The organism is Aurantimonas sp. DM33-3 (assembly GCF_014334315.1).
GTDB classification, from domain to species: domain Bacteria; phylum Pseudomonadota; class Alphaproteobacteria; order Rhizobiales; family Rhizobiaceae; genus Aurantimonas; species Aurantimonas coralicida.
The window spans coordinates 111,938-167,155 of sequence record NZ_JACSGS010000009.1 but is presented as its reverse complement, the minus strand read 5'-3'; the positions used below and the strand labels follow the sequence as shown (position 1 = coordinate 167,155).

Sequence of the window (55,218 nt, the reverse complement as noted above, 5' to 3'; positions counted from 1 at the left end):
GGTCTCAGCGGCGGCGGCCGGCATCCCGACCTATCTCTTCCTCAGCGACAGCCTCGAATGGCCGCATCTGCCGGTGGCGGCGCTTCTCCCCGGCGTTAACGCCGCCGCGCTCGAGGATGTGCTCGGCTTTGCCCACAAATGGCTGGCGCTGTCGTTTCTCGGGCTTCTGGTCCTGCATGTGGCCGGCGCGCTGAAGCATTCGCTGGTCGATGCGGTTCCGTCCTTCTCGCGCATGCTGCCGCATCACGGCATGGCGCGGCCGCAGACACGGCTGATCGCAATCCCGATCGCGCTGGCGGTGGTGCTATCCACGCTGGGGGGTGGGCTTGTGGCCGGCCAGTCCGACGCTCTCCTCGGGGCAGAGGCGACGCGCGCCGACCGCGCGACGGCGGCGCCCGACGCTCCTGCCGGCGGCGACTGGATTGTCGATCCGGCGCAAAGCCAGCTCGGCTTCGAGACGCAATTTTCGGGCAAGACGCTGACCGGCACCATCGGCACGTGGCAGGCGGATGTGCGCTTTTCCCCGGAGGCGCTGGATCTGGCCGAGGCGAGCATCACCATCGATGCGGCGTCGATCGCCGTCGACAACAGCTTCGTCGCGCCGCAGGTGCAGGGCACGGACGGTTTTGCCAGCGAGACGCACCCGACCGTGACGCTGGAACTCAGCGACTTCCGCGCGGTGGAGACCGGCTATGAAGCGGGCAGCACGCTGACGATCAAGGAAAAGAGCCTGCCGGTGACGGTCCCCTTCCGCTTCGAACAGGACGGCGACGGCCCGGCGCATGTGGCCGGGAGCGCGACCGTTGACCGGACCGCCTTCGATCTCGGCGTCGCCAACGATCCGACCGGGCAGTATCTGGACAAGGCCGTGACGATCCGCTTCGAGCTGGTCGCCGTTCCGGCGGGGGCGACGGTCCCCGGCAGCTAGGCGGGGGCGCGGCCTTTGCGGCCTTAGAGAACGCCCGGGAAGCGGGCGTCGATCGCCCGGACCGCGGCGTCGCGCCAGACGGTATCGCGCTCGGATCGCGGCGTGTCGATGTCGTGGATGCCCCGGACCCTTGCCGGCCGCTCGGTCAGGAAGATGATGCGGTCGGAGAGCTCCACCGCCTCGCGCAGATTGTGGGTGACCATCAGCGCCGTCGTCGGGCGGGCCGACCACACTTCCATGAGCAAAGCGCGCAGCCGGTTGGCCGTCGCCTCATCCAGCGAGACGAAGGGCTCGTCGAGCAGCAGCAGCGCCGGTTCGATGGCGAAGGCGCGGGCCAGCGCAGCCCGGCGGGCAAGGCCCAGCGAGAGTTCGCCGGGATAGCGGCCGCGCATGGCGGCAAGGCCCAGCGTCTCGAACAGGGCGTCGAGATCGGCGCCCTTCAGCGCTTCGGGCAAAGCGAGGCGGACATTCTGTTCGACCGTGCGCCAGGGCAAGAGACGCGGTTCCTGGAACACCGCAGCGATGCGGCCGTCGGCGGCGGGCAGGCGCACATGGCCCTTATAGTCGCGGTCGAGCCCGAGGATGATCCGCAGCGTCGTGGTCTTGCCGCAGCCGGAGGGGCCGATCAGCGTCGTGAAGCTGCCCGGCGGTGCGGTGAAGGCGACCTTGTCGATCGCGGCAAGCCGGACGCCGTCGATCGTCGTGAACACCTTGTCGCGGATGGCGACGTCAAGCGGGCCGGGCGCGCCAGCGGGTGGCATGGGCTTCGAGGGGTTGGACAAGCAGGAACTCGATCAGGAGCATGATGGCGACGAAGGCCAGGGTGTAGGCGAGGATCGCCGCGACATCGAAGAGCTGGAAATAGAGATGGATCTGGAAGCCGACGCCATTGGAACGGCCGAGAAGCTCGACGACCAGGGCGATCTTCCAGATCAGCGCGATCCCGGAGCGGGACGCCGCGGCGAAATAGGGCTGGAGCTGCGGCAGCACGACGTCGCGCAGGGTCCGCCAGCGCCCGAAGCGATAGACCGAGGCCATCTCCGAAAGGCCGCGATCCAGCGAGCGGGCGCCCTCGCGCATGGTGACGACGACATTGGGGATCTTGTTGATCGCAATCGCCCCGACGGCCGCCGCCTCGTTCAGCCCGAACCAGATATAGGCGAGGACGATCACCACCAGCGCCGGAATGTTGAGGAACAAGATCAGCCACGGGTCGAAGAAGCGGTCGGCGCGGGCGTCCATCCCGAGGCCGACGCCGATGGCCGAGCCGATAATCATCGCGATGGCAAAGGCCGCGGCAACGCGCATCAGCGTCATAGCGAGATGGTAGAAGAGCTCGCCGGTAATGGCATCGCGCCAGAAGGCGTCGAACACGGCGGGCGGCGTCGGCAGGACGCGGCTGTCGGCGATGACCGCCGCGATCCACCAGACGGCCAGAAGCCCGAGCAGCGACAGCGTCGTCACCAGCGCCGGCGCGATGCCGGCCGCGGGCCTGCCGCGACCGCGGGCCGTCGCGTCAGAAGCCATTCCCGTCGCCGGTCCAGTAGGTGCCATCGACGAGCGTGTCCGACGGCCCGACCAGCTTCGGCCCGCCGATCTCGGCTAAGACCTCGTAGAGCCTGGCGGTATCGACGGCCTCGTCGGCACCGCTGCGGCCGGGGATGCCCTCGCGGTAGCGATCGCGCAGGATCCGGAAGGTCGCGTCGTCCTCGGCCTTCATCAGCGGCTTGAGCGCGTCCCAGGCGTCGTCGGAGGTCGCCAGCAGCTGCTTGGTCGCCTTGTCGGCGGCAACGAAGCCCTCGACGGCCTTCGGATGGTCCGTCGCAAAGGCCTCGCTGAACACCCAGCCGATCGCCGCGACCGGACCGGCGGTGCCCATGGCGATCGCCGCGTCGGTGCCGGAGATCAGCGTGCGGAAGCCCTGCGCCTCCAGCCGGGCGGCGTAGTGCCAGTAATTGAGGACGGCATCGAGCTCGCCGGTCCGGGCCTTTTCGGCCAGCAGCGGCGGTGCGCCATAGGCGATGTCGTTCTCGGCCGCGAGATCGGTGCCGTGGTCCTTTTTCGCGAGGGCCTGGATCAGCAGCCAGTTCTTGTCCAGCGGTCCGCCGGCGACGCCGATGGTCCTGCCGGTCAGGTCGCGCAGGTCGGCGACGGGGCTGTCGCCGGGCACCATCAGCGAACCGACCGAGGTGGAGTAGGGGACGAAGGTGAAGTCGGCGCCGGTCGCCCGCTGGCGCGACACCCACAGCCAGTCGGAGACGATCATGTCGACCGAGCCGGCCTGCAGCGCCACGGTCGAGGCGTCCTCGCCGGCAAAGGGCACGATCTCGACATCGACGCCGTTGGCGGCGTCGAGCCCGGCGCGCTTCATGGCGTCGAGTTCCCAGTTGACGGTGCCGTATTTCAGAACGCCGATCCGAACCGGCGCATGCGCCGCGTCGTCAGCGGCTGCCGCGAAACCGGTCCACAGCGCCAGAGCCAGTGCGGCGCAGAGCGTCGCCCGAATCCATCGCATGAACGATCCTCCCATGATCCTTCGCGTGCCCGGCTTCATCTAGCGCGTCCGGGTGCGGCCCGTCACGCCCTATCGCACAACGGGAATTTCTCCCGTCAGGAGCGGGCGTCGATCGCCTCGGCGATCTCGTCGGCCATCTTCAGGAGACGGATGATCACCGGCACGGCCAGCGCGATCATGCCGCGGTCCTGGCCGCGGGCGCGCTGGGCCTCGCGCACCTCCTCGACGATCGCGGCGACGGCGGGGATGAAGCGGATGGCGAGCGAGATGGCGAGGCCGACCTTGGCCACGTCAACGCCCAGCCTCGCCAATGGCGACAGCGCCCATTCGATGACCGCGACGAGCTCTGCGGTGCGGGTGGTCAGGGTGACGAGCGAGGCGGCGAGGATCAGCGTGGCGAAGCGCAGGACCAGCAGCAGGGCGGCGTCGAGCCCGACCAGCCAGAGCTGGACCGCGAAGAGAATGCCCAGGATCCACAGGGCCGGGCGGATCTGGGCGAAGGCGACGCGGGCCGGAATGCGCGCCAGGCCGTGGGCGGCCATGGTCAGGGCGAGGGCCGCGGCCGCGAGCCGGGGATCGGCAATGGCGAAGAGCAGCGTGCCGAGGCCGAGCAGCGCCGCGAGCTTGGTGCCGGCGCGGGCGCGGTGGACCGGACTGGTCCCGGGCCGGTAAAGCCCGGCGATCATCCTGCGATGGCCCGGTAGGCGGCCACTGCCTCGGCCGGCGCCGCGTCGGCGACGAGGCGACCGGCCTCGAACACCAGGACCCGGTCGAAGCCGGAGATCAGGTCGAGATCGTGAGTGACGAAGACAACATGCTGATCCAGCGCCGCGACCGCGTCCATGACGCGGCGGGTGTTGCGCAGGTCGAGCAGCGTCGTCGGCTCGTCCATGACCAGCCAGCGCGGCGCCATCGCCATGACGCCGGCCAGCGCCAGCATCTGGCGTTCGCCGCCGGACAGTTCATGGGCGAGGCGGTCGTCCATGCCGGTCAGGCCGAAGCGGTCGAGCGTCGCGGCGACCCGCGCGGCGATCGCCGGCTTGTCCAGCCCGCGCCCTTTCAGCCCGAAGGCGATATCCTCGGCGACGGTCGGATAGACGATCTGGTTGTCCGGGTTCTGGAAGACGAAGCCGACCAGCCGGCGCACCTCCTTGCCGCTCGACCTCGTGTCGAGACCGTCGACGGTGACGCTGCCTTCGCTGGGCAGGACAAGGCCGTTGAGCAGGCGTGCGAAAGTGCTCTTGCCGGAGCCGTTGGCGCCGACGATGGCGATCCGGCGTTCGGTGAGGGTCAGGTCCAGATCCGACAGGACGCGGCGGCCGCCGCGTTCGGCGGCGACGCCGGTCAGGGCGATCACGAGGTGGCCGTCCGCATGTTGCCGGTCAGGCCGAGCGGGCGGAGGCCCGGGGGGCGATCAGCGGATAGGCGCGGCGCACGGCGATGATCACCGCCGCGGCGACGCCGGCCTTGATCAGGTCGCCCGGGATGAAGGCGACGGCCGAGCCGATGAAGGCTTCGACGAGGCCCATGCCCGACATCGCTGCATACCAGGGAATGCCGACCAGATAGATGATGCCGATGCCGCCGATGACCGCAATGACGAAGGCGAGCGGAAAAGACAGGCGGTTCCAGAACCGCTCGGTCAGCCAGCCGATGACGAAGGTTGCGGCGAGCCAGCCATAGATGAAGCCCGACCAGGGGCCGACGAAGGGCGCGAGGCCGCCGCGACCGCCGGACAGGAGCGGCAGGCCGACGGCGACGAGGGCGAGGAACAGCAGCATCGACAGGGTGCCGCGCCTGGCGCCGAGTATGCCGCCCATCAGCATCGGCCCCATGGACTGGGCGGTGATCGGAATGCCGAGCGCCGGGATCATCAGGGGCGGAAACACGCCCAGCACCGCCATCAGGGCGGCGAACAGGGCGATATAGACGATGTCCTTGGTGGCCATGGCGAATCTCTTGCGGGATGTTGTGAGTGGCAGCCGGATGCGGCGCCGTTTCGGCTGACGACAGACCGGATCGCGGGGCAAAGGTCAACGGGTGAGGCGCATCCCATTGCTTAGCTGCGCGGCGGACCGGCGGTCAGGCGGCGTCGATATCGGTCCGGGCGAAGTCGTTGCCCTTGTAGAGCAGCGGCACGTCGAAATGCTTGGCGCAGGCATAGGCGAAGCAATCGCCGAAATTCAGCGCCGCCGGATGCCGGCCCTTGCCGTAGCGCGCATAGGCGTCGATGGCGAGGTCCGCAGTTGCTGCGGGCATATCCATGACGGCGATCTGCATTCCGTCGAGATATCTCGCGACAGCAGACCGCGCGGTTTCTGGGTCCCAGTCCATTCGGCGGGCGCAGGAAACCACCGCTTCCCACAGTCCGGTCGGAATGGTGAACAGCCGCTCCGCCGATTCCATCCGCGCAAGGATGTCCGGCGCATCCGGCTCGGACAGGATGAGTGCGACGAGGGCCGATGCATCGACATACATCAGCCGTCCTCGTAGAGGCTGTCGATCCATTCCTTCGTGACCGGCTGCGGATGCGCGCCGGGGGGGAAATCGTTCAGAATGTCGCGGGAGAAGCGTAGTCCCCGCTCGACATAGGACGGCTCGCCTGTTTCCGGCGCGCTGGTGGTGCGGGCATGGATGAGAGCATCGCGAAGCGCGCGCCGGACGGCTTCGGTCTTGGTCGTCTGCGTCAGCGCGGCGAGCTTTTCGGCCAGTTCGCCGACTTCGGGGTCTTTCACATAGAGCGGCATGATCGTGCTCCGATCCGCAAGGATATCCCTAACTTAATATCGGGATATCCGCGTGTCCAGCGACGCGTTGAACGGGCTCAGCTCAGCGTCCGCTTCACCGCGTCGGCCCAGCCGGCGAGCTTGCGGCCGCGGGTGACGGCATCCATGCGCGGCTCGAAGCGGCGTTCGAGGTTCCAGCGTTCGGCAAAGCCGGCCATGTCGGGCCACACGCCCGCCTTCTGCCCCGCGACCCATGCGGCGCCGAGGGCCGTCGTCTCCAGGACGACCGGACGATCGACCGGGGCATCGAGAATGTCGGCGAGGCGCTGCATGGTCCAGTCGGAGGCGACCATGCCGCCGTCGACGCGCAGGATGGTATCGGAGGCGCCGGTCCAGTCCTTCTTCATGGCCGACAGCAGGTCGGCGGTCTGGAAGCAGACGGATTCGAGGGCGGCGCGGGCGAGCTCGTTGGGGCCGGTCTTGCGGGTCAGGCCGTAGATCGCGCCGCGCGCTTCCGCGTCCCACCAGGGCGCGCCGAGGCCGGTGAAGGCCGGCACCATGTAGACCTCCTGGGCGTCGTCGGCGGCCCCGGCCATCGGGCCGGTGCGGTCGGCGCGGTCGACGAGACCGAGCCCGTCGCGCAGCCATTGCACCGCGGCGCCGGCCACGAAGATCGAACCCTCGAGGCCGAATGTGGTGCGGCCGGCCAGCCGATAGGCGATCGTCGTCAGGAGCCGGTTGGAGGAGGGCACTTTGGTGTCGCCGGTGTTGAGCACCGCGAAGCAGCCGGTGCCGTAGGTCGATTTCAGCATGCCCGGCTGGAAGCAGGCCTGGCCGAGGGTCGCGGCATGCTGGTCGCCGGCCATGCCGCAGATCGGGATGGCGGCGCCGAAGAGGCCCGGATCGGTGGTGCCGAAGGCGGCGTCGCAATCCTTGACCTCGGGCAGCAGCGAGCGCGGCACTCTGAGGAGCCGCAAGAGGTCGTCGTCCCAGTCATGCGCCTCGATGTCGAAGAGCATGGTGCGGCAGGCATTGGTGGCGTCGCTGGCATGGACCCGGCCACCGGTCAGCCGCCACAGGAGAAAGCTGTCGACGGTGCCGAAGGCGAGCCTGCCGGCTTCGGCCCGGGCGCGGGCACCGTCCACATTGTCGAGCAGCCAGGCGATCTTGGTGCCGGCAAAATAGGGGTCGATCAGAAGCCCGGTCTTGCGGGTGACCTCCGGCTCGTGGCCGTCGGCGACCAGCTTGCGGCAGAATTCGGCCGTGCGGCGGTCCTGCCAGACGATGGCGTTGTGGATCGGCTTGCCGGTGTCGCGATCCCAGATCAGCGTGGTCTCGCGCTGGTTGGTGATGCCGATGGTGGCGATGTCGGAGGCCGACAGCGAGGCGTCGGCGAGCGCCGTGCGGATGGTGGCAAGCGTCGAGGACCAGATATCCTCGGGATCGTGCTCGACCCAGCCCGAATGGGGGAAATGCTGCGGGAATTCCTGCTGGCCGAGGCCGCGGATATGGAAGCTGTCGTCGAAGACGATCGCACGGGTCGACGTCGTGCCCTGGTCGATGGCGAGAACGTATCCGGACATGCCGTCCCCTTCTGGATGCTGGTGTTCGCGATGGCAGAAGGCCGGGGCTGACCCCGGCCTTCGTTTCTCAGATGTCAGACGGTCACTTGGACGCGTTGGCGTCGGCCCAGCTCTTCACCAACTCGTCGTAATTGACGGTGATCGGCTGTTCCTTCTCGTCTTCCTTCTTGGGCTGAGGTGCCAGCGTGCCGTTGGCCTTGGCCTGCTCCACCCAGTACTCCATGTCCTGCTCTTCGTTGAGCTTGGGACCGATGTCGCCCTGGATGCCGGCGCGCTCGATGCGCTCCATCACCTTTTCCTGCTCGGCGCAGAGGGAGTCCATCGCTTCCTGGGCCGACTTGGCGCCCGAGGACGCGTCGCCGATCGCCTGCCACCAGAGCTGTGCCAGCTTCGGGTAGTCCGGCACGTTGGTGCCGGTCGGCGACCACTGCTTGCGGGCCGGCGAGCGGTAGAACTCGATGAGACCGCCGAGTTCGGGTGCCCGCTCGGTGAAGCTTTCGTCGCGGATGGTGGATTCGCGCACGAAGGTCAGACCCTCATGAGCCTTCTTCACGTCGACGGTCTTGGAGCCGACGAACTGGGCGTAGAGCCAGGCGGCCTGGGCGCGGTCGACCGGGGTCGACTTCATCAGGGTCCACGAGCCCACGTCCTGGTAGCCGAGCTTCATGCCGTCGACCCAGTAGACGCCGTGCGGCGAGGGGGCCATGCGCCATTTCGGCGTGCCGTCCTCGTTGACGACCGGCAGGCCTTCCTTGACCGCATCCGCGGTGAAGGCGGTGTACCAGAAGATCTGCTGGGCAATGGCGCCCTGGGCCGGGACCGGACCGGATTCGGAGAAGGTCATGCCCTGGGCTTCCGGCGGGGCGTAAGCCTTCAGCCAGTCGAGATACTTCTCGATGGCGTAGACCGAGGCCGGGCCGTTGGTGTCGCCGCCGCGCGCGACGCAGGAGCCGGTCGGCTGGCTCTGCTCGTTGACGCGGATGCCCCATTCGTCGACCGGCACGCCGTTCGGGATGCCCTTGTCGCCATTGCCGGCCATGGACAGCCAGGCGTCGGTGAAGCGCCAGCCGAGCGACGGGTCCTTCTTGCCGTAGTCCATGTGGCCATAGACCTTCTTCCCGTCGATCTCGCGACCGGTGAAGAATTCGGCGATGTCCTCATAGGCCGACCAGTTGACCGGCACGCCGAGCTCGTAGCCGTACTTCTCCTGGAAGTCGGCCTTGTTCTTCTCGTCGTTGAACCAATCGTAGCGGAACCAGTAGAGGTTGGCGAACTGCTGGTCGGGAAGCTGGTAGAGCTTGCCGTCCGGCGCGGTGGTGAAGGACGTGCCGATATAGTCATCGAGGTCGAGGCCCGGATTGGTGACCTCCTTGCCTTCGCCTTCCATCCAGTCGGTCAGGTTGCGGACCTGCTGGTAGCGCCAGTGGGTGCCGATCAGGTCGGAATCGTTGATGTAGGCGTCGTAGATGTTCTCGCCCGACTGCATCTGCGTCTGCAGCTTCTCGACGACGTCGCCCTCGCCGATCAGGTCGTGGCTGACCTTGATGCCGGTGATGGCAGTGAAGGCCGGAGCCAGCACCTTGGACTCGTACTCATGGGTGGTGATGGTCTCGGAGACGACCTTGATCTCCATGCCCTGATAGGGCTCTGCGGCATCGACGAACCACTGCATCTCCTGTTCCTGTTCCTCCCGGGACAGGGTGGAGAGGTCGCCGATCTCGGCGTCGAGGAACTTCTTGGCCGCCTCCATGTCGGCCATGGCCGGCCCTGCGGCCAGGGCGATCGCCAAAGTGGCGGCCGTTCCCATCAGATATCGTTTCATCATGTCGAATGTCCTCCCAGTGTGTGCCGGTGCGTGCGATGGGCATGTCCGCGTCGACCGGCGACGACGCGGTGTGGCCCGGTTCCGGCCCGTCAGACGAGCCGGAAAACCAGAACGAAGAAGACGGCACAGAGGCCGAGGGCGTACCAGAGCGGCAGGTCGACGCCCCACAGCCAGCCGAGGCAGATGAAGGCCGAGCCGAGCAGCGACACGAACAGCCGGTCGCCGCGGGTGGTCTCGAAGCGCAGGATGCCGACGCGGGGATTGCCACCGGGCGACACCTTCTCCCAGACGCCCATCAGGGCGATGATGGCGAAGATCGCGATGAAGAAGGTGGCGGTCGGCCAGGTCCAGGCCATCCAGGACAGGTCGATCATCGGCAGGCCTCCGTCTTGGCGGTCGGTGCGGTGCTGCGCATCACACCCTCCCCAGGGCGAAGCCCTTGGCGATGTAGTTGCGCACGAACCAGATCACGATCGCGCCGGGAATGATGGTCAGGGCGCCGGCCGCGGCGAGGACGCCCCAGTCGAGGCCGGAGGCGGAAACCGTGCGCGTCATGATCGCCGAGATCGGCTTGGCGTCGGTCACCGTCAGGGTGCGGGCGATCAGCAGCTCGACCCAGGAGAACATGAAGCAGAAGAAGGCCGCGACCCCGATGCCGCTGGCGATCAGCGGGGTGAAGATCTTGAAGAAGAAGCGCGGGAAGGAATAGCCGTCGATATAGGCGGTCTCGTCGATTTCCTTCGGCACGCCCGACATGAAGCCTTCCAGGATCCACACCGCCAGCGGCACGTTGAACAGGCAATGGGCGAGCGCCACGGCGATATGCGTGTCGATCAGGCCGAAGGCCGAATAGAGCTGGAAGAAGGGCAGGGCGAACACCGCCGGCGGCGCCATGCGGTTGGTCAGAAGCCAGAAGAACAGGTGCTTGTCGCCCAGGAAGCGGAAGCGCGAGAAGGCATAGGCCGCCGGAAGCGCCACCGAGACCGAGATGACCATGTTCAGAACGACATAGATGATCGAGTTGATGTAGCCGTTGTACCAGGACGGGTCGGTCAGGATGACCGTGTAGTTGCGCAGGGTCGGGTTTTCCGGCAGCAGCGTCAGCCCGCTCAGGATCTCCTGATTGGTCTTGAAGCTCATATTGACGAGCCAGTAGATCGGCAGCAGCAGGAAGACGATGTAGAGGATCGGGATCAGCGCCTTCCAGCGGAAGCCGCCGGATGCCTTGCGGCTGCGCCGGGCGATCGCCTCGCCGGACCGGCCGGTGGGCGGCACGGCGCCGGCGCCCGGAGCCTCGACGACGTCGCGGTTTGCCGTGGTGTCAGTCATTGTCGCCTCCCTTCATCGGGCGCTCGGTGCCGACATTGGTCATGATGGTGTAGAAGACCCAGGACAGCGCCAGGATGATCAGGAAGTAGATCAGGCTCATCGCCGCTGCCTCGCCGAGGTTGAACTGGCCCAGCGCCAGCTTCACCAGGTCGATGGACAGGAAGGTCGTGGCGTTGCCCGGTCCGCCGCCGGTGACGACGAAGGGCTCGGTGTAGATCATGAAAGAATCCATGAAGCGCAGGAGCACGGCGATCAGCAGCACGCGGCCCATCTTGGGCAGCTGGATGAAGCGGAACACCGCCCAGCGCGAGGCGCCGTCGATCTTGGCGGCCTGGTAGTAGGCGTCGGGGATCGAGACGAGGCCGGCGTAGCACAGGAGGACGACGAGGCTCGTCCAGTGCCAGACATCCATGATGATGACGGTGACCCAGGCGTCGAACGGGTCCTGAACGTAATTGTAGTCGAGGCCGAGCGAGGCGAGCGTGTAGCCGAACAGGCCGATGTCGGTGCGCGCGAAGACCTGCCAGATCGTGCCGACGACGTTCCACGGGATCAGCAGCGGCAGCGCCATCAGGACGAGGCACACCGGCACCCAGATGCCCTTGCGGGGCATGGCCAGCGCCACGAGGATGCCGAGCGGCACCTCGATGGTCAGGATGATGGCCGAGAAGGCGAGGTTGCGGATGAGGGCGTCGTGGAAGCGCGCCGAGGTCAGCACCTCCTCGAACCAGTCGGTGCCGTACCAGAAGAACTGGTTGTTTCCGAAGGTGTCCTGCACCGCGTAGTTGACCACGGTCATCAGCGGGATCACGGCGGAGAAGGCGACCAGCACCAGCACCGGCATGACCATGAACCAGGCTTTGTTGTTCCAGGTCTTGTCCATGTGCGTTCTCCCTAGACCCGTCCGACCAGCCGGGAATCGGCATAGAGATTGAGCGCGTCGGGCGCGAAGCGCATGGCCGCGTCGGTGGGAATCGCGACGCCTTCGCGCACGATGGCGCTGAGCGGATGCTCGCCGAGGCGGGCCCGCACGATGCGCTCCGATCCCACGTCCTCGACCTTGTCGATGGTCACCGGCACGGCGTCGCCGTCGCCGCGGTCGACGATGGTGACGAATTCCGGCCGGATGCCGAGTTCGGTCTTCGCCCCGGCGGCATAGGCCGCGCGGCCGCCCGGCAGGGCGATGCGCATGTCGGAGACCATCGCGTCGCTGCCGTCGATCCGGCAGGGCAGGACGTTCATGCCCGGCGAGCCGATGAAATAGCCGACGAAGGTGTGCTGGGGCCGCTCGAACAGTTCCTCGGGCGTGCCGATCTGCACGACCTCGCCCTCGTACATGACGACGACCTTGTCGGCGAAGGTGAGCGCCTCGGTCTGGTCGTGGGTGACGTAGACCATGGTCATCGCGAATTCGCGGTGGAGCTGCTTCAGCTCCGAGCGCAGCTGCCACTTCATGTGCGGGTCGATGACCGTCAGCGGCTCGTCGAAGAGGATGGCGTTGACGTCGGAGCGCACCAGGCCGCGGCCGAGCGAGATCTTCTGCTTCTCGTCGGCGGTCAGGCCGCGGGCCTTGCGGTCGGCCTTGGCCTCGAGGCCGATGCGGCCGATCATGTCTTCGACACGGGTCTTGATCTCGGCGGCCGGCACCTTCCGGTTCTTCAGCGGGAAGGCGAGGTTCTCGCGCACCGTCATGGTGTCGTAGATGACCGGAAACTGGAACACCTGGGCGATGTTGCGCGCCTCGGGCGTCAGCATGGTCACGTCGTCGTCGCCGAACAGGACGCTGCCCTCGGACGGGGTCAGCAGGCCGGAGATGATGTTGAGCAACGTGGTCTTGCCGCAGCCCGACGGCCCGAGCAGCGCATAGGCGCCGCCGTCGTCGAAGGTGTGGTGGACCTCGCGCAGGGCGTAGATGTCGGCCGCGGCAAGGGCCGGCGAATAGGCGTGGCGGATATGGTCGAGGCGGATGCGGGCCATGGCGTTCTCCTCAGGCCGCGTGTCGGGCGGGCGCCGCGACGGCGTTGCCCGCTTCGTCGAAGACGAGAAGGCTGGCGGGATCGAAGGACAGGCGGATGGTCTCGCCCGTCTCGTGGCGGCGCACGCCGTGGACGAGGGCGATGATCCGGTCCTCGCCGACCTCGGCGTGGATGTAGGTTTCCGAGCCGGTGACCTCGGTCAGGCTGATCACCGCCGGAAAGACGGTTCCGGTGGTGTCGCCGGTCTCGACGGTGAGGTGATGGGGCCGGATGCCGCCGAGATAGCGGCCGTCCGGCAGGCCGGCCTGGCCCGGCGCGGCCTCGAAGACGACGCCGTTGGGCGAGGTGAAGCGGCTGCCTGACTTGGTGAAGGCCATGACGTTGAGCGGCGGATCGGAGAAGGTGCGCGCGGTCAGAAGATCATGGGGCTGGCGATAGACGTCCGGCGTCTCGCCGAACTGGGTGACGCGGCCCTTGGACAGGGTCGCGGTGCGTCCGCCCAGAAGCAGCGCCTCGTGGGGCTCGGTGGTGGCGTAGACGAAGATCGCGCCGGTCTCGGCGAAGATCTTCGGCAGTTCCTCGCGCAGTTCCTCGCGCAGCTTGTAGTCGAGATTGGCCAGCGGCTCATCGAGCAGCACGAGTTCGGCATTCTTGACGAGGGCGCGGGCGAGCGCGGTGCGCTGCTGCTGGCCGCCGGAGAGGTTGAGCGGCGTGCGGTCGAGGAAGGGCGTCAGCTTCATCAGCGCCGCTGCCTTCTGGACCGCGGCCTCGATCTCGGCCGCCGACTTGCCGGCGATGCGCATCGGCGAGGCGATGTTCTCGTAGACCGTCAGGGTCGGGTAGTTGATGAACTGCTGGTAGACCATGGCGACGTTGCGCTTGCGCACGGGCACGCCGGTCACGTCCCTGCCGTCCATGACGACGCGGCCCGACGTCGGCGCGTCGAGGCCGGCCATCAGCCGCATCAGGCTGGTCTTGCCGGCCAGCGTCGGCCCGAGCAGCACGTTGAGCGAGCCGCGGTCGAGGGTCAGCGAGACGTCTATGATGTGCTTTTCGCCGCCGACGCTGCGGCTGACGTTCTGCAATACGAGCAATGTGTCCTCCCAGACGCGCCGGTTCTATTCGGCCGCCGTCCTCCGTTCATTCTGGCGCTGCGTCACATATTGCGCCAGTGCATCCGTCTCGTCGGCCCTGAAGCGCAGGCCAAGCTTGGTGCGGCGCCACAGGATATCCTCTGCCGTGCGAGCCCATTCCTCCGCGATCAGCCAGTCGATCTCGGCCTGGTAGAGACCGTGCCCGAAATCCCGGCCGAGTGCACCGGTCCTGGCGAATCTTGCCGCGTCGGTGCCGTAGGAGCGGACGAGCCGGTGGATCGTCGCCGCGTCGAGTTCGGGCGCGGCCTGGCGCAGTGCCGTCTCCAGCGCGCCGACGCCGTCGACGGCGAAGTCGCCGCCCGGCAGCGGCTCGTCGCCGGTCCAGCTCTTGCCCTTGGCGCCGAGATGATGGGCGATCTTGCCGAGCACTTCTTCCGACAGGACGCGATAGGTGGTGATCTTGCCGCCGAAGCAGTTGAGGACCCGCGCTTCGCCATTCTCGCCCTCGACCTTCAGGACGTAGTCGCGGGTGGCTTCCTGCGCCTTGGAGGCGCCGTCGTCGAAGAGCGGGCGCACGCCGGAATAGGTCCAGACGATGTCCTCGGCGACGACCGGCCTGGCGAAATACTCGCTGGCGGCCGACAGGAGATAGTCGATCTCGCCTTGGCTGATCGCCACCTGCGACGGGTCGCCTTCATAGTCCTGGTCGGTGGTGCCGACGAGGGTGAAGTCGTCCTCGTAGGGGATGGTGAAGATGATCCGCCCGTCGGCGTTCTGGAAGATGTAGGCGCGGTCGTGGTCGTAGAGCTTGCGCGTGACGATGTGCGAGCCCTGGACGAGGCGGATGTGATTGGCGCCGTTGCGGCCCATGGCGTTCTGGATGATGGCGTCGACCCACGGGCCGCCGACATTGACCAGGAAGCGCGCGGTGACGGAGCGGACCGCGCCGGTCTCCTGATCGTGGAGGGCGATGACCCAGCCGTCCTTCTCGCGCCGCGCCTCGGTCACCTTGGTGCGGACCATGATGTCGGCGCCGCGCGCGGCCGCATCGCGGGCGTTGAGGACGACGAGGCGGGCGTCGTCGACGCGGGCGTCGGAATATTCGAAGCCCTTCTGGAAATCGTCCTTCAGCGGCGCGCCCAGCGGCCCGTCGAGATCGACGGTGGTCGTCGCCTTCAGCTTCCGGCGGCCGCCGATATGGTCGTAGAGGAACAGGCCGAGGCGCAGGAGCCAGGCCGGGCGCAGGCCGTCATGATGGGGCAGGACGAAGCGCAGCGGCCGGATGATGTGCGGCGCGATGCTCCACAGCACCTCGCGCTCCATCAGGGCGTGGCGCACGAGGCTGAATTCGTAGTGTTCGAGATAGCGCAGGCCGCCATGCACCAGCTTGGTCGACCAGGAGGACGTGCCGGAGGCGAGATCGTTCATCTCGGCGAGCCCGACCCGGTAGCCGCGGCCGACGGCGTCGCGGGCGATGCCGCAGCCGTTGATTCCACCACCAATGATGAAAACGTCGTAATCCAGAAGAGCCTCCCCAGGCTTCGCACCGCAACATTCGAGGTTGCGATTGCGAATATCAGAAGGCTATTACGAAACCAAACCGAACGTCAAACGAAAACTACTCGGCGGCGTCGGCTTTGGTCGCATCGCGCCGGCCGGCCTCGATCAGACGGACCTCGCGGTCCTGGCAGATCTGCCGGATTCCGTCGGGCGCGACGTCGGTGACGAAGGTGTGGACCTGGTCGAGATGGCCGATCCTCACCGGCGCGCTGCGCTCGAACTTGGACGAATCCGCCGCCAGGATGACGTGGCGCGCATTGGAGATGATCGCCTGGGCGACGCGCACCTCGCGATAGTCGAAATCCAGGAGCGAGCCGTCGGGATCGATGGCCGAGACGCCGATGACGGCGAAATCGACCCGGAACTGGCGGATGAAATCCACCGCTGCCTCGCCGACGATGCCGCCATCGGAGCGGCGCACGACGCCGCCGGCGATCACCACCTCGATCTCCGGATAGGGCCGCATGACGGTGGCGACGTTGATGTTGTTGGTGATGACCATCAGCCCGGCATGGCGCAGCAGCGCGCGGGCGACGGCTTCGGTCGTGGTGCCGATATTGACGAAGAGCGAGGCGCGGTCCGGCACGAGATCGGCAACCGCCCGGCCGATCGCGCCCTTCTCGTCGGCCGCGATGGTGCGGCGGGCGTCGTAGCCGACATTCTCGACGCCGGAGGACAGCACCGCGCCGCCATGGACGCGGGCCAGAAGCCGCTGATCGCAAAGGTCGTTCAGGTCCTTGCGGATGGTCTGGACCGACACGTCGTAGCGGGCCGCCAGTTCCTCCACCGAGACGCGGCCGCTGCGCTTGGCACTCTCGAGTATCTGCGTCTGTCGGTCCGACAGCATGGTACACTCCTCCCGTGACGGAGCGATCATGGGCAAAACGAAACCGAAGCGCAAGAAACGAAAGCGAAGCCGATGGCCGGCTTCGCTGGCGGTCGAGGCGCCGACCGGCGGCGTGCCGACCGGCCGGCGTCTCGTGCCGTCAGATGGCGGTGCGGTCGGCCTCGGCGAGATAGATCTCGCGCAGGCGCCTGGCGATCGGGCCGGGCGCACCGCTGCCGACCGGTTGGCCGTCGATCTCGACCACCGGCATGACGAAGGTGGAGGCAGAGGTCACGAAGGCCTCGCTGGCGTTCTTCGCCTCTTCGAGGGTGAAGCTGCGCTCCTCGACCTTCACGCCGTCGTCGGCTGCCAGCTTCAGCACCGCGGCGCGGGTGATGCCGTGCAGGATCGAATGCGACAGGTCGCGGGTGATCAGCGTGCCGTCGGCGGTGACGATATGGGCGTTGTTGGACGAGCCTTCGGTGACGACGCCGTCCTCGACCAGCCAGGCGTCGTCGGCGCCCCGCGACTTGGCCTCCATTTTGGCCATGGACGGATAGAGCAGCTGCACTGTCTTGATGTCGCGGCGGGCCCAGCGCAGGTCGGGCACCGAGGCGATGCGGATGCCGGTGCGCGCCGCCGGCTTGTCGCGCAGAACCATGGCCTGGGTGAACAGGACGAGGGACGGCGCGGTGTCCTTCGGCGGGAACAGGAAGTCGCGATCGGCGGCGCCGCGGGTCACCTGCATGTAGATCAGCCCCTCGTCGAGGCCGTTGCGGGTGACCAGCTCGCGGTGGATCGTCAGCAATTCGTCCTCGCTTGCGGGCGAGGGCATGTCGAGCTCGCCGAGCGAGCGCGCCAGCCGCTTCATGTGCGGGCCGAAATCGACCAGCTTGCCGGACAGGACGGTGGTGACCTCGTAGACGCCGTCGGCGAACAGAAAGCCGCGGTCGAAGACCGAGATCGTCGCCTCTTCCTCGGGGACGTAGGCGCCATTGACGTAAACGGTACGGGACATGCCGGACTCCTGTGACAGATCGCTGCCGTGCATACGACGTGGCGCGGCCGGGTGGAAGACGAGGGGGAAAGATCGCGGGCCGGCGTCATTTCCGGCTTTCGCCGGGGAACGCGCGGGGCTACGGCAATAGACACATCCCAAGGGGCGAGGCGCCGCATTTCAGCGGTCCCGACCCGCAACGCATGGAGGAATGCTTGGATATCGGAACGACGACACCGGCGATCGTGACCGGCGCAGGCTCGGGTCTCGGGCGCGGCACGGCGCGCGCACTGGCCGCCAAGGGGGCCAAGGTCGCGGTGCTGGACCTCAACGAGGAAGCCGGACAGGCGGTCGCGGACGAGATCGGCGGCGTCTTCGTGCGCTGCGACGTGTCCGATTCCGAATCGGTCCGGCAGGCACTGGCGCTGGCCGTCGAGGCGATCGGCACGCCGCGCATCCTGGTCAATTGCGCGGGCATCGTGGCCGGCCGCAAGACGATCTCGCGCGGCGCGGCCCATGACCCGGCGCTGTTCCAGAAGGTGATCGCGGTCAATCTGATCGGCTCCTTCAACATGGCCTCGCAGGTGGCGCAGCTGATGTCCGAGGGCGACCCGCTCAACGCCGATGGCGAGCGCGGCCTGATCGTCTCGACCTCGTCGGTCGCCGCCTTCGACGGCCAGATCGGCCAGCTCGCCTATTCGGCCTCCAAGGCGGCCATCGCCGGCATGACGCTGCCGATGGCGCGCGACCTGGCGCAGACCGGCATCCGGGTGATGACCATCGCGCCGGGTATCTTCGAGACGCCGATGCTGGCCGGCATGCCGGAAGAGGTGCAGGCCTCGCTGGCGGCCGCGGTGCCGTTCCCGTCGCGCCTCGGAACCGCCGAGGAATACGCCAGGCTGGTCGTCCACATCGCCGAGAACGCGATGCTCAACGGCGAGACGATCCGCCTCGACGGCGCCATCCGCATGGCCCCGAAATAGGACCGCGATCGCGGCGGCCGGGTTGCCGGAGACGGCAGCCCGGACCGTCGCCCCATGTCGCAGAGCCGAGAGCGGGCAGGGCCCCGCAAGAGGAGGACAGATGAGCGAAGACAAGGTCGTACTCACCAGCCGGGAGGGCCGCGTCGCGATCCTCACCCTGAACCGGCCGAAGGCGCTGAATGCGCTCAATTCCGAGGTCATGCGCGAGATCGTGAGGCTGACTGCCGAGCTCGACCGCGATCCCGGCGTCGGCGCGATCCTGATCACCGGTTCGGAAAAGGCCTTCGCCGCCGGCGCCGACATCAAGGAGATGGAAGACCGCACGGTCATGGAGATGATGCTCGCCGACTGGTTCTCCGACTGGGAGATGCTGGAGCGGGTGCGCACGCCGATGGTCGCGGCGGTGTCCGGCTTCGCGCTGGGCGGCGGCTGCGAACTGGCGATGATGTGCGAACTGATCATCGCGTCCGACACCGCGAAGTTCGGCCAGCCGGAGATCAAGCTCGGCGTCATTCCCGGCATGGGCGGCTCGCAGCGCCTGACCCGCGCCGTCGGCAAGTACAAGGCGATGGACATGATCCTCACCGGCCGGATGGTCGAGGCCGAGGAAGCCGAGCGGATGGGGCTGGTGTCGCGGCTGGTGCCCGCGGCCTCGCTGATGGAGGAGGCGATGTCCGCCGCCCGAACCATTGCGGAGTTCTCCAAGCCGGCGACGATCACCGCCAAGGAAGCCACCAACCGGTCGTTCGAGGTGGGCCTGCGCGAGGGGCTACTGCACGAGCGTCGCACCTTCCACGCGCTGTTTTCCGGCTCCGACCAGAAGGAGGGCATGTCCGCCTTCCGCGAGAAGCGCGCCGCCGTGTTCAAGCACGGGCAGGACTGACGGCGGAATACCGGTCGCCGTCCCCGCCCATGGCGGGCGGCGGTCACGGAAGCGGGAGTGTGCTCGGACAGTCGAGCTGATTGCCCTGAACGACAAAGGCCCCGGCGCGATGCACCGGGGCCTTCGTCATGTCGGGATGCGGCGTCTGCCGCGTCCTGATGCTTACTGGGCGGCGCCGTCGACGTAGTCGTACTGGCCGTCCTTCCACTCGTAGACGACGTAGCCGGGCAGCGTGACGTCGCCCTTGTCGTCGAAGGTCAGGTCGCCGATGACCGTGGCGTAGTCGCCATCATTGAGGGCGGTGACGACCGGATCGAAGTCGGTGGAACCGGCCTTCTTGACCGCGTCGGCCCAGGCCTGGATCGCCGCGTAGGTGTAGAGCACGTAGCCCTCGGCGGTCTTGCCGGCCTTTTCGAGCTCGGCGACGACCGGCGCTGCGGCCTCGTTCTTGCGCGGATCCGGCGAGAAGGTCATGAGCGTGCCCTGGCCGGCGTCGCCGGTGATCGCCCAGTATTCCTCGGCGACGAGCGCGTCGCCCGACATCAGCACGGTGTCCATGCCCTGCTCGCGCATCTGGCGCGCCATCAGGCCGGCTTCGGTGTGGTAGCCGCCGATGTAGAGCAGGTTGATGCCGGCTTCCTTCATCTTGGTGACGAGGGCGGTGTAGTCCTTTTCGCCGGCCGTATAGGCCTCGACGAGGGCCGGCTTCTTGCCGGACGCTTCCTCGTAGAACTTCTGGGTCTGGTCGGCGAGGCCCTTACCGTAGGCGGTCTTGTCGTTGATGATCGCGACGTTGGCATCCGGGAAGTTGTCCGAGATGTACTTGCCGGCGACTTCGCCCTGCTGGTCGTCACGACCGCAGACGCGGAACACGCCGTCGCCCGGGCGCTTGTCGGTGAAGTCCGGGTTGGTCGAGGCCGGGGAGATCTGGACGATCTGCTCGTCGGCATAGACCTGGCTGGCCGGGATCGAGGAGCCCGAGCAGAAATGGCCGGCCACGAACGGCACGCCCTGCGAGGCGAACTGGTTGGCCACGGCCACGGCCTGCTTCGGATCGCAGGCGTCGTCGCCGACCGAAAGCTTCAGCATCTCGCCATTCACGCCGCCGGCGGCGTTGATGTCGGCAACGGCCTGCTCGGCGCCCGTGCGCAACTGCTCACCGAAGCTCGCGTACTGGCCGGTCATGGGGCCGGCGACGCCGATCGTGATCTCGGCAAACGCTGCGCCAGCGAATACCAGGTTGAGCGCTGCGCCGGCTAGGAGTGCTTTCTTCATGGGAACCTTCCTGTTGCTTCTGGCGGCCGGTGGGCCACGAGGCGGTGTTGACCGTCCTCTACCGAGGGGGATTTAAGACCGGATTCGCTGCCGTTGGAATAGCCCCGGCACAGTTTTTCGCCGGCGCTCATTAATGCGGCAGAGTCAGCGATGGTTACCGTGCAATATACCGTACTGCCGAGACATCTGACGGTTGCGGACATAGCTGCGGCCAGCGGCGGCAATGGCCAACAATACGATGAAGTCGATCAGTCCATAGTAGATCGCGGTGCCGAATGTCGCCGGCGGCAGAAAGAACGAGCCGCCGAACAGACTGAAGTGAATGAAGCGGACGGCCATCGTCAGCAACAGCACGTAGAAGGTCATCAGACCCCAGCCGTTCCACGTCAGCGCGGTGGAGCGGCCGATCATCCAGGCACCGCCGCCGCCGAGAACGACGGTGACGAGCAGGAATTCGGGCAGGGCGACTTCCCAGAGCAGGCCCATTTCGGATTCCATCAGTGGGCTCCCCCTTCCAGATAGGCGCTGCGCACTTCCTCGCGGGCCAGAAGCTCCTTGCCGGTGCCCGACATGGTGACGGTACCGTTGACCATGACGTAGCCGCGATGGGCGAGGCGCAGGGCGTGGAAGGCGTTCTGCTCGACGAGGAAGACGGTCAGCCCCTCATTGGCGTTCAACTCGCGGATGACGTCGAAGATCTGCTTGACGATCAGCGGGGCGAGGCCGAGGGACGGCTCGTCCAGAAGCAGGAGCTTCGGCCGGCTCATCAGCGCCCGGCCGATGGCCAGCATCTGCTGCTCGCCGCCCGACAGGGTGCCGCCGCGCTGGCCGCGCCGCTCCTTGAGCCGCGGGAACAGTTCGAAGACCTTGCGAAGGTCGTCGTCGAAATATTTCTCGTCCTCCATGATGGCCCCCATCTGGAGGTTCTCCATCACGGTCATCCGGCCGAAGACGCGGCGTCCTTCCGGCGACTGGGCGATCGACCGGGACATGATGTCGTGGGTCGGCATGTGGGTGATGTCCTCGCCGCGATAGAGGATCTGCCCCTCGCGAGCCTGCGGATTGCCGCAGATGGTCATCATCAGGGTCGACTTGCCGGCCCCGTTGGCGCCGATCATGGTGACGATCTCGCCGGCGAAGACGTCGACATCGACGCCCCGCAGCGCCTGGATCTTGCCGTAGAAGGTATGCACGCCGCGGACCGCCAGCATCGGCTCCCCCGCGGGCGTCGGCGCGACCGCGCTCATGCCATGTCTCCCTGACTGCCGTCGGCGGCGTGCGTCGACGCGCCGGCCTTCTTGACGCCGAGATCCTGCTCGACCTGCTCCACCTCCTCGTCGTCGACGCCCAGATAGGCGGCGATGACCTTGGGGTCGTCGCGCACCTCGGCGGCCGAACCGTCGGAGATCTTCTTGCCGTAGTCGAGCACGATGATGTGGTCGGAAATCTCCATCACCACGCCCATGTCGTGCTCGATCAGCAGCACCGAGACGTCATGCTCGTCGCGGATGTAGCGCAAGAGCGTGTTCAGCTCGGCCGATTCCCGCGGGTTGAGGCCGGCCGCCGGCTCGTCGAGGCACAGCAGCGCCGGATCGGTGCACATGGCCCGGGCGATCTCCAGCCGGCGCTGGGCGCCGTAGGGAAGGTCGGACGCCGGGTCGTCGGCGCGGTCGAGAAGGCGGGTGTGCCCCAGCCATTCGATCGCCTTGCGCTTGGCATCGGCGGCGGCGCGCCGGTAGCCGGGCAGGCCGAACAGGCCGCCGATGGTCATGCCGGAGGCGCGCATCAGCTTGTTGTGCTGCGCGACCAGCAGGTTCTCCAGCACCGTCATGCCGCCGAACAGGCGGATGTTCTGGAAGGTGCGCGCGACGCCGGCGACCTCGGTGATGCGGAAGTCGGTCATCCGCTCGAGGAGGAACACCGCGTGCTCGTCGTCGCGGTCATACTGGTTGCCGCTGCGGGTGAGGGCGGCGATCTTGGCGTCCGGGACATTGCGGCCCCGGCGCATGGCGATGCGGCCCTCGGTCGGCTTGTAGAAGCCGGTGACGCAGTTGAAGACCGTGGTCTTGCCGGCGCCGTTCGGGCCGATCAGGGCGGTGATGTCGCCGCGCCCGACATTGAAGGAGAGGTCGTCCACGGCGGTCAGGCCGCCGAAGCGCATCGTCAGATGCTCGACGGTCAGAACCGGGTCGAGCGACCAGCGGTGAGAGGTGTTCGACATTAGTGACCCTCGCCCTGGGAGACCTGATCGGCGCCGATCTTCTTCTTCTCCTTGTAGACATCGGATGGGGAGCGCGACGAGATCAGGCCGCGCGGCTTCCACACCATGATCGCCACCATGGCGAGACCGAAGATCAGCATGCGGTACTGGGTCGGATCGAAGTCCGAACCGAACACCGCCTGCAGGATGGTGAGGTTTCGCAGGAGTTCGATGCCGCCGATCATCACCACCGAGGCGATGACCACGCCGAGCTGCGAGCCGAGGCCGCCGAGCACCACGATGGCGAGGATGATCGCCGATTCGATGAAGGTGAAGCTCTCCGGCGAGATGAAGCCCTGCCGGGTGGCGAAGAAGGCGCCGGCGAAACCGCCGAACATGGCGCCCGTGGCGAAGGCCGTGAGCTTGACGTTGGTGGTGTTAATGCCGAGCGAGCGACAGGCGATCTCGTCCTCGCGCAGCGCTTCCCAGGCCCGGCCGACCGGCAGCTTGCGCAGCCGCAGGGTGACGAAGTTGGTGATCAGGGCGAGCGCCAGGATGATATAGTAGAGGAACACGAACCGCTGCACGGTGTCGTATTCGAGGTTGAAATACTCCGCGAAGGAATTGTCGCCGCGGTTGAACTCCAGGCCGAACAGCGTCGGCTTGGGAATGCCCAGGAGGCCGTTCGGGCCGCCGGTGAACTCGTACCAGTTCAACAGGACGATGCGGATGATCTCGCCGAAGGCGAGGGTGACGATGGCCAGATAGTCACCGCGCAGGCGCAGCACCGGGAAGCCCAGCATGACGCCCCACATCGCCGCGAACAGGCCGGCCATGGGCAGGCAGACCCAGAAGCCGAGACCGAAATTCGTCGACAGCAGCGCAAAGGAATAGGCGCCGACCGCGTAGAAGGCGACGTAGCCGAGATCGAGCAGGCCGGCGAGGCCGACGACGATGTTCAGTCCCCAGCCCAGCATCACATAGGTGAGGATCAGGATCGCCAGGTCGAGGAGATAGCGGTTCTGGCTCGGAACCAGCGTCGCCAGGAGATAGGGCAGGGTCAGCGCGACCAGCAGCAGCGCGATGCCGAGGACCTTGCCGATCGGCAGGCCGCGGGCGGTAGGCGCGAAGGTCTTCTTGAGAAAGCCGGTGATCGGCTGTTCGGAACGGAAGACGAAGTAGGACAGGAGGAAGCGGACGCCGAAGGCGATCGCCACCCAGACCAGCCAGAGCTCCGGCCGCAGCGTCAGGGACAGGCCGCCCGATGCGATGTCGGACCGGAAAGCCAGGAAGAACAGGGTGATGACCGCGATGATCGCCGCGGTGATGCCGGCCTCCTTCAGGGAGGCGACGAGGCGGCTGTCGCCGGTCGGCGCTTCGGTGAAGGGCGGTTCGCCCCGCGCAGCGTCGCGCCGCTCTTCGGACAGGATCTCCGCGCCCTCGGGGCGGTTCGCCGCGGTGGCTGATGTCGTGCTGGCCATCGCGATCAGACCTTCTCGACTTCAGGCCGGCCGAGCAGGCCGGAGGGCATGAAGATCAGCACGATCGCCAAGATGGAGAAGGCGGCGACGTCCTTGTACTCGACCGAGAAATAGCCGGACCAGAAGGTCTCGATCAGGCCGATGGCGAGGCCGCCCAGCATGGCGCCCGGCAGCGAGCCGATGCCGCCCAGAACCGCCGCGGTGAACGCCTTCACCCCGGCGATGAAGCCGATATAGAAGTCAATGACGCCGTAATAGAGCAGGTACATCATGCCGGCGACGGCGGCGAGCGAGGCGCCGAGCACGAAGGTCAGCGAGATGGTGCGGTCGACATTGACGCCGAGCAGGGACGCCATCTTGCGGTCCTGCTCACAGGCGCGCTGCTGGCGGCCGAGCGAGGTGCGCGAGATCAGCAGCGAGAAGCCGGCCATCAGGACGATGGTCATGCCGATGATGATCATCTGCATGTAGCTAAGCTGCACGACGATGCCGGAGGGCGAATCCATCAGCGTGATGCCGCCTTGGATCTGCGGCGGCAGCGGCTTGACGCGGGCACCCTGGGTCACCTGCACGAAGTTCTGCAGGAAGATCGACATGCCGATGGCGGTGATCAGCGGAGCGAGCCGGAAGGAGCCGCGCAGCGGCCGGTAGGCGACCCGCTCGACCGTCCAGCCCCAGAGCGAGGTGCAGAGCATGGCGACCAGCACCATGATCAGCAGCACCAGCGGCAGGAACGTGATGCCGAGGGCGGCGAGCGCCAAGAAGACCGTAAGCGAGACGAACGATCCGATCATGAAAATCTCGCCATGGGCGAAATTGATCATGCCGATGATGCCGTAGACCATCGTGTATCCGATGGCGATCAGCCCGTAGATCGAGCCGAGCGTGATACCGTTGATCAATTGCTGAAGAAAATATTCCATTGCCCGCCCGTTTTCCGGTGCTTCTGGGATGCCGGTCTGTTTGGCGCGCGCGAAAGTGTCAGGAACGCCGCGTCCGAAGGCATGATCATTTCCATAGCAATGGCGGCTCCGCAAGCCGATTGCGTCAATTTCGCGGCGCGATGGTGTTAACGCCTTGGCGAATCAGGGCTTAGGGGCATGCAAGCACGACGAAAGGCGCATAGAGATCGCCTATGGCCGCCCGGTTGGGGCGGCCATGGAAGCGCTCGTGAGCCGTCGCAGTCGGCGTCAGGTCGTGGCAGAATCGACGGGGTCGTCGATCGTCTGGGCTTCCGGCTCGACCGCGCCACGTTCCTCCAGCCAGCGGGCCAGCATCCACCAGCCGACCGCCCAGGCGGCGCCCGCGGTCCAGCCGGCGAGAACGTCGGTCGGCCAGTGCACGCCGAGATAGACGCGGCTGACGCCGACCAGCACCGTCAGGAAACAGGCGATGGTGATGAGATAGATGCGGACCCGGTGGCGCTCCTGGACGCGGGCGACGAGGATCGCCAGCGTCAGATAGGTGACGGCCGACATCATGGAGTGACCGCTCGGGAAGCTGGCCGTGTAGACGATGGAGCCGTGCGGCACGAGGTCGGGACGCGGCCGGTCGAAGCCGAACTTGAGAAGCTGGCTCATGGCAAAACCGCCGCCGACCGCCGCGAAGATCATGATCATCGAGCGGCGCTTGCCCTGCATCCACAGGAAGCCGCCGGCGAACAGCGTCAGCATGACGAGGACGCCGGTGCCGCCGAGGGCGGTCATGTCGCGGCCGAACTCTTCCATCCAGCCGGGGCCGAGCGGGTCCTGCGGGTCGGTCGCGCTGCGGAACCAGAGCAGGATGTCGGTGTCGAGCCCCTTGGTGTCGCCTTCCACCACCTCGCCGGCGAGCGAGACGAACCCCCAGATCGCGGCTGCCGCGGTTAGTGCGGCCACGAGCGTCGTGATCTCGATCCGCTGGCGGACCCATTGGTGGATGGCGTGGTATTGCATCGGCGGCTTTCGCGGGCAGTGGCAGGGTGGGCTGAACGTCACAGGCTAGCGCGCAAGGCCTCCGGGGCCAGTGGGAGGCCGGCAGAAAGGGCCCGGTCGCGGCGTTTTCGCGCGCCTGCACCTCGACCCGGCGCGCTTGCCCGGCGACGCGATTGCACCCGGCCGGGCCGCGCGCTACCAGACCCTGATGCAATGCTGGCAAGGTGACACGCGATGAAGCTGACCGAACCGCGCGGCGGAACCTGGCGCGTGGGCCATGGCCGCACAATCGACCTCAACGGTCCGGCCTGCATCATGGGCATCCTGAACGCGACGCCCGACAGCTTCTCCGACGGTGGCCGCTATGCCAGCGTCGACGCTGCGGTGGCGGAATCGCTTCGGATGGTGGAGGCGGGCGCGACGATCGTCGATATCGGCGGCGAATCGACCCGACCCGGCGCGACCCCGGTGGACGCCGCCGAGGAGCAGCGGCGGATCATGCCGGTGATCGAGGCGCTGGCGGCGTGCTCCGACTGCGTGATCTCGGTCGATACCTATCGCTCGGAGACGGCCCGCATGGCGGTCGAGGCGGGGGCGCATATCGTCAACGACATCTGGGGTGCGCAGAAGGATCCGGGCATCGCCACGGTCGCGGCCGAGACCGGCGCCGGGCTCTGCCTGATGCACAATGGCCGCGAGCGCGAGACGCTCGAGGACATGATCGCCGACCAGTATCTGTTCCTGAACCGGTCGCTGGACATTGCGCGCGGGGCCGGGGTGCCGGCTGAGGCGATCGTGGTCGATCCCGGCTTCGGCTTTGCCAAGGACGGACCGCAGAACCTGATCCTCCTGACCCGGCTCGACGAATTGCAGGCGCTGGGCCATCCGCTGCTCGTCGGCACGTCGCGCAAGCGCTTCGTGCGGGGCGCAGTCGGGCGCGAGGATCCCGAGCCGGACATCGCCACGGCCGCGACCAGCGCCCTGATGCGCGAACGCGGGGCCGACATCTTCCGCGTCCACAGCGTTGCCGCCAATCGCGACGCGCTGCGGGTGACCGACGCCATGTTCCGCGCCATGCGGGGCGAACGCTGGTGAGCGCACGGGCATATCTCGGGCTCGGCGGCAATATCGGCGATCCGGCGGCGAAGATGGCGGCGGCGCTGCGCCGGCTCGATGCGCGCGATGACACGGCGGTGGTCGCGGTCTCGCGGCTCTATCGCACGCCACCCTGGGGCAAGACCGACCAGCCGGACTTCGTCAACGCCTGCGCGGCGGTCGAGACCGATCTGGCGCCGCGCGATTTCCTGGAACTGTGCCTGGCGACGGAGCGGCTCTTCGGCCGCGAGCGGCGCGAGCGCTGGGGGCCGCGCACGCTCGATCTCGACGTCCTGGATTATGCGGCAAGCCCCTATGAGGACGACGCGCTGACATTGCCGCATCCCCGGGTGACCGAGCGGGCCTTCGTGCTGGTGCCGCTCGCCGATATCGCGCCGGACCTCGCCTTCGGCGGCCGGACGGTGGCCGACTGGATCGCGGCGATCGACCCGGAGGGGATCCAGCCCGCCAGCGCCGACGGCGAATGGTGGCGAGAGGAACACGCCGACGCCTGAGAGCGGCGGCGTCGGGCCGCGCAGCGGACGTGGGCGCTAGCACGGCGGGGTGTTCCGGACCCGGGCGGTCAATCGACGGGACGGACCGGGCAGGTCCGAGAGGATGTCAGGCGAAGGCGAGACGGACCGGCATGACCCAGCTCTATCTCTTTCTCTGCGACGAGCGGTGGCAGGGCACCGACATCGATCTCCACGGAGACGGCTTCAGGCTGGGCGACGGCATCTATCTCATCGACAGCGCGCTGACGCGCTCGAAGCTCTACCACCGGCTGAAATGGCAGCTCGTCGATGACGCCTGGCTCCTCGTCGCGCCGCTCCAGGACGCGCCGAAATTCAAGGGAATGGCGCCCGGCGCCCTGGCATGGCTGCGCGCACGCAGCTGAAGCCCGCGTCCTGCGCTGGGTCTTAGTCGGTCAGGGCGCTCTGGCGGGTGGCGCCGGTGCGCTTCAGATTCATGCCGATGACCGGCACGAGCTCGGAGGCGACGGTGACCGAGACGGTGATCGCCAGCGTCTCGGCGTCGGCGAGGCGGGCGACCATGGCGCCCTTGAGCTGCTTGCGGTCGAGGCCGACGATGATGCGGTCGCGATCGACATTGCCGGAGACGATGTCGAGGCCCTTGCCCTTGGCGCCGTCCTGGAAGGCGCCGCGATAGCTGGTGCCCGAGCGCAGGACTTCGGCGTGCATGGGCTGCGAGAACAGGCCGACGCGGCAGGAGCCGTCGAGGGCGACGCCGGTGGCCTTGGGATGCTCGGAGCCGGCGAAGTCGCAGACAAACTTGGTGCCCTTGTACTTGCCGGCGACGATCTCGCCCGGGCCGGACCACTGGCCGACGACCTGGCGGAAGAACGCCTTGTCGGGATCGGCGAGAGCAGGCGTCGCGATGGCCGAACCGGCCGCGATGGCGAGAGCGAGACCGGCGTTCAGCATGCGGGACATGAGCGGACCTTCCTGACGGCGCAAGTGGCTGTTTCCTAGCCCCCTTTATGATCCGTAAGGGTTAACACAGCCTTGCGACGGATCGCTCAACCAGGCGTGCGGGGCTCGGTCGATCCCGCCTGCGGCGTTCGGGTCGCACCGATGACGGTCAGGTCGCCGAGGACATCGGAGACCGACGGGCGGCGCAATCTCAGGAACGGCAAGGGCCGGCAGAGGTCCATGGCGGCAAGGCCGACGCGGGCGGTGAGCAGGCCGTTGACGACACCCTCGCCGAGCCGGGCGGAGAGTTTGGCGGCAACGCCGTGACCGAGCAATTGCTGGGCGAGCCCGTCGCCGATGCCGATCGTGCCGGTGACGGCGAGATGACCGACCACGTCGCGGGTCAGGCGGATCAGGCCGAGCGTGCCGGGCCGGGCGCCATAGAGCTCCGACATGCGGCGGATCAGCTTGACCGTCTCGAACAGGACATAGGCGACGTCGACCAGCGCCTTGGGGCTGACGGCGGTGACCACGGAGACGCGCTTGGAGGAGGCGAGGACGAGCGCGCGGGCCTTCATGTCGAGCGGCCCGAGCAGTTCGCGCTCGGCCAGGGCCACCAGATCGGCCCCGTCGATCACCTCATCCTTCAACTCGGCCATCTTCGCGCGGCCCTTGGCGGTTTCCGGCCGGCCGGAGAGGAGGGTGGACAGGCCGCGCACCACGTTGCGGGCGTCCTCGGTCGAGTTGGCTTCATAGGCGGCGCGGCCGGCCTGGCGTTCGCGGTCGACGGCGGCCAGCCGCATCAGGCCGATCACTTCCCGCAAGGCGACGCCCAGCGCGCCGACGACGAGAAGTGCGGCGAGCGCCACGGCGCCCCAGCCCAGCCACTCCCAGCGGGCGAAGAGGTCGCGGACGAGGGCATCGATGGCGAGGCCGATGCCGAGCGAAATCAGCAGGCCGAGCGCGGCGAGGAACAGCTTGCCGAAGGAGAAGCGCCGCTTGCGCCGGGCCGCCGGCTCGTCGTCCAGGACCGCGATCGCCTCGCGCTCGATGGCGTCCTCGGGGTCGAGGCGGATCTTCGCGATATTCTCGATGGCCCGCGGCGTGCGGCTGGGCGTGGCGGCTTCGGCCTCCGGCGCGCGCTCGGGCTGCATCCCGGCCTCGTCGAGGCGGAAAGCGCCGGGCCGGCGGCGGGGACGGGGGCCGTCTTGCGTCTCGTCGCTCGTCATGACAGCCGGTCTCCCATGAGGAACTGCAGGGCGCGGTCGAGGCGGATATGCGGCAGCGACAGGGTCAGCCCCGCCGCATCGCGCTCCAGCCGCGGCGGCTTGAACCGCACGAAACGGATCGGGTCGGGTTCGGCCCCGTCGACGAACAGCCGGGCCGGGTCGGCGGGCAGGTCGCCGGGGAAGATCGCCGTCTCGGTGCGGCCGTCGAAGGTTTCCTCGCCGATGGTCTCGCCCTCGGCCGGCGTGCCGACGATGACCGGCAGCGTCTCGCCGCCATCCTCGACGCTGGCCTCGCGGGTGGCGCGCACGGCGGCAAGGGCGAGGACGTCGGTGCGGGCGCCGGAGAACTTCGCCCGGGCGATGGCGTCGTCGAGGAGCCGGCGCACGATGCCCTCCAGCCGCCGGTGGCTGTCGCGGTGGAGATGGTCGGCCTTGGTGGCGGCGACCAGGATGCGGTCGATCCGCCTAGTCAGGAAGGAGCCGAGCCAGGTCGAGCGGCCAGGGCGGAAGCAGCCGAGAATGTCGGCGAGGGCGGTTTCGAGATCGCGGACGGCCTCGGGGCCGGCATTGATCGCCTGCATCACGTCGACCAGCAGGATCTGCCGGTCGAGGCGGGCGAAATGATCGCGGAAGAAGGGTTTGACCACGACGGTCTTGTAGGCCTCGTAGCGGCGCGCGAGATGGGCTGCGAGCGACCCCTTGGGATAGGTCCGGCCGGGCTCGACCGGCAGCGGCGCAAAGGTGAGGGCCGGCGAGCCTTCAAGGTCGCCGGGCATCAGGAAGCGCCCCGGCGGCAGCGTCGAGAGGGCGGCGCTGTCGGCGCGGCAGGATTGCAGATAGCCGGCGAAGGCACGGCTGAGCGCCACCGCCGTCGTCTCGTCGGCCGGCGCCTCCAGATCGACGCTGTCGACGAGGTCGAGATACTCCCGTGCGAGATGGCGGCGCGAGGGCAGCCACGCGCGCTCCAGCGATTCGGCCGAGAAGGTCGCGAAGTCCTTTTCCAGGAGCGGCAGGTCGAGCAGCCATTCGCCCGGATAGTCGACGATGTCGATGGACAGCCGGCCGCCGGAGAACATCCGGCCCCAGCCGGAGCCCGATTCATACTCGATGGTCAGGCGCAGCTCGGAAATCGCCCGCGTCGAGTTCGGCCAGAGCCGGTCCTCGAGGATGGTGCGGATGTGCTCCTCGTACTGGAAGCGCGGCACGGCATCGTCCGGCTGCTCCTCGAGGAAGGAGCGCAGGATGCGGCCGCCCGCCTGCGCCTCGAACAGCGGCAGCCGCCCGCCATGCAGGAGATTGTGGACGAGCGCGGTGATGAACACCGTCTTGCCGGCGCGCGACAGGCCGGTGACCCCCAGCCGCAGCGTGGGGTGGAACAGGCCGGTGGTGCGGTCGGTGAAGGTATCGAAGACGAGCCGGGCTTCGTCGGCAAGGGAGGTCATGGGCGGGGCGGGGGTCCTCTCTGGGCTCCGGGTCGGTCGTCAGGCCCCGATATAGGTCCGACGGGGGCGCCTCGAAAGGCGCGCTGGCCCGCGGCCTGCCGCTCAGCCGGCCTCGTCGGGATCGAACAGGCGGCACAACCGGCCGGCGCCCGGTGCGATCCGGGACAGGGGACCCTCGAATTCCACGATTGCCAGACCCCCGGTGGGGAAGCCCTGGCTCGCCGTGGCGAGTGCCGCCCGATCGCCGCTGCCGGCGAGCGACAGGGTGAATTCCTCGATCATCGGATTGTGCCCGATGACGAGAAGTGCGGTCGCATCCGCCTGTCCGCGCACCGCCTCGTAATAGGCCGCGATCTCGCCGCCATAGAGCGAGGACAGGTTCTCTTCGGCAAGACCGGACGGCAGGGCCGGTCGAATCAGGTCGAGGGTCTCGCGGGTGCGCGCCGCCGTCGAGCAGAGCACGGTGTCGAAGGCGAACGCCTCGCGGCGCAGGAAGACGACCAACCGCTCGCATTCGGCGCGGCCGCGAGCGTCCAGCCTGCGATCATGGTCGCTTTCGCCGGGGCGGGCCCAGCCTGCATGGGCATGGCGGAGAATGTAGAGGCGGGACGTCGGGGCGGAGGACATGGCGAGGGACTATGCCGATAAATGCGGTCCGGGCAATCGGCGGCCTCGCCACCGCTGTCGGCACGTCGGTCGGGGGCGCGGTTCGGGGTGGAACCGGTGGCCGGTTCGACGCAGGACGGCATTCATCGCCGCCGCGTCATCGCCACGTCATCCAGACGAGGGATAGAGCGCTCGGAAACCCTTGCGAAATCCGTCTCTTAGAAACGTCTTCATATTCTGGATGTAGGATGCCGGAGTTAACTTGTTCCCGGAGACAAGCGTCGCTATAAGCCCGAATTACGGAAACGGAGGTGCGTGATGAGCCAGTTACTCAATATCGATGCGACCTTGTCCGAAGACGGGCAGTTCATGAACGACCGTCAGAAGGACTACTTCCGTAAGAAGCTGTTGGCGTGGAAAGCGGAGATCCTGCGGGAATCGCGCGAGACCCTCCTGGGGCTGGCCAGCGACAACAGCAATCAGGCCGATGCCGCCGACCGCGCCTCCTCCGAGACCGACCGCGCCATCGAGCTGCGGGCCCGCGATCGCCAGCGCAAGCTGATCGCCAAGATCGACTCGGCGCTGGAGCGCATCGAGGACGGTACCTACGGCTATTGCGAGGAGACCGGCGAGCCGATCAGCCTGAAACGGCTCGACGCCCGCCCGATCGCCACCATGTCGCTGGAAGCGCAGGAGCGGCACGAGCGCCGCGAGAAGGTCTATCGCGACGAATAGCCGACCGGTCGTCCCCTGACGGGGCCGCCCTTCGAGCGTTTAGCTTTCCCGTTCCAGGCCGCACCGTTCCGGTTCGGCGTTCCAATCCCGACAATTCACGCGTGCCGGCCGTCCACCCCTCAGGGTGGCGGAATGCCCGCCTGCGCGTGATCGGCGCCAAGCGGGCACTCCGGCATCAGTTGGGTTTGCGCTCGCCCTTGGCGTCGAAGCTGAAGTCGCCCAGCAGGCGCTCCATCTCCTCTTCCAGCGTCAGGCGCCGCTCGGGGGCCTGATCGCCCGCCGCGGGCGCCTCCGATGCCGAATCGTCCGCGCTCTCGCGGTCGGCGCGCGTCTCCGGTTCCACCCGCGCCGGTTCCGGCTTCGGGCGCGGGGAGGCCGCCGGTTCGCGGCTGGGGGCGTCGATCGACGGGGCCGGGGCCGGTGACGGCTTCGCATCCTCTGCCTTGGCGACGACCGGCGTGGGGGCCTGCGGCCAGGTCGACGCGCCGGAGGAACGCGAGGTGGCATCGACCTTCGGCACGTCGCGGGATTCAGGCGCGCGCTCCGGCCCGCCCGTTACGGGTGCATCGACCGCGGGAGCCGGGGCATTGCCCCGCGGCGGAGCGACATCCTCGTCGCCGTCGTCATCACCGAAATCGGTGTCGAGTTCGGCCGACAGGAAATCCTCAAGACTCGGGTCGGCGCGTTCGGCCTCGATGGCGGGTGCCTTGGCGGGCGCAGATGCGGGGGCGGCCGGCGCTTCCGGTTTTGCGGCCGGCGTTACCTCGGGCTTCGGCGCTTCCGGCTCGGGGGCCGGCGATGCGACCGATGGGGCAGCAGAGGCAGCGGACGCGGTGGCGGCGGTCGCAGCGCCGCGGCCTGGGGCCGAAGCGGGAGCCGCCGGAGCGGGGGCAGCCGAAGCGGGGGCAGCCGCAGCCGGCCGAGGCGTCGGCGCGGGCGTGGCTGGCGTGGCCGGCGGCGGCATTCCGGCGGGCGCCTTGCGCTGCTGGATGGCGCTCGCAAAGCTGCGAACCGACAGGGGCTGGCGCGCCGCCACCGGGGAATCGGCAGGCTCGACGGCGATCGCCGGGGCGGTCGCGTCCTGAACCCGCGAGAATTCCGGCGATTGCGAGCGGTTCATCTGGGCACGCAATTGCGTGCGTGCGGTCTCGGAATCGGGCGCCGATGGCTCCGGCTGGCTTCTGGCCGCGGCAAAGCGCGGCTCGACGCGGCTGGCGGGGGCTGGGCCGGCGGCCGTGTCCTGCTGTGCGGTCGCAGGGCCGCTGTCGGGCGCACGCGTCGCCGTCGGCGTCGCCGTGGAGCGCGGCTGGGTCACCGGGCGCGCCGCAACGGGTGCCCTGGGCGGAGCCGGCGGCGCCACCGGTTCCGGCATGGCGGCGGCCGCGGGACGCCTGGTATCCGGCGACGGGCTGTCGACCGCAACGGACGCGGCGGCACCATTTGCGGCGGCACCATTTGCGGCGGTGGTCAGACTTGCGGCGGCCAGCGGCGACGGCGTTGCCACCGGCGGGGGCGAGCGACGGTCGTTCGCCCCGGCGGAGGGCGCGTCGGCGGAGGGCGTTTCTGCGCGTTCGGGCGACGTCGGCTTCGTCTCGCGCGGGGCCGGGGCGTCGATCCGCGGCTCGGGCGCCCGGGCCCGTTCGGCGACGGCGGGCAGCTCCGGCTCGTGACGATGGTTCCTGGCGAAGCGCTCCTCCTCGATCTCGTCGGAGCGCGAGGTGTTCCAGTCGCCATGCGGACGCGCGGCGGCCGGCACCCGCAGGATGTTGCCCTCTAGCAGCACGTCGTTCTGGCCGCCGATGAGGATCAGGTGCTCGATCTCGTCGCGGCGCACCAGCACCAGCTTGCGCTTTTCGTCGATGCGGGTGACGTCCATCACCGCCAGACGCGGCGCGCGGCCCTTGAACTGGGTGCCGATCCGTCCGCCGAAGGCCTTCTTGGCGAGAACGATCATCGCCATCGCCAGACCACAGACGATGACGGCGACGATGGCCACCCAGACGATCGGCGCGAGGCCTTCCCCGACGAGATCGACGATCCACTGCGGCATGGGGCGGGCTTCCTTCTACTCTGGGCGGAGGAGCACGCCCGATTTCACATTTGGGGCAACCTTCCGCGGGATGAACCCCATGGGCAAGGGCAACGCCAGCTTGGACGTTCATAAAGCGTTGGACGGCGCGCGCGAAGGCGTAGCCGGGATTTTCCGCGGCCACAGGCCGAATAAAAGCGCCCTGGGGCACTCTCGCGTCGAATCTGCTTTTGATTCATAGTCATGGCGGCGCGGACAAGGAGCGAATCACGATGGATGGAGGGGCGACGACGGGGTCTGCAGACCGGCCGCTGATCGACAGGGCCACGGCAGCCTCGGGCGTCAGGCGCCTTCTGATGCTGGGCGGCTCGCTGATGGTGCTGGCGGCGCTGCTGGCGCTTCTGGGCAACGCCTATGGTGGCATTGCGCTGCTGATCATCTTCGGCGGCCTTGCCATGGCCGGTCTTGCGGCGATCTTCGCGACCGCGCTGGGCTTCGTGCAGTTCACCGGCCGGATCGCCGAAGCCTCCATCGCCAAGGATTTTCTCGACACCGCCCGCACCGGCATGCTGATCCTCGATCGCAAGGGCCGGATCATCTACGCCAACAAGGCCTATGGCGAGATCACCGGCGCCACCAGTGCGGCCGGCGTGAAGACGCTGGAGCGGCTTCTGGCGCGCGAGACCGAAGCGTCCGAGGCGATCTACCATCTGGCCAATCTGGCGCGGGAAAACCGCACCGGGCAGCGCGAGTTCCGCCTGCCGCGCAGCCTGTATGACAGCACCGACCCGACGCCGCACTGGTACCGCGCCTCGGTGCGCCCGCTGAACACCTCGAACGGCACGCTGCACGCCTGGCAGATCCTCGACATCACCTCCGAGCGCAAGCACCAGGAGAGTTCGTTCCAGGATCTGCAGCACGCCATCGATTATCTCGACCGCGCGCCGGCCGGCTTCTTCGCCACCGACGGCAATCTGAAGATCGCCTATCTCAACGCCACGCTGGCCGATTGGCTCGGCGTCGATCTGGTCGAGTTCCGGCCGTTCAGCCGCTCGATCCTGGAATTCGTGCCCGAGGCGTCGCATCCGCTCCTGACCCTGCCGCAGGACGGCGCCGATGCGCTGGACACCACCGCCATCGACCTCGACCTGATCACCAAGTCGGGGCGCAGCCTGCCGGTGCGCCTCCTGCGCAAGCCGGTCGCCGACGACGTGGCCGCGCCGGGCACGGTGCGCACGCTGGTTCTCAACCGCAGCGGCGACAATCACGCCGCCAGCCCGGTGGAGGTCGCCGAGGCCCGCTTCACCCGCTTCTTCAACTCCTCGCCCATGGCGATCGCCGTCCTCGACCGGCAGGGCCGCGCGGTGCGCTCGAATGCGGTGTTCCGGCAGATCTTCGGCAACGAGGCGGCGAACGGCACCGCGGCGATCGAGTCCAGTATCCTGGCGGCCGGCCGCGACGGTTTCCAGCAGGCGCTCGGCTCCGCCATGGAAGGGCAGGCGGGCGTGCCGCCGATCGACGCCGAGATCGAGGGCGAGCGGACCCGCGCCGTGCGCTTCTATGTCAGCCCGATCCCGAATTCGGGATCGGACACCGAAGAAGTCGTCATCCTCTACGGCGTCGACATCACCGAGCAGCGGGCCCTCGAGGAGCAGTTCGCCAAGAGCCAGAAGATGCAGGCCATCGGCAATCTGGCCGGCGGCATCGCCCACGACTTCAACAACGTCCTGACGATCATCACCGCCTCGGTCGACTTCCTGCTGCTCAACCACCGCACCGGCGATCCCTCGTTCCAGGACCTGCTGCTGATCAAGCAGAGCGCCAACCGCGCCGCCTCGCTGGTGCGCCAGCTGCTGGCCTATTCGCGCCGCCAGACCATGCGGCCGAAGATGCTGAACCTGACCGACGTGGTCGCCGACATGCATCTCCTCCTGAAGCGGGTCAGCGGCGACCATGCCAAGCTGGAGCGCCATCATGCGCGCGACCTGTGGCCGGTCATGGCCGATATCGGCCAGTTCGAGCAGGTGATCACCAATCTGGTGCAGAACGCCCGCGACGCGATGCCGGACGGCGGCACCATCACCATCTCGACCCGCAATGTCGAGGCGGCGGAGGCCGCGGCCTTCGGCTACGCGGAAATGACCGAGGGCGATTATGTGCTCGCCGAGATCTCCGACACCGGCACGGGCATGCCGGTCGAGGTCGCCGAGCGCATCTTCGAGCCGTTCTTCACCACCAAGGACATCGGCAAGGGCACCGGCCTCGGCCTCTCCATGGTCTACGGCATCGTCAAGCAGTCGGGCGGCTTCATCTTCGTCGACACCAAGCCTGGCGAGGGCACGACCTTCCGCATCTTCCTGCCGCGCCATATCCCGGCGCAGGTCACGGCGGCCAAGAGCGATGCGGTGGCCGCGCCGGTCAACGCCAAGGTCGACCTGTCGGGCACCGCCTCGATCCTGCTCGTCGAGGACGAGGACCATGTGCGGGCCGGCAATGTGCGCGCGCTGAAGATGCGCGGCTACGACGTCCACGAGGCAGCGTCCGGCATCGAGGCGCTGGAGGTGATGGAAGAACTCGACGGCCAGATCGAGCTCGTCGTTTCCGACGTGGTGATGCCCGAGATGGACGGCCCGACGCTGCTGCGCGAGATGCGCAAGACGCGGCCGGAGCTGAAGTTCATCTTCGTCTCCGGCTATGCCGAGGATGCCTTTGCCAAGAACCTGCCCGAGGGCGAGAAGTTCGGCTTCCTCGCCAAGCCGTTCTCGCTGCGCGAGCTGGCCGTGGCGGTCAAGAACATGCTCGACGAATAGGTTTCCGGCCGCCCCGGCGGCTCAGCCCTGCCGGGCGACCGCAATCCTGGCCGCAAGCCGGGCATTCGCCTCGACCAGCGCGATATTGGCCTCCAGCGAGCGACCGCCGCTGAGGGTGAAGATGCGGGCGAGGAGGAAGGGCGTCACGGCCTTGCCGGTGATCCCCTCCGCCTCGGCATCGACAAGCGCCTGGGCGATCCAGCCGTCGACCTCGCCGCGATCGATCGCCAAGGCTGCGTCGAGCGGGTTGGTCACCAGCATGCCGCCATCGATGCCGAGACTGTCGCGGGCAGCCTGGAAGCCGGCGATTTCGGCGGCACTGTCGAGGCGCAGCGGGACCGGCAGGCCCGAGCTGCGCGACCAGAAGGCCGGCAGATCGTCGGTGCCGTAGCCGACCACCGGAACGCCTTTGGTTTCCAGCACTTCCAGCGTCTTCTGCAGATCGAGAATCGCCTTGGCGCCGGCGCAGACGACGATGACCGGCGTGCGCGCCAGCTCTTCGAGATCGGCGGAGATGTCGAAGCTGGTCTCAGCGCCGCGATGGACGCCGCCGATTCCGCCCGTGGCGAAGACGCCGATGCCGGCGAGCGCACTGGCGATCATCGTGGCGGCGACCGTGGTCGCGCCGGTGCGGCCGGTGGCCAGGGCATAGGCGAGGTCGGCGCGCGACACCTTCAGAACGTCTTTCGCGGTGGCAAGGGCCGTGAGCTCGGCGGGCTCGAGCCCGATCCGCAGCCGGCCGTCGAGGACGGCGATGGTCGCCGGCACAGCCCCTTCCTCGCGGACGATCGCCTCGACCCGCTCGGCCATGGCGAGATTGCGCGGATAGGGCATGCCATGGGTGATAATGGTCGATTCCAGCGCGACGATCGGCGCCTTCGAAGCAAGCGCGTCGGCGATTTCGGCGGAGGCCGTATAGGGCAGGGCAGAGGTCAAGACGCAGGCTCCGGTGCGCGGGGATCATGCAGCGCGGCGACGCCCTCGGCGATCCTCCGCGACAATGCGTCCGGGGATAACGGATCGGACGAAATCCGCAACGAGGCGGCGACGATGCCGGCGCGCACGGCGTCGAGCCAGGGCGTGCCGGCGCACAAAGCCGCAAAGGCGGTGCCGGCCAGATTGTCGCCGGCGCCGGTGATGTCCTTCGGAACGACGGTGGGCGGCTGCTGCAGGAGGACGGTCTCGCCGTCGATGATCATCACCTCGCGCGGACCATCGGTCACCACGGCGCGATGGACGCCGAGCTCGCCCAGCAGTTCGGCGATGAGCTGCGGGCTGGTGCCCGTCGTCGCCTCGACGAGGCTGGCGGCCTCGGCATAGGAGAGGAACAGCGCCGAGATGTTGGCGAGCGATTCCTGCAGGCGGCCGATCTTGGCCGGCGAGACGCCGATCGCGCCGACCGGCTTGCCCGCCGCCTCCCGGGTGATCGTCGCGATCGCGTCGGACGGCAGGTTGGCATCGACGAGGACGCCGTCGGCCTTGCCGATCGCGGCGCGCACGGCGCTCTTGGTGAACAGCCGCGGCACCAGGAGGTCGTAGAGCGCCATGTCGGCGATGCCGGCGACGAGTTCGCCCTTGTCGTCGAGAACGGCGGTGTAGGTGGGCGTCATGCGGTCGAGCCAGGTGACCGACAGGTCGGTGACGCCGAGGGCGCGGATCGCGTCGGTGACGCGGCGCCCGTCCGGATCGCCGCCGCGGGCGCTGTGCAGGCTGATCGTCGCTCCGGCCTGGACCATGGCCTGAACCGCGTTGAAGGCCGCGCCGCCGGGACAATCCACCAGCCGCCCGGGATTGGAGGCATGCGGGATGAAGGGCGCGTCCGAGATCGCGCGCCGGTCGATATGGGCCGCACCGGCGGCATAGATCAGGGGGGCGGTCATGGGCGGGCTCTTCATCAAAACTTCAGAAATCCATCGCCTCGAAGCGATTCGCCGCAGCGCGCGGAAACGGAACAAACCGGGATCGCGGGCTTGCGGAACGGGAACAAAAAGAGTACATGGTGATGGTGCGGCTCGTCATTGCACCCCCGTCCAACGCGTGGAATAAGGTCTCGTCTCTCATGGCACAGAATTCACTCAGGCTTGTCGAGGATAATTCGTTGGACAAGAACAAGGCGCTCGACGCCGCGCTGTCGCAGATCGAGAGAGCCTTCGGCAAGGGCTCTATCATGCGGCTCGGCGAGAACGAAAAGATCGTCGAGATCGAGACCGTTTCCACCGGCTCGCTGGGCCTCGACATCGCGCTCGGCATTGGCGGCCTGCCGAAGGGCCGCGTCGTCGAGGTCTATGGTCCGGAAAGCTCGGGCAAGACGACGCTGGCACTGCACACCATTGCCGAAGCCCAGAAGAAGGGCGGCGTCTGCGCCTTCGTGGATGCCGAGCACGCGCTCGACCCGGTCTATGCCCGCAAGCTGGGCGTCGATCTGGAGAACCTCCTGATCTCGCAGCCGGACACCGGCGAGCAGGCGCTGGAGATCACCGACACGCTGGTGCGCTCGGGCGCGATCGACGTGCTGGTGGTCGATTCGGTCGCCGCGCTGACGCCGCGCGCCGAGATCGAGGGCGAGATGGGCGATTCGCTGCCCGGCATGCAGGCCCGGCTGATGAGCCAGGCGCTGCGCAAGCTCACCGGTTCGATCTCGCGCTCCAAGTGCATGGTCATCTTCATCAACCAGATCCGCATGAAGATCGGCGTCATGTTCGGCTCGCCCGAGACGACGACGGGCGGCAACGCGCTGAAGTTCTACGCCTCGGTCCGTCTCGACATCCGCCGCATCGGCGCGATCAAGGACCGCGACGAGGTCACCGGCAACCAGACCAAGGTCAAGGTGGTCAAGAACAAGCTGGCGCCGCCGTTCAAGCAGGTCGAGTTCGACATCATGTATGGCGAGGGCGTCTCCAAGACCGGCGAGCTGGTCGATCTGGGCGTGAAGTCCGGCATCGTCGAGAAGTCGGGCGCGTGGTTCTCCTACAACAGCCAGCGGCTGGGGCAGGGACGCGAGAACGCCAAGTCGTTCCTGCGCGACAATCCGGCCGTCGCCGACGAGATCGAGACGCTGATCCGCCAGAATGCCGGTCTTCTCGCCGAGCAGCTTCTGGACGACACCGGCCCGGGCGACGATTCCGACGCCTGATCGGCAACGGCAGCACGACATGCGCGACGGCCTGCCCTTCCGGGTGGGCCGTTTCGCGTTGGGGGGTCTGATGGACAGGCGGAGCGGGCCTCTGTACAACGCGCCTTTGCCCGAGGCTGACGGCGTGCGCGCCGCGGCGACGGGCTCTTCCCGCAGGTATTCCGAAGGTCGCATTCATGAGTGGCGTCAACGAAATCCGGTCCGCGTTCCTCGACTATTTCGCGAAGAACGATCACGAGCGGGTGGCCTCGTCGCCGCTCGTGCCGCGCAACGACCCGACATTGATGTTCACCAATGCGGGCATGGTGCAGTTCAAGAACGTCTTCACCGGCGTCGAGACGCGGCCCTACCAGCGCGCTGCGACCTCGCAGAAATGCGTGCGCGCCGGCGGCAAGCACAACGATCTCGACAATGTCGGCTACACCGCGCGGCACCACACCTTCTTCGAGATGCTGGGGAATTTCTCCTTCGGCGACTACTTCAAGGACCGGGCGATCGAACTCGCCTGGAACCTGATCACCAAGGAATTCGCGCTGCCGGCCGACCGGCTCCTGGTCACCGTCTATTCCGAGGACGAGGAAGCGGCGGCGTTGTGGCGCAAGATCGCCGGCCTGTCCGACGACCGCATCATCCGCATCTCGACCTCCGACAATTTCTGGGCGATGGGCGAGACCGGCCCGTGCGGCCCGTGCTCGGAAATCTTCTTCGACCATGGCGAGGGCATCCCCGGTGGCCCTCCGGGCAGCCCGGACGAGGATGGTGACCGCTTCATCGAGATCTGGAATCTCGTCTTCATGCAGTTCGAGCAGCTCAGCGCCGACAATCGCGTCGAGCTGCCGCGCCCGTCGATCGACACCGGCATGGGGCTGGAGCGCTTCGCGGCGATCCTGCAGGGCGTCCACGACAATTACGACATCGACCTGTTCAAGGCGCTGATCGCCAGCGTCGAGGCGACCATCGGCTCGCGCGCCGAGGGTGACAGCGTCGCCAGCCACCGTGTCATCGCAGACCACCTGCGTTCGACCGCCTTCCTGATCGCCGACGGCGTGCTGCCGTCGAACGAGGGCCGCGGCTATGTCCTGCGCCGCATCATGCGGCGGGCCATGCGCCACGCCAAGATGCTCGGGGCGCGCGAGCCGGTGCTCTACAAGATGCTGCCGACGCTGGTCGCCGAGATGGGCCGCGCCTATCCCGAACTGGTGCGCGCCGAAGCGCTGATCTCCGAGACGCTGAAGCTGGAGGAGCGGCGCTTCCTGCAGACGCTCGACCGCGGCCTGTCGCTGCTCACCGACGCGACAGAGGGCATGGATGCCGGCGCCAAGCTGTCCGGCGAGACCGCCTTCAAGCTCTACGACACCTACGGCTTTCCGCTGGATCTGACCCAGGACGCGCTGCGCCAGCGCGGCATCGAGGTCGATCTCGACGCCTTCAACACCGCCATGGAGCGGCAGAAGGCCGAGGCGCGCAAGAGCTGGACAGGTTCCGGTGAAGCCGCGTCCGAGACGATCTGGTTCCCGATCCGCGAGCGCGTCGGCGCGACGGAGTTCCTCGGCTACGACACCGAGCGGGCCGAGGGCTCTGTCATGGCGGTGGTGCGCAACGGCGCCGAGGTCCCCGCAGCGGGTGCCGGCGACGAGGTGGCCATCGTCCTCAACCAGACGCCCTTCTACGGCGAATCGGGCGGCCAGCTTGGCGACACCGGCATCATGCGCGGCGACGGCGTCGAGATCGTCATCGCCGACACGCAGAAATTCGCCGAGGGGCTGTTCGTCCATCGCGGCAAGGTGAAGTCGGGCACGGTGAAGCCGGGCATGCCGCTGGACCTGATCGTCGATCATGGCCGGCGCACCAAGATCCGCGCCAACCATTCGGCGACGCATCTCCTGCATGAGGGCCTGCGCGAGATCCTTGGCAGCCATGTCGCGCAGAAGGGCTCGATGGTCGCGCCGGAACGGCTGCGCTTCGACTTTTCCCATCCCAAGCCCATCGATGCCGCCGAACTCGCCGAGGTCGAGCGGCTGGCCAACGGCATCGTCCTGCAGAACGCCCCGGTCGAGACGCGGCTGATGGCGGTGGACGACGCGATCGCATCGGGCGCCATGGCGCTGTTCGGCGAGAAATACGGCGACGAGGTCCGGGTCGTGTCCATGGGCACGGGCGAGGAAGGCGAGAAGGCCGGCAAGACCTTCTCCATCGAACTGTGCGGCGGCACCCATGTGAACGCCACCGGCGACATCGGCCTCGTCCATATCCTGGGCGAGAGCGCGGTCGGGGCCGGCGTGCGCCGCGTCGAGGCGCTGACCGGCCAGGCGGCGCGGGATCATCTCCTCGCGCAGGATGCCCGCGTCCGGCAGATGGCGTCGATCCTCAAGGTCTCGCCGGCCGATGCGCCGGCGCGCCTGGAAGCGGTTGTCGAAGAGCGCCGCCGGCTCGAGCGCGAACTGGCGGAAGCCCGCAAGCGGCTGGCGCTGGCCGGCGATGGCGCGAGCGGCGAGGGCGGTTCGGCATCGAAGGTCGTGGCCGGGGTCGGCTTCCTGGGCCGTGTGCTCAACGGCGTTGCCGGCAAGGATCTGAAGGGCCTGGTGGACGAGGCCAAGACCCAGCTGGGCTCGGGCGTCGTCGCCTTTGTCAGCGTCGATGCCGGCAAGGCCAGCGTCGTCGTCGGCGTCACGGCGGACCTGACCGACCGTTTCGATGCGGTGGCGCTGGTGCGTGAGGCGAGCGTCGCGATCGGCGGCAAGGGCGGCGGTGGCCGGCCCGACATGGCGCAGGCCGGCGGTCCCGACGCGGACAAGGCCGATGCGGCCGTCGCCGCGGTCGAAGCGGCGATCGAGGCCGCGGGGGGCTGAGGCCGACCGCACACGCTTATCGAGGATCAAGGGGCGCCGCGGGCGCCCCTTTTACGTTTGTGCCACTCGGCCCGCGCCGGTCCGCAGTGCCGCAATCGTGCAGGCGCGCCCGACTGACACTGCGCCCTGCCAGAGACGCCGCCGTCTCGTCTCCACATACGAAAACGCCCGGCGGTGAGGCCGGGCGTTTCGTCATTCAGCTGTCGGGCTGGCGATCAGGCCATGGCCTTCTGCAGGTTCTCGTCGACCTTGTCGAGGAAGCCGGTGGTCGACAGCCACGGCTGGTCCGGGCCGATCAGCAGCGCCAGGTCCTTGGTCATGTGGCCGCTCTCCACGGTCGACACGCAGACCTTCTCCAGCGTCGAGGCGAACTCGGCAAGGGCTGCGTTGTCGTCGAGCTTGGCGCGGTGGGCGAGGCCACGGGTCCAGGCGAAGATCGAGGCGATCGAGTTGGTCGAGGTCTGCTCGCCGCGCTCATGCTGGCGGTAGTGGCGGGTGACGGTGCCGTGGGCGGCTTCCGCTTCCACGGTCTTGCCGTCCGGCGTCATCAGCACCGAGGTCATCAGGCCGAGCGAGCCGAAGCCCTGGGCCACGGTGTCGGACTGCACGTCGCCGTCGTAGTTCTTGCAGGCCCAGACATAGCCGCCCGACCATTTCAGGTTGGAGGCCACCATGTCGTCGATCAGGCGGTGCTCGTAGGTGATCTTGGCGGCCTTGAACTTGTCCTCGAACTCGGCCTCGTACACCTCCTGGAAGATGTCCTTGAAGCGGCCGTCATAGACCTTGAGGATGGTGTTCTTGGTCGACAGATAGACCGGGTAGCCGCGCTGCAGGCCGTAGTTCAGCGAGGCGCGGGCGAAGTCGCGGATCGACTCGTCGAGATTGTACATGGCCATGGCGATGCCGGCGGCCGGGGCGTCGAACACCTCGTGCTCGATGGTCTCGCCGTCTTCGCCGACGAACTTGATCGACAGCTTGCCCTTGCCGGGGAACTTGAAGTCGGTGGCGCGGTACTGGTCGCCATAGGCATGGCGGCCGACGATCACCGGCTGGGTCCAGCCGGGCACCAGGCGCGGCACGTTCTTGGCGATGATCGGCTCGCGGAAGATGACGCCGCCGAGGATGTTGCGGATCGTGCCGTTGGGCGAACGCCACATCTTCTTCAGGCCGAATTCGGCGACGCGGTCCTCGTCCGGGGTGATCGTCGCACATTTGACGCCGACGCCGTGCTTCTTGATGGCGTTGGCCGCATCCACCGTCACCTGGTCGTCGGTGGCGTCGCGGTTCTCCATGCCGAGGTCGTAATATTCAAGGTCGATGTCGAGATAGGGATGGATCAGCTTGTCCTTGATGAACTGCCAGATGATCCGGGTCATCTCGTCGCCATCGAGTTCCACGACCGGATTGTCGACCTTGATCTTCGCCATCTCTGTCTTCCCCCTGAAGCAATGAAAACGCGGCCCTGAGCGGCCGCATGAATGCAGGACGCGGTGCCACGCCCGAAACTCACGGCGCCCTATAACACCCGTATCGGTGGACGCAAAGCATGGGCGGCGCCGCTCGCCGCCGGTGGGCCGGTGCGACTCGCCACCAACCGCACAGGAGTTCGCGCATGACAGCATCGGTGGTGGCGGAGGCGCCCTGCGGCCGGGTTCGGGGCAACCGCATCGGCGGCATCGCTTGCTTTCTCGGCATTCCCTATGCCGTGCCGCCGGTCGGACGCCTGCGCTTTGCCGCGCCGAGGCCCGCCGCGCCGTTTCGGGGGACCTTCGACGCCGATGCCTACGGGCCGGCAGCGCCCCAGCGCCGCGCTCTGGCCGAACCCTTCGCCACCTTTGCCGGGCTGAAGCGGACCTTCAGCGAGGACTGCCTGAACCTGCATGTCTGGACGCCGGACACGCGCGGGTCGCGGCCGGTCCTCGTCTTCATCCATGGCGGCGGCTTCATCATCGGCTCGGGATCGCAATATCCCGGCGCCGATCTCGCCCGCCGCGGCGATGCCGTGGTGGTGACGCTGAACTACCGGCTCGGCGTCTTCGGCTTCAACGGCTTTGCCGAACTGTTTCCCGGCGACGCGCGCTTTGCCGCCAATGCCGGGCTGCTCGACCAGCGGCTGGCGCTCGCCTGGGTGCGCGACAACATCGCGGCCTTCGGCGGCGATCCGGAACGGGTGACGATCGCCGGCGAATCCGCCGGGGCGGCCTCCGTCGCCTTTCACATGGCAGCGCCGGGATCGCATGGGCTGTTCTCGCGGGCGATCATGCAGTCGGGCGGGCTCAATCTGTTCTATCCGCGCCAGCAGGCGATGGAGATCGGCGAGCGCACGCTGGCAGTCCTCGGCGCAGAGGCCGATCGCGAGCGTCTGTTCCGGCTGGCGCCCCGGGCCTTCGGTCTCGCGGCCCGCAAGGTCACGGCGGAATTTCCCGGCATCCCCTCGCGGCCGCATTTCGATTGCGGCGAACTGCCGGACGGCCCGCTGCCCGCGCTCTACCGCGCCATGAAGCCGGTGCCGCTCCTGATCGGCACCAATCGCGACGAGTTCTCCTTCTTCAGCGAGTTGCCGATCTTCAAGATCGACAGCGACAAGCCGTCCCTGGCCCGGTGGGTGGCCGAGACCGCGGGGGAGGCGGCGGCCGAGAGGATCGCCGCGCTCTATCCCGCGGGCCGGGCCGGGCGCATCGCCTTCGGCACGGATCTCCTCTTCCGCATGGCGGCGATCCACATAGCCGACAGCCAGTCGCAGCGCGCGCCCACCTACATGTACCGGCTGGACTGGGAGGCGAAGGGGCTCCTGTCGCGGCTCGGAGCGACCCATTCGGTCGACCTGCCGCTGCTGTTCGAGGATTTCCTGAAGCCGTTCCGCAGCGTCTATCTCGGCGTCCTGCCGGATCCCGCGCGCCAGCAACTGGCGGGACGGATGCGCGATCGCTGGATGGCCTTCGTCAATGGCGGCCCGCCCGGCGACGACTGGCCGACCTACCGGACCGAGACCCGCGAGACGCTGGTCCTGTCGGCCCGCCGCGACCGGGTCGAGGCCGATCCCGATCCGCTGCGCCGCATCGCCTGGGAAGGGGTAGACGGCGCGACGCCTTGAACCAGCGCGGCTGGGGATGCTCTTGCGCCCCGCTTGGCGTGGCGGGCGTGGCGCGGTATCAGCGAGCCGAACAGAGGATGTCGCCAGCGTGCCCGAGAACCAGTCGCCCAACAAGATGCCCGAGGCCGGGCCTGCCATCGTGCTCGTGGAGCCCCAGCTCGGTGAGAATATCGGCATGGTGGCGCGGGCGATGGCCAATTTCGGCCTGTCCGACCTGCGCCTCGTCAGCCCGCGCGACGGCTGGCCGAACGAGCGGGCGGTGGCCGCGGCGTCGCGCGCCGACCACGTGATCGAGGCCGCCCGGCTCTATGACAGCGTCGAGGCGGCGGTGGCCGATCTGACTTTCGTCTATGCGACGACGGCGCGGGCCCGCGACAGCTTCAAGCCGGTGCGCGAGCCGGAGACGGCCGCCGCCAATCTGCGGGCGCGGATCGGCGCCGGCCAGTCGGCGGGCATCCTGTTCGGCCGCGAGCGCTTCGGCCTGTCCAACGAGGAAGTGGGCCTTGCCGACGAGATCGTGACGTTCCCGGTCGATCCGGATTTCGCCTCGCTGAACATCGCCCAGGCCGTGCTTCTGATGAGCTATGCCTGGCGCATGGCCGGCTCGGCGGATGTCACCAAGCCGCGATTCTCGGCGCCCGAAGTGCCGCCGGCGCGCAAGGAGGACCTGCACCGGCTGCTGGAGCATCTGGAGACCTCGCTCGACCGCAACGGCTATTTCTATCCCGAGCACAAGCGCGAGGCGCTGGCCCAGAAGCTGCGCACCATGCTGACCAAGGCCGGCTTCTCCGAGCCGGAAGTGCGGACCATGCGCGGCGTCATCCGCTCCTTCGACTACGTCATTGCCAAGGGCGGCCTCGCGCCGGTGGACAAGGCCGAGCGTGGGCACGCCGGGGACGACGCGCCGGCTGACGCCGATCCGGCGCCGGACGGGACCGGAAAGCCGGCCCTGTGAACGCGCCGATCCTCGTCTTCGATTCGGGCATTGGCGGACTGACCGTGCTGCGCGAATTGCGGACGGCGATGCCCGACCGGCGCTTCATCTATGTAGCCGACGATGCGGGCTTTCCCTATGGCGACTGGGAGGAGGAGCCGCTGGTGGCGCGCATTCTCGACCTCTTCGCCGAGCTCATCGACACCTACGAACCCAGCCTTGCGGTCATCGCCTGCAACACCGCCTCGACGCTGGTGCTGCCGCAATTGCGCGCCCGCTTCGCCATTCCCTTCGTCGGCACGGTGCCGGCCATCAAGCCGGCCACCGAGCGCACCCGGTCGGGCCTCGTCAGTGTGCTGGCGACGCCCGGCACGGTGCGCCGCGTCTATACGCGCGATCTCGTGGAGGCCTTTGCCACCCATTGCGAGGTGCGGCTGGTGGGATCGCCGGAACTGGCCCGGCTGGCCGAACGCTCGCTCCTCGACAGCGAGGCGAGCGGCGGCCAGGAACTCGACGACGCGATGGCGGCGGAGATCGCCCCGTGCTTCGTCGAGGCCGGCGGCCAGCGGACCGACATCGTCGTTCTCGCCTGCACCCATTATCCGCTGATCGCCAACCATTTCCGCCGGCTGGCGCCATGGCCGGTGGACTGGCTCGACCCGGCCGAGGCGATCGCCCGGCGGGCGCGCTCGCTGTGCAAGCCGGGCTCGGGCGAACTGCCCGAAGGCTTCGACCGCGCCCATTTCACCGGCGGCGCACCCGGCTACCAGATGCGCCGGCTGGTGCGTGGCTTCGGCCTCGAAGTGGCCGACGGCGCCAGCTAGCCGGCCGCCCGCTCGGCGAAGCGTGCCAGCAGCAGATCCTCTTCGGCCCGGCGCAGATCGTCCTCGGCGTCCCAAAGATCGTCGCGCAGCCGCCGCAGATCGCGCCGCTTGCCGCGCTCCGCCTTCTCGTCGTCCAGCGTGTCGATCTCGTCGCGCAGCCGGTCGATGCGCCCTTGCAGGTCGTCGACCCTCCGGTCGGCATCATAGACGCGCTTGTGGGCGCGGTAGGGTTCCTCGAAGCCGGCCTTGAGGTCGAGCGGGCAGGAATTCTGGTAGCTGCCGCCCCGCGCGCCGATCCGGGCGCCGTTCTCCGGCGTACAGAAACTGGCGATGCCGGCGTCCCAGCCGCTGCGCCAGGCGGACAGGTCGGGTTCGATGCCGTGCTTGCTGCAGGCGGCCTGGTGCTGCGCAACGAAATTGACCGGCCAGCCATTGGCGCCGTCCGATTCGCCGAGGGTGCGCCAGTCGCTGGTCACGCACTCCTCTTCCGACAATGTGGCGCAGGCGCTCAGCAGAACCCCTGCGCCCAGCACCAGCGGCAAGACCCTCATCCGTCGACCCATCCCGTCGCCCTTCCGTATCGGCAGGTTGCAACGGGTGGCATCGCCGGGCGCAAAGATCAAGCTGCGCTATCCCTTCAAAACGGCCTGAGGGGAACGAGGCGGGACAAGCGGTGTTGCAGTGACCGACACCCGTACAAGAGGATCAGACCCCATGGACATCATCCGCATCATTCTCGCGATCATCCTGCCGCCGGTCGGCGTGTTCATGCAGGTCGGCTTCGGCAAGCACTTCTGGATCAACATCATCCTGACGCTGTTCGGCTACATCCCGGGCATCATCCATGCGATCTGGGTGATCGCCAAATACTGATCCGGCGGGCGGCCCGGTTGACAGTTTCCGGCCGCCCCCGTATGGAACAGCCCAGCCGGTTGGACCCGTTCCAGCCGGTTTTTGACGTGTCCCGTGGACGGCATCGCCTCGTGCCAATGTCGTCCTGTCAGTCCGCAACAGCGGGCAGAGGAGGGCGCGTTTCCTCAGAAGGCCCTCGGATTGTCCGCGGGGCCTCGTTTTGTTGAAGGAAATGCGATGAGCAAGCGCGCATCAGCGAAGTACAAAATCGATCGCCGCATGGGCGAGAACATCTGGGGTCGTCCCAAGTCCCCGGTCAACCGGCGCCAGTACGGCCCGGGCCAGCATGGCCAGCGCCGCAAGGGCAAGGTTTCCGACTTCGGCGTGCAGCTGCGCGCCAAGCAGAAGCTCAAGGGCTATTACGGCGACGTCTCCGAGAAGCAGTTCCGCAAGATCTACGAAGAGGCCGCGCGCCGTAAGGGCGACACCTCGGAGAACCTGATCGGTCTGCTCGAGAGCCGTCTCGACGCCGTCGTGTATCGTGCGAAATTCGTGCCGACGATCTTCGCGGCCCGTCAGTTCGTCAATCACGGCCATGTCAACGTCAACGGCGTGCGCACGAACATCCAGTCCTACGTCTGCAAGCCGGGCGATGTGATCGAGGTTCGTCAGAAGTCCAAGCAGCTGACGATCATCCTCGAGGCCGTGCAGCTCGCCGAGCGCGACGTGCCGGAATACATCGAGGTCGATCACCAGAAGATGGTCGCGACCTACCAGCGCGTTCCGGGCCTGCACGACGTGCCGTACCCGGTGCAGATGGAACCGAACCTCGTGGTCGAGTTCTATTCGCGCTGATTTCTTGGTGCATGCGATTTCTGCGAAAGGCCGTCCTCTGGGCGGCCTTTTGTTTTGGGCGGTCTGCAGCTAGACGAAGCCCGTGACGACGGAGGCGGGGATGCTCGATCTGGAGACCGCGCGCGCAGCGGGCGCGCAGGACGACGACGCGGCGGCGCAGGCTGCCGAGGATGGCGCCGGCTCGGCGCATCCGCTGTTTCGCGACTGCCCGTCGTCGGTGACCTTCAAGAAGCTGCGCAAGCGGCTTTTGCGCGAGATGCGCGAGACCATCGAAGCGCATGCCATGGCCCGGCCGGGCGCGCGCTGGCTGGTCGGCCTGTCCGGCGGCAAGGATTCCTACGCGCTGCTGGCGCTCCTGTCGGACCTGAAATATCGCGGCCTGCTGCCGGTCGATCTCCTCGCCTGCAATCTCGACCAGGGGCAGCCGAACTTCCCCAAGCATGTGCTGCCGGATTTCCTGACCCGCTACGACATTCCGCACCGGATCGAATATCGCGACACCTATTCCGTCGTCACCGAGAAGGTGCCGTCGAACGCCACCTATTGCGCGCTGTGCTCGCGCCTGCGGCGGGGCAATCTCTACCGCATCGCCCGCGAGGAGGGCTGCGAGGCGCTGGTGCTCGGCCACCATGCCGACGACTGCCTCGAGACCTTCTTCATGAACCTCTTCCATGGCGGTCGGCTGTCGGCGATGCCGGCCAAGCTCATCAACGACGAGGGCGACCTGATGGTGCTGCGGCCGCTGATCCGGTCGGTGGAGGAGGATATCGCCAGGTTCTCGGCGGCCATGGATTTCCCGATCATCCCCTGCGATCTCTGCGGCAGCCAGGACGGGCTGCAGCGCAACGTGACCAAGCAGATGATCGCCGATCTCGAGCGCCGCTTTCCGGGCCGCAAGCAGGTCATGCTGCGGGCCCTGGCCAATGTGCGGCCCGGCCATCTCCTCGATCCGTCGCTGTTCGACTTCGCCGGACTGGCGCCCGCTTCCCCCACGACCTGACCCTCAGCCGAAGGCCTTCCGTCATGACCGCACCCATCGATATCGACCGCCTGGCCCATATCCTGCGGGAGGCGGCGATCGCGGATATCATGCCGCGCTTCCGCAATCTGTCGGAGGCCGACATCCGGCAGAAGACTTCGGCGACGGATCTCGTTACCGAGGCCGACGAGGCGGCGGAGCGCTGGATCGCCCGCGAATGCCGGTCGCTGGCGCCCGACGCCCTGTTCCTCGGCGAGGAATCGGTGGCCGCCGACCCGGCGCTGCTGGATCGCCTCGACGACGCGGAACTAGCGATCGTGGTGGACCCGGTCGACGGCACGGCGAATTTCGCCGCCGGCCTGCCGCTGTTCGCGGTGATGGCGGCGGTGGTGCTGCGCGGCGAGACCGTCGGCGGCATCATCTACGATCCGGTGGGCGACGACGTCATGATCGCCGAGAAGGGCGCCGGTGCATTCCAGCGCACGCGTTCGGGCGAGACACGGCGGCTGACGACCGCGGCCGCCCTGCCGCTGGCCGAGACCATCGGCTGCATCAGCACCAGCTATTTTCCGCCCGACGACAAGGCGGCGCTGCTGCCGCGCCTGGCGGGGGTGAAGATCACCGGCAATTATCGCTGCGCCGGCCACGAGTACCGGCTGCTGGCCTCCGGCGGCTCGCATTTCAGCGTCTATTCCAAGCTGATGCCCTGGGACCATCTGGCCGGCTGCCTGCTGGTCGCGGAGGCCGGCGGCCATGTCGGCAAGCCCGACGGCTCGCCCTACACGCCGCGCGACAAGGAGGGCGTCGTCATCGCAGCCTGCGACGCCAGCGTCTGGACCGCCGCACGGGACGGCCTGCTGCCGCGATAGGCGGCAGCGCCTATAGACAATGAGATCTCCCTGCCGCTTGCGCAGGGCAGCTATTCGGCGCCGGTGCTCGTCGGCGCGGCGCCGGTGGCCGGCGTGTCGTATTTGGCGTCGAACAGCCGCCCCTCGGCCAGCACCACGCAGATCAGCGACGAGACCGACAGGATGATGAAGCCGACCAGCATCGGCAGCACCGTGCCGTCGTAGAAATAGCCGATCGCCGCGCCGAACAGGCCGCCGCCGAAGGTCTGCATGAAGCCCAGCACCGAGGAGGCGGTGCCGGCGACATGGCCGAGCGGGTCCATGGCCAGCGCGTTGAAGTTCGTGCCGATGAAGCCGAACAGGCAGAAATTCAGCGTCATGATGGGCACGAAGAACCACAGCGGTGCCGCACCGCCCATGGCGTAGGCGACGACGAGGTGCAGCGCGGCCAGCGACAGGAAGCCGATCAGCGCGCCGTGCGACAGGCGCCGCATGCCAAGCTTCTCGACCAGCTTCGAGTTGAGGAACGAGGCGGCCGACATGAAGACCGCGGTCGCCGAGAAGACGACGGTGAAGATCGGGCCGAGGCCGTAAAGGCCGGTATAGATCTGCTCGGCCTGGTTGATGAAGCCGAACAGGACGCCGAAGATCAGGGCCGTGGAGACCGTGTAGCCGAAGGCGACCCGGTTGGTCAGGACCATGCGGAACGCCTCGACGATGCGCTTGCCGGTGAGCTCGCGCCGGTCGTCGGGGCTCAGGGTCTCCGGCAGGCGCAGGGCGGCCCAGACCGTGACGAAGGCGCCGAAGATGGCGATCGCCACGAAGATCTCGCGCCACGACCCGAACAGCATGATCGCCTGGCCGATATTCGGTGCGATCACCGGGATCGCCATGAACACCATCATCACCAGCGACATCACGCTGGCCATGCGGCGGCCGCCGAAGCAGTCGCGCACCACCGAGATGGCGATGACCCGGGTCGCGGCCGCGCCGATGCCCTGCAGGGCGCGCAGCGCCAGGAGGATGCCGAAGGTGGGCGAGAAGATCGCGGCGATCGAGGCGAGGATGTAGACGGCGAGGCCGAAGAACAGGATCGGCCGGCGGCCGAACCGGTCCGACAGCGTGCCGTAGAGGATCTGCGCGCCGCCGAAGCCGAGAATGTAGGCGGTGATCACGAACTGGCGCTGGTTGGCGTCGTCGACGCCGAGGGCCGCGCCCATTTCCTGTAGTGAGGGAATGAAGATGTCGATCGCCGCCGCATTGAGCGCCATCAGGCAGGCGACCATGGTGACGAGTTCCCAATAGGGAAGCCCGCGCGTTTCGGCGTTGGGGGACGCGTTGGACATCATCAGCCTCGTGGGATCGATCCGCGCAGATGTATTTCGCACTGCACAAAACCGCAAGCATGGCTTAGCAATTCGGCGGCGTGAAGCGGGCGACGCTGTGTCAACCGAAAGCGGCCCGCACGCTCAAGAACGCACGGGCCGCGGATCAGGATATGGGGGCAGGCGCGCGGGATGTCCCGCGGCGCGCCGAAGGGTCAGCCGGCGGCGGGCGCCGGTGCGGTGGTGGCGATGCCCTTGTCGACCAGGAAGGTCTGCAGCTCGCCGGCCTGGAACATCTCGCGGATGATGTCGCAGCCGCCGACGAACTCGCCCTTCACGTAGAGCTGCGGGATCGTCGGCCATTCGCTGTAGGTCTTGATGCCCTGGCGCAGTTCGTCGGTGGAGAGGACGTTCACGCCTTTGTACTCGAGGCCGAGATAGTCGAGGATCTGCACGACCTGGCCGGAAAAGCCGCACTGCGGGAAGGCCGGCGTGCCCTTCATGAAGACCACGACGTCGTTGGTCTTCACTTCGTTGTCGATCCATTCGTTGATGGCGGTCATGGATGCGGTCCTTTGCTCAGGGTTCGCGGACACTGGTGCAGCGGCCTTCAGCGCTTCTGCCGTGCGTCCATTTCAATCGCCTCGCTCGTCGAAAGCAAGGTGTCGGTCAGGCGGCCGGTCGGACCGGCACGCAAGCGCGCGGGCGATCCGCGCGGGGTTTGTCCTGCATCGCGCGGCCATGTCGTCCGTCGTTCGGACGGCCAGCGCGGCGCGATGCGAAATCGTCGGTGGCGGGAACCTCGTCCTCGTCACCCCGACATATTACTTCGGCGCGCTGGTTTGTAGGGCCAGGGCGTGCAGTTCGCCGCCCATGTTGCCCCTCAGCGCCTGGTAGACCATCTGATGCTGCTGGACGCGCGACTTGCCGCGAAAGCTCTCCGAGACGATCTCGGCGGCATAATGGTCGCCGTCGCCCGCCAGATCGCGGATCGTCACGTCGGCATCGGGGATGGCGTCCTTGATCATCGTCTCGATGTCGCGGGCGTTCATGGGCATGGGCTGGATCTCCTTCGGCCGGGTCCGGAATCGCGGCCGGGCCTGATGATAGGTATCGCCCGGTCCGCGATCAATCGGGCGGACTGGGGAGGGGCCTTCGCTCAGGCGGCGGCGGCCGGCTCGATGATCTCGCCGGACATGTAGGCCGGGAACCAGGTCTCATGGGCGATCGTCAGCTCTTCCACCGTCACGTCGAGGCGTCCGGCGACGACCAGCCGGTCGCCCTCGACCGTGCCGAGGCGGCGGACCGGAACGCCCGCCGTGGCGGCTTCCGCTTCCACCGCGGCGACGTCCCCGGCCTTCAGCGCGACGACGTAGCGGGCCTGGTCCTCGCCGAACAGGCGGGCATGGTCGGAGCCGTCGCCGGCATCGACGCTGGCGCCGCGACCGGAGGCCATGCACATCTCGGCCAGCGCGATGGCAAGGCCGCCGTCGGAGAGGTCGTGGCAGGCGGCGACCCGGCCGTCGCGGATCAGGCCGCGGACGAAGTCGCCGTGGCGCTTTTCGGCGGCCAGGTCGACCGGCGGCGGGGAGCCGGCCTCGCGGCCGTCGATCTCGCGCAGATAGACCGTGGCGCCCAGATGCGTGCCGTCGGCACCGATCAGCACCAGCGTCTCGCCATCCTGCATGCCGCCGATCGTGGCGGTGCGGCTGCGGTCCTCGATCAGGCCGACGCCGCCGATGGTCGGGGTCGGCAGGATCGCCTGGCCGTGGGTCTCGTTGTAGAGCGAGACATTGCCCGAGACGATCGGGAAGGCGAGGGCCTCGCAGGCCGCGCCGATGCCCTCGACCGCCTTGACGAACTGGCCCATCAGTTCCGGCTTTTCGGGATTGCCGAAGTTCAGATTGTCGGTGGAGGCGAGCGGCTCGGCGCCGACGGCGGTCAGGTTGCGCCAGCATTCGGCGACCGCCTGCATGCCGCCCTGCAGCGGGTCGGCCTCGCAATAGCGCGGCGTGACGTCGGAGGAGAAGGCCAGTGCCTTGGTCGGATGGC

Annotated in this window: 55 protein-coding genes (2 of these 55 only partly in view); 17 read left to right on the top strand and 38 right to left on the bottom strand. The window is 67.9% G+C overall.

Annotated elements, in window-relative coordinates:
- Positions 1–928, top strand: partial view of a cytochrome b/b6 domain-containing protein gene (locus tag H9Q09_RS14035; protein ID WP_187391543.1) — the 3' portion only. It extends 353 nt beyond the left edge of the window; only the last 928 of its 1,281 coding nucleotides appear in the window; its start codon lies off the left edge, out of view; its stop codon occupies positions 926–928.
- 23 nt (positions 929–951) lie between these two features.
- On the opposite strand, the gene H9Q09_RS14030 is transcribed toward H9Q09_RS14035, so the two are convergent.
- The 18 genes from H9Q09_RS14030 to H9Q09_RS13945 all read right to left on the bottom strand — a co-directional run bounded on the left by H9Q09_RS14030 (position 952) and on the right by H9Q09_RS13945 (position 17,380).
- Positions 952–1,689: an ATP-binding cassette domain-containing protein gene (locus H9Q09_RS14030; protein ID WP_187391542.1), complete on the bottom strand. Its 738-nt coding sequence runs from the start codon at positions 1,687–1,689 to the stop codon at positions 952–954.
- Complete coding sequence (locus tag H9Q09_RS14025; RefSeq protein ID WP_246716148.1) at positions 1,658–2,455, bottom strand: ABC transporter permease; 798 nt, start codon at positions 2,453–2,455, stop codon at positions 1,658–1,660. The genes H9Q09_RS14030 and H9Q09_RS14025 overlap by 32 nt, the downstream gene beginning before the upstream one ends.
- Entirely contained in the window at positions 2,445–3,443 is a 999-nt protein-coding gene (locus H9Q09_RS14020) for an ABC transporter substrate-binding protein (protein WP_246716147.1), read from the bottom strand. Before H9Q09_RS14020 ends, H9Q09_RS14025 begins: the two co-directional genes overlap by 11 nt.
- A gap of 95 nt (positions 3,444–3,538) precedes the next feature.
- Complete coding sequence (locus tag H9Q09_RS14015) at positions 3,539–4,129, bottom strand: energy-coupling factor transporter transmembrane protein EcfT (RefSeq protein ID WP_187391540.1); 591 nt, start codon at positions 4,127–4,129, stop codon at positions 3,539–3,541.
- Complete coding sequence (locus tag H9Q09_RS14010; protein ID WP_187391539.1) at positions 4,126–4,800, bottom strand: ABC transporter ATP-binding protein; 675 nt, start codon at positions 4,798–4,800, stop codon at positions 4,126–4,128. The genes H9Q09_RS14015 and H9Q09_RS14010 overlap by 4 nt, the downstream gene beginning before the upstream one ends.
- A gap of 25 nt (positions 4,801–4,825) precedes the next feature.
- Positions 4,826–5,392 (bottom strand): biotin transporter BioY, encoded by a 567-nt coding sequence (locus tag H9Q09_RS14005; RefSeq protein ID WP_187391538.1) that lies wholly within the window; start codon positions 5,390–5,392, stop codon positions 4,826–4,828.
- 133 nt (positions 5,393–5,525) lie between these two features.
- Positions 5,526–5,921 (bottom strand): type II toxin-antitoxin system VapC family toxin, encoded by a 396-nt coding sequence (locus tag H9Q09_RS14000; RefSeq protein WP_187391537.1) that lies wholly within the window; start codon positions 5,919–5,921, stop codon positions 5,526–5,528.
- Positions 5,921–6,190, bottom strand: coding sequence for a type II toxin-antitoxin system VapB family antitoxin (locus H9Q09_RS13995; RefSeq protein ID WP_187391536.1), 270 nt, complete (start codon positions 6,188–6,190; stop codon positions 5,921–5,923). The genes H9Q09_RS14000 and H9Q09_RS13995 overlap by 1 nt, the downstream gene beginning before the upstream one ends.
- A 77-nt stretch (positions 6,191–6,267) precedes the next feature.
- A complete protein-coding gene (gene glpK / locus H9Q09_RS13990) occupies positions 6,268–7,752 on the bottom strand; it encodes a glycerol kinase GlpK (protein WP_187391535.1) in 1,485 nt (494 codons plus the stop codon).
- Positions 7,753–7,834: 82 nt separating this feature from the next.
- Positions 7,835–9,574, bottom strand: a complete 1,740-nt coding sequence (locus H9Q09_RS13985; protein ID WP_187391561.1) for an ABC transporter substrate-binding protein — start codon at positions 9,572–9,574, stop codon at positions 7,835–7,837.
- A 92-nt stretch (positions 9,575–9,666) separates the two neighbouring features.
- The gene (locus tag H9Q09_RS13980) at positions 9,667–9,951 is read right to left on the bottom strand and encodes a DUF2160 family membrane protein (RefSeq protein WP_040325451.1); all 285 of its coding nucleotides are present in this window, start codon (positions 9,949–9,951) and stop codon (positions 9,667–9,669) included.
- Positions 9,952–9,991: 40 nt separating this feature from the next.
- Positions 9,992–10,906 (bottom strand): carbohydrate ABC transporter permease, encoded by a 915-nt coding sequence (locus H9Q09_RS13975; protein ID WP_024348636.1) that lies wholly within the window; start codon positions 10,904–10,906, stop codon positions 9,992–9,994.
- Entirely contained in the window at positions 10,899–11,789 is an 891-nt protein-coding gene (locus H9Q09_RS13970) for a sugar ABC transporter permease (protein ID WP_187391534.1), read from the bottom strand. The genes H9Q09_RS13975 and H9Q09_RS13970 overlap by 8 nt, the downstream gene beginning before the upstream one ends.
- 11 nt (positions 11,790–11,800) lie before the next feature.
- Entirely contained in the window at positions 11,801–12,883 is a 1,083-nt protein-coding gene (locus tag H9Q09_RS13965; RefSeq protein ID WP_024348634.1) for an ABC transporter ATP-binding protein, read from the bottom strand.
- A gap of 10 nt (positions 12,884–12,893) precedes the next feature.
- A complete protein-coding gene (locus H9Q09_RS13960) occupies positions 12,894–13,976 on the bottom strand; it encodes an ABC transporter ATP-binding protein (RefSeq protein ID WP_187391533.1) in 1,083 nt (360 codons plus the stop codon).
- 24 nt (positions 13,977–14,000) lie between these two features.
- Positions 14,001–15,500 carry a glycerol-3-phosphate dehydrogenase gene (glpD, locus tag H9Q09_RS13955; protein ID WP_187391560.1) on the bottom strand — a complete coding sequence of 500 codons (1,500 nt, stop codon included), beginning with the start codon at positions 15,498–15,500 and terminating at the stop codon, positions 14,001–14,003.
- 94 nt (positions 15,501–15,594) lie between these two features.
- Positions 15,595–16,383, bottom strand: coding sequence for a DeoR/GlpR family DNA-binding transcription regulator (locus H9Q09_RS13950; protein WP_187391532.1), 789 nt, complete (start codon positions 16,381–16,383; stop codon positions 15,595–15,597).
- A gap of 139 nt (positions 16,384–16,522) precedes the next feature.
- On the bottom strand, positions 16,523–17,380 hold the full coding sequence (locus H9Q09_RS13945) for a D-amino-acid transaminase (RefSeq protein WP_187391531.1): 858 nt from the start codon (positions 17,378–17,380) through the stop codon (positions 16,523–16,525).
- 182 nt (positions 17,381–17,562) lie between these two features.
- On the opposite strand from H9Q09_RS13945, the gene H9Q09_RS13940 reads away from it, so the two are divergent.
- The gene (locus H9Q09_RS13940) at positions 17,563–18,342 is read left to right on the top strand and encodes an SDR family NAD(P)-dependent oxidoreductase (RefSeq protein WP_187391530.1); all 780 of its coding nucleotides are present in this window, start codon (positions 17,563–17,565) and stop codon (positions 18,340–18,342) included.
- A 100-nt stretch (positions 18,343–18,442) separates the two neighbouring features.
- Positions 18,443–19,225: an enoyl-CoA hydratase gene (locus H9Q09_RS13935; RefSeq protein ID WP_187391529.1), complete on the top strand. Its 783-nt coding sequence runs from the start codon at positions 18,443–18,445 to the stop codon at positions 19,223–19,225.
- A 162-nt stretch (positions 19,226–19,387) separates the two neighbouring features.
- Here the strand turns inward: H9Q09_RS13935 and H9Q09_RS13930 are convergent, their stop codons facing one another.
- The 7 genes from H9Q09_RS13930 to H9Q09_RS13900 form a co-directional block, all read right to left on the bottom strand.
- Positions 19,388–20,500 carry a branched-chain amino acid ABC transporter substrate-binding protein gene (locus H9Q09_RS13930; protein WP_187391528.1) on the bottom strand — a complete coding sequence of 371 codons (1,113 nt, stop codon included), beginning with the start codon at positions 20,498–20,500 and terminating at the stop codon, positions 19,388–19,390.
- Between the two features lie 144 nt (positions 20,501–20,644).
- Complete coding sequence (locus tag H9Q09_RS13925) at positions 20,645–20,998, bottom strand: DUF6867 family protein (RefSeq protein WP_187391527.1); 354 nt, start codon at positions 20,996–20,998, stop codon at positions 20,645–20,647.
- Complete coding sequence (locus H9Q09_RS13920; RefSeq protein WP_009209003.1) at positions 20,998–21,747, bottom strand: ABC transporter ATP-binding protein; 750 nt, start codon at positions 21,745–21,747, stop codon at positions 20,998–21,000. Before H9Q09_RS13920 ends, H9Q09_RS13925 begins: the two co-directional genes overlap by 1 nt.
- Entirely contained in the window at positions 21,744–22,721 is a 978-nt protein-coding gene (locus H9Q09_RS13915; protein ID WP_187391526.1) for an ABC transporter ATP-binding protein, read from the bottom strand. The genes H9Q09_RS13920 and H9Q09_RS13915 overlap by 4 nt, the downstream gene beginning before the upstream one ends.
- The gene (gene livM, locus H9Q09_RS13910) at positions 22,721–24,181 is read right to left on the bottom strand and encodes a high-affinity branched-chain amino acid ABC transporter permease LivM (RefSeq protein ID WP_187391525.1); all 1,461 of its coding nucleotides are present in this window, start codon (positions 24,179–24,181) and stop codon (positions 22,721–22,723) included. The genes H9Q09_RS13915 and livM overlap by 1 nt, the downstream gene beginning before the upstream one ends.
- A 5-nt stretch (positions 24,182–24,186) precedes the next feature.
- Positions 24,187–25,104, bottom strand: coding sequence for a branched-chain amino acid ABC transporter permease (locus H9Q09_RS13905; protein ID WP_009209006.1), 918 nt, complete (start codon positions 25,102–25,104; stop codon positions 24,187–24,189).
- Positions 25,105–25,371: 267 nt separating this feature from the next.
- The gene (locus tag H9Q09_RS13900) at positions 25,372–26,115 is read right to left on the bottom strand and encodes a phosphatase PAP2 family protein (protein WP_024348623.1); all 744 of its coding nucleotides are present in this window, start codon (positions 26,113–26,115) and stop codon (positions 25,372–25,374) included.
- 213 nt (positions 26,116–26,328) lie between these two features.
- Here H9Q09_RS13900 and folP point away from each other — a divergent pair, with 213 nt between their 5' ends.
- The 3 genes from folP (at position 26,329) to H9Q09_RS13885 (ending at position 28,087) form a co-directional block, all read left to right on the top strand.
- The gene (gene folP, locus H9Q09_RS13895) at positions 26,329–27,189 is read left to right on the top strand and encodes a dihydropteroate synthase (RefSeq protein ID WP_187391524.1); all 861 of its coding nucleotides are present in this window, start codon (positions 26,329–26,331) and stop codon (positions 27,187–27,189) included.
- The gene (gene folK, locus H9Q09_RS13890; protein WP_187391523.1) at positions 27,186–27,704 is read left to right on the top strand and encodes a 2-amino-4-hydroxy-6-hydroxymethyldihydropteridine diphosphokinase; all 519 of its coding nucleotides are present in this window, start codon (positions 27,186–27,188) and stop codon (positions 27,702–27,704) included. The genes folP and folK overlap by 4 nt, the downstream gene beginning before the upstream one ends.
- Before the next feature lie 131 nt (positions 27,705–27,835).
- Complete coding sequence (locus H9Q09_RS13885; protein WP_187391522.1) at positions 27,836–28,087, top strand: hypothetical protein; 252 nt, start codon at positions 27,836–27,838, stop codon at positions 28,085–28,087.
- Between the two features lie 22 nt (positions 28,088–28,109).
- Here H9Q09_RS13885 and H9Q09_RS13880 read toward each other — a convergent pair whose 3' ends face one another.
- The 4 genes from H9Q09_RS13880 to H9Q09_RS13865 form a co-directional block, all read right to left on the bottom strand.
- A complete protein-coding gene (locus H9Q09_RS13880) occupies positions 28,110–28,643 on the bottom strand; it encodes a hypothetical protein (protein WP_024348618.1) in 534 nt (177 codons plus the stop codon).
- A gap of 86 nt (positions 28,644–28,729) precedes the next feature.
- On the bottom strand, positions 28,730–29,851 hold the full coding sequence (locus H9Q09_RS13875; RefSeq protein ID WP_187391521.1) for a TIGR01620 family protein: 1,122 nt from the start codon (positions 29,849–29,851) through the stop codon (positions 28,730–28,732).
- A complete protein-coding gene (locus tag H9Q09_RS13870) occupies positions 29,848–31,293 on the bottom strand; it encodes a YcjX family protein (protein ID WP_187391520.1) in 1,446 nt (481 codons plus the stop codon). The genes H9Q09_RS13875 and H9Q09_RS13870 overlap by 4 nt, the downstream gene beginning before the upstream one ends.
- Positions 31,294–31,395: 102 nt before the next feature.
- Entirely contained in the window at positions 31,396–31,920 is a 525-nt protein-coding gene (locus tag H9Q09_RS13865) for a histidine phosphatase family protein (protein ID WP_187391519.1), read from the bottom strand.
- Positions 31,921–32,217: 297 nt separating this feature from the next.
- On the opposite strand from H9Q09_RS13865, the gene dksA reads away from it, so the two are divergent.
- Positions 32,218–32,634 (top strand): RNA polymerase-binding protein DksA, encoded by a 417-nt coding sequence (dksA, locus tag H9Q09_RS13860; protein WP_024348614.1) that lies wholly within the window; start codon positions 32,218–32,220, stop codon positions 32,632–32,634.
- A gap of 175 nt (positions 32,635–32,809) precedes the next feature.
- Here the strand turns inward: dksA and H9Q09_RS22485 are convergent, their stop codons facing one another.
- Positions 32,810–34,684: a flagellar biosynthetic protein FliO gene (locus H9Q09_RS22485; protein WP_246716146.1), complete on the bottom strand. Its 1,875-nt coding sequence runs from the start codon at positions 34,682–34,684 to the stop codon at positions 32,810–32,812.
- 251 nt (positions 34,685–34,935) lie between these two features.
- Between H9Q09_RS22485 and H9Q09_RS13850 the strand changes: the two genes are divergently transcribed.
- Positions 34,936–37,473 carry a PAS domain-containing sensor histidine kinase gene (locus H9Q09_RS13850; protein ID WP_024348612.1) on the top strand — a complete coding sequence of 846 codons (2,538 nt, stop codon included), beginning with the start codon at positions 34,936–34,938 and terminating at the stop codon, positions 37,471–37,473.
- A 21-nt stretch (positions 37,474–37,494) separates the two neighbouring features.
- Here the strand turns inward: H9Q09_RS13850 and H9Q09_RS13845 are convergent, their stop codons facing one another.
- Both H9Q09_RS13845 and H9Q09_RS13840 read right to left on the bottom strand, forming a co-directional pair.
- Positions 37,495–38,409, bottom strand: coding sequence for a pseudouridine-5'-phosphate glycosidase (locus H9Q09_RS13845; protein ID WP_187391518.1), 915 nt, complete (start codon positions 38,407–38,409; stop codon positions 37,495–37,497).
- The gene (locus H9Q09_RS13840) at positions 38,406–39,353 is read right to left on the bottom strand and encodes a PfkB family carbohydrate kinase (RefSeq protein ID WP_187391517.1); all 948 of its coding nucleotides are present in this window, start codon (positions 39,351–39,353) and stop codon (positions 38,406–38,408) included. Before H9Q09_RS13840 ends, H9Q09_RS13845 begins: the two co-directional genes overlap by 4 nt.
- A gap of 179 nt (positions 39,354–39,532) precedes the next feature.
- Here H9Q09_RS13840 and recA point away from each other — a divergent pair, with 179 nt between their 5' ends.
- Together recA and alaS are read left to right on the top strand one after the other, a co-directional pair.
- On the top strand, positions 39,533–40,606 hold the full coding sequence (gene recA / locus H9Q09_RS13835; RefSeq protein WP_009209020.1) for a recombinase RecA: 1,074 nt from the start codon (positions 39,533–39,535) through the stop codon (positions 40,604–40,606).
- A 176-nt stretch (positions 40,607–40,782) separates the two neighbouring features.
- Complete coding sequence (gene alaS, locus H9Q09_RS13830; protein ID WP_187391516.1) at positions 40,783–43,455, top strand: alanine--tRNA ligase; 2,673 nt, start codon at positions 40,783–40,785, stop codon at positions 43,453–43,455.
- A gap of 215 nt (positions 43,456–43,670) precedes the next feature.
- Here alaS and H9Q09_RS13825 read toward each other — a convergent pair whose 3' ends face one another.
- Positions 43,671–44,882, bottom strand: coding sequence for an NADP-dependent isocitrate dehydrogenase (locus H9Q09_RS13825; RefSeq protein WP_024348608.1), 1,212 nt, complete (start codon positions 44,880–44,882; stop codon positions 43,671–43,673).
- A gap of 185 nt (positions 44,883–45,067) precedes the next feature.
- Between H9Q09_RS13825 and H9Q09_RS13820 the strand changes: the two genes are divergently transcribed.
- The 3 genes from H9Q09_RS13820 to murI all read left to right on the top strand — a co-directional run bounded on the left by H9Q09_RS13820 (position 45,068) and on the right by murI (position 48,307).
- Positions 45,068–46,549: a carboxylesterase family protein gene (locus H9Q09_RS13820; RefSeq protein ID WP_246716145.1), complete on the top strand. Its 1,482-nt coding sequence runs from the start codon at positions 45,068–45,070 to the stop codon at positions 46,547–46,549.
- A 115-nt stretch (positions 46,550–46,664) separates the two neighbouring features.
- Positions 46,665–47,504, top strand: a complete 840-nt coding sequence (locus tag H9Q09_RS13815; protein ID WP_246716151.1) for an RNA methyltransferase — start codon at positions 46,665–46,667, stop codon at positions 47,502–47,504.
- The gene (murI, locus tag H9Q09_RS13810; protein WP_187391513.1) at positions 47,501–48,307 is read left to right on the top strand and encodes a glutamate racemase; all 807 of its coding nucleotides are present in this window, start codon (positions 47,501–47,503) and stop codon (positions 48,305–48,307) included. Before H9Q09_RS13815 ends, murI begins: the two co-directional genes overlap by 4 nt.
- On the opposite strand, the gene H9Q09_RS13805 is transcribed toward murI, so the two are convergent.
- Complete coding sequence (locus H9Q09_RS13805; protein ID WP_187391512.1) at positions 48,304–48,858, bottom strand: DUF2799 domain-containing protein; 555 nt, start codon at positions 48,856–48,858, stop codon at positions 48,304–48,306. The genes murI and H9Q09_RS13805 overlap by 4 nt on opposite strands.
- A gap of 163 nt (positions 48,859–49,021) precedes the next feature.
- Between H9Q09_RS13805 and H9Q09_RS13800 the strand changes: the two genes are divergently transcribed.
- From H9Q09_RS13800 to H9Q09_RS13785, 4 genes are all read left to right on the top strand, one after another.
- Entirely contained in the window at positions 49,022–49,180 is a 159-nt protein-coding gene (locus tag H9Q09_RS13800; RefSeq protein WP_035694391.1) for a YqaE/Pmp3 family membrane protein, read from the top strand.
- Positions 49,181–49,396: 216 nt separating this feature from the next.
- Positions 49,397–50,014: a 30S ribosomal protein S4 gene (rpsD, locus tag H9Q09_RS13795; RefSeq protein WP_024348603.1), complete on the top strand. Its 618-nt coding sequence runs from the start codon at positions 49,397–49,399 to the stop codon at positions 50,012–50,014.
- A 100-nt stretch (positions 50,015–50,114) separates the two neighbouring features.
- Positions 50,115–51,014 carry a tRNA 2-thiocytidine(32) synthetase TtcA gene (gene ttcA, locus H9Q09_RS13790; RefSeq protein WP_187391511.1) on the top strand — a complete coding sequence of 300 codons (900 nt, stop codon included), beginning with the start codon at positions 50,115–50,117 and terminating at the stop codon, positions 51,012–51,014.
- 23 nt (positions 51,015–51,037) lie between these two features.
- Positions 51,038–51,862, top strand: coding sequence for an inositol monophosphatase family protein (locus H9Q09_RS13785; protein ID WP_187391510.1), 825 nt, complete (start codon positions 51,038–51,040; stop codon positions 51,860–51,862).
- 50 nt (positions 51,863–51,912) lie between these two features.
- Here H9Q09_RS13785 and H9Q09_RS13780 read toward each other — a convergent pair whose 3' ends face one another.
- From H9Q09_RS13780 to purL, 4 genes are all read right to left on the bottom strand, one after another.
- A complete protein-coding gene (locus H9Q09_RS13780; protein WP_246716144.1) occupies positions 51,913–53,187 on the bottom strand; it encodes a multidrug effflux MFS transporter in 1,275 nt (424 codons plus the stop codon).
- A gap of 194 nt (positions 53,188–53,381) precedes the next feature.
- Positions 53,382–53,729, bottom strand: a complete 348-nt coding sequence (grxD, locus tag H9Q09_RS13775; protein WP_024348599.1) for a Grx4 family monothiol glutaredoxin — start codon at positions 53,727–53,729, stop codon at positions 53,382–53,384.
- Positions 53,730–53,990: 261 nt separating this feature from the next.
- Positions 53,991–54,224, bottom strand: a complete 234-nt coding sequence (locus H9Q09_RS13770; protein ID WP_024348598.1) for a BolA family transcriptional regulator — start codon at positions 54,222–54,224, stop codon at positions 53,991–53,993.
- Positions 54,225–54,325: 101 nt separating this feature from the next.
- Positions 54,326–55,218, bottom strand: the end of a protein-coding gene (gene purL, locus H9Q09_RS13765) for a phosphoribosylformylglycinamidine synthase subunit PurL (protein ID WP_187391508.1). 1,333 nt of this gene lie beyond the right edge of the window; only the last 893 of its 2,226 coding nucleotides appear in the window; its start codon lies off the right edge, out of view; it ends in the stop codon at positions 54,326–54,328.

Excerpts from the sequence above, each read along its gene's own strand:
- H9Q09_RS13840 (WP_187391517.1), bottom strand. The coding sequence starts at position 39,353 with ATGACCGCCCCCCTGATCTATGCCGCCGGTGCGGCCCATATCGACCGG.
- H9Q09_RS13865 (WP_187391519.1), bottom strand. The coding sequence starts at position 31,920 with ATGTCCTCCGCCCCGACGTCCCGCCTCTACATTCTCCGCCATGCCCAT.
- H9Q09_RS13885 (WP_187391522.1), top strand. The coding sequence starts at position 27,836 with ATGACCCAGCTCTATCTCTTTCTCTGCGACGAGCGGTGGCAGGGCACC.
- H9Q09_RS14005 (WP_187391538.1), bottom strand. The coding sequence starts at position 5,392 with ATGGCCACCAAGGACATCGTCTATATCGCCCTGTTCGCCGCCCTGATG.
- H9Q09_RS14020 (WP_246716147.1), bottom strand. The coding sequence starts at position 3,443 with ATGCGATGGATTCGGGCGACGCTCTGCGCCGCACTGGCTCTGGCGCTG.
- H9Q09_RS13995 (WP_187391536.1), bottom strand. The coding sequence starts at position 6,190 with ATGCCGCTCTATGTGAAAGACCCCGAAGTCGGCGAACTGGCCGAAAAG.
- H9Q09_RS13825 (WP_024348608.1), bottom strand. The coding sequence starts at position 44,882 with ATGGCGAAGATCAAGGTCGACAATCCGGTCGTGGAACTCGATGGCGAC.
- H9Q09_RS13850 (WP_024348612.1), top strand. The coding sequence starts at position 34,936 with ATGGATGGAGGGGCGACGACGGGGTCTGCAGACCGGCCGCTGATCGAC.
- recA (WP_009209020.1), top strand. The coding sequence starts at position 39,533 with ATGGCACAGAATTCACTCAGGCTTGTCGAGGATAATTCGTTGGACAAG.
- H9Q09_RS13945 (WP_187391531.1), bottom strand. The coding sequence starts at position 17,380 with ATGTCCCGTACCGTTTACGTCAATGGCGCCTACGTCCCCGAGGAAGAG.
- H9Q09_RS13975 (WP_024348636.1), bottom strand. The coding sequence starts at position 10,906 with ATGACTGACACCACGGCAAACCGCGACGTCGTCGAGGCTCCGGGCGCC.
- H9Q09_RS22485 (WP_246716146.1), bottom strand. The coding sequence starts at position 34,684 with ATGCCGCAGTGGATCGTCGATCTCGTCGGGGAAGGCCTCGCGCCGATC.
- H9Q09_RS13880 (WP_024348618.1), bottom strand. The coding sequence starts at position 28,643 with ATGTCCCGCATGCTGAACGCCGGTCTCGCTCTCGCCATCGCGGCCGGT.
- H9Q09_RS13950 (WP_187391532.1), bottom strand. The coding sequence starts at position 16,383 with ATGCTGTCGGACCGACAGACGCAGATACTCGAGAGTGCCAAGCGCAGC.
- H9Q09_RS14000 (WP_187391537.1), bottom strand. The coding sequence starts at position 5,921 with ATGTATGTCGATGCATCGGCCCTCGTCGCACTCATCCTGTCCGAGCCG.
- H9Q09_RS13965 (WP_024348634.1), bottom strand. The coding sequence starts at position 12,883 with ATGGCCCGCATCCGCCTCGACCATATCCGCCACGCCTATTCGCCGGCC.
- H9Q09_RS13875 (WP_187391521.1), bottom strand. The coding sequence starts at position 29,851 with ATGACGAGCGACGAGACGCAAGACGGCCCCCGTCCCCGCCGCCGGCCC.
- H9Q09_RS13915 (WP_187391526.1), bottom strand. The coding sequence starts at position 22,721 with ATGTCGAACACCTCTCACCGCTGGTCGCTCGACCCGGTTCTGACCGTC.
- H9Q09_RS13980 (WP_040325451.1), bottom strand. The coding sequence starts at position 9,951 with ATGATCGACCTGTCCTGGATGGCCTGGACCTGGCCGACCGCCACCTTC.
- livM (WP_187391525.1), bottom strand. The coding sequence starts at position 24,181 with ATGGCCAGCACGACATCAGCCACCGCGGCGAACCGCCCCGAGGGCGCG.
- H9Q09_RS14030 (WP_187391542.1), bottom strand. The coding sequence starts at position 1,689 with ATGCCACCCGCTGGCGCGCCCGGCCCGCTTGACGTCGCCATCCGCGAC.
- H9Q09_RS13925 (WP_187391527.1), bottom strand. The coding sequence starts at position 20,998 with ATGGAATCCGAAATGGGCCTGCTCTGGGAAGTCGCCCTGCCCGAATTC.
- H9Q09_RS13900 (WP_024348623.1), bottom strand. The coding sequence starts at position 26,115 with ATGCAATACCACGCCATCCACCAATGGGTCCGCCAGCGGATCGAGATC.
- ttcA (WP_187391511.1), top strand. The coding sequence starts at position 50,115 with ATGCTCGATCTGGAGACCGCGCGCGCAGCGGGCGCGCAGGACGACGAC.
- H9Q09_RS13805 (WP_187391512.1), bottom strand. The coding sequence starts at position 48,858 with ATGAGGGTCTTGCCGCTGGTGCTGGGCGCAGGGGTTCTGCTGAGCGCC.
- H9Q09_RS13870 (WP_187391520.1), bottom strand. The coding sequence starts at position 31,293 with ATGACCTCCCTTGCCGACGAAGCCCGGCTCGTCTTCGATACCTTCACC.
- H9Q09_RS13940 (WP_187391530.1), top strand. The coding sequence starts at position 17,563 with ATGGAGGAATGCTTGGATATCGGAACGACGACACCGGCGATCGTGACC.
- H9Q09_RS14025 (WP_246716148.1), bottom strand. The coding sequence starts at position 2,455 with ATGGCTTCTGACGCGACGGCCCGCGGTCGCGGCAGGCCCGCGGCCGGC.
- H9Q09_RS13935 (WP_187391529.1), top strand. The coding sequence starts at position 18,443 with ATGAGCGAAGACAAGGTCGTACTCACCAGCCGGGAGGGCCGCGTCGCG.
- H9Q09_RS13920 (WP_009209003.1), bottom strand. The coding sequence starts at position 21,747 with ATGAGCGCGGTCGCGCCGACGCCCGCGGGGGAGCCGATGCTGGCGGTC.
- H9Q09_RS13930 (WP_187391528.1), bottom strand. The coding sequence starts at position 20,500 with ATGAAGAAAGCACTCCTAGCCGGCGCAGCGCTCAACCTGGTATTCGCT.
- H9Q09_RS13815 (WP_246716151.1), top strand. The coding sequence starts at position 46,665 with ATGCCCGAGGCCGGGCCTGCCATCGTGCTCGTGGAGCCCCAGCTCGGT.
- folP (WP_187391524.1), top strand. The coding sequence starts at position 26,329 with ATGAAGCTGACCGAACCGCGCGGCGGAACCTGGCGCGTGGGCCATGGC.
- H9Q09_RS13800 (WP_035694391.1), top strand. The coding sequence starts at position 49,022 with ATGGACATCATCCGCATCATTCTCGCGATCATCCTGCCGCCGGTCGGC.
- grxD (WP_024348599.1), bottom strand. The coding sequence starts at position 53,729 with ATGACCGCCATCAACGAATGGATCGACAACGAAGTGAAGACCAACGAC.
- H9Q09_RS13770 (WP_024348598.1), bottom strand. The coding sequence starts at position 54,224 with ATGCCCATGAACGCCCGCGACATCGAGACGATGATCAAGGACGCCATC.
- H9Q09_RS13785 (WP_187391510.1), top strand. The coding sequence starts at position 51,038 with ATGACCGCACCCATCGATATCGACCGCCTGGCCCATATCCTGCGGGAG.
- alaS (WP_187391516.1), top strand. The coding sequence starts at position 40,783 with ATGAGTGGCGTCAACGAAATCCGGTCCGCGTTCCTCGACTATTTCGCG.
- H9Q09_RS13820 (WP_246716145.1), top strand. The coding sequence starts at position 45,068 with ATGACAGCATCGGTGGTGGCGGAGGCGCCCTGCGGCCGGGTTCGGGGC.
- dksA (WP_024348614.1), top strand. The coding sequence starts at position 32,218 with ATGAGCCAGTTACTCAATATCGATGCGACCTTGTCCGAAGACGGGCAG.
- rpsD (WP_024348603.1), top strand. The coding sequence starts at position 49,397 with ATGAGCAAGCGCGCATCAGCGAAGTACAAAATCGATCGCCGCATGGGC.
- H9Q09_RS13905 (WP_009209006.1), bottom strand. The coding sequence starts at position 25,104 with ATGGAATATTTTCTTCAGCAATTGATCAACGGTATCACGCTCGGCTCG.
- H9Q09_RS13970 (WP_187391534.1), bottom strand. The coding sequence starts at position 11,789 with ATGGACAAGACCTGGAACAACAAAGCCTGGTTCATGGTCATGCCGGTG.
- H9Q09_RS13780 (WP_246716144.1), bottom strand. The coding sequence starts at position 53,187 with ATGTCCAACGCGTCCCCCAACGCCGAAACGCGCGGGCTTCCCTATTGG.
- H9Q09_RS13985 (WP_187391561.1), bottom strand. The coding sequence starts at position 9,574 with ATGAAACGATATCTGATGGGAACGGCCGCCACTTTGGCGATCGCCCTG.
- H9Q09_RS14015 (WP_187391540.1), bottom strand. The coding sequence starts at position 4,129 with ATGATCGCCGGGCTTTACCGGCCCGGGACCAGTCCGGTCCACCGCGCC.
- glpK (WP_187391535.1), bottom strand. The coding sequence starts at position 7,752 with ATGTCCGGATACGTTCTCGCCATCGACCAGGGCACGACGTCGACCCGT.